The organism is Pseudomonas sp. W15Feb9B (genome assembly GCF_000828175.1).
Taxonomy (GTDB): Bacteria; Pseudomonadota; Gammaproteobacteria; order Pseudomonadales; family Pseudomonadaceae; genus Aquipseudomonas; species Aquipseudomonas parakoreensis.
In genome coordinates, this window is sequence record NZ_JTKF01000041.1 from 57,547 (window position 1) to 115,217 (window position 57,671).

Annotated in this window: 54 protein-coding genes (1 of these 54 running past the window's edge); 2 read left to right on the plus strand and 52 right to left on the minus strand. The window is 60.7% G+C overall.

Features of this window, described 5'->3' with window-relative positions:
* On the plus strand, window positions 1-401 hold the 3' portion of the coding sequence (locus OC71_RS20815; RefSeq protein WP_041072967.1) for a hypothetical protein. Its footprint begins 2,551 nt before the window's first position; 401 of the gene's 2,952 nt are visible here — the last part of the coding sequence; its start codon lies off the left edge, out of view; the stop codon is at window positions 399-401.
* A gap of 393 nt (window positions 402-794) precedes the next feature.
* Complete coding sequence (locus OC71_RS20820) at window positions 795-1,154, plus strand: DUF6124 family protein (protein WP_041072969.1); 360 nt, start codon at window positions 795-797, stop codon at window positions 1,152-1,154.
* A gap of 139 nt (window positions 1,155-1,293) precedes the next feature.
* Here OC71_RS20820 and flhB read toward each other — a convergent pair whose 3' ends face one another.
* The 52 genes from flhB to OC71_RS21080 form a co-directional block, all read right to left on the minus strand.
* The gene (gene flhB, locus OC71_RS20825) at window positions 1,294-2,433 is read right to left on the minus strand and encodes a flagellar biosynthesis protein FlhB (protein ID WP_041072971.1); all 1,140 of its coding nucleotides are present in this window, start codon (window positions 2,431-2,433) and stop codon (window positions 1,294-1,296) included.
* 3 nt (window positions 2,434-2,436) lie between these two features.
* Complete coding sequence (gene fliR, locus OC71_RS20830; RefSeq protein ID WP_041072973.1) at window positions 2,437-3,222, minus strand: flagellar biosynthetic protein FliR; 786 nt, start codon at window positions 3,220-3,222, stop codon at window positions 2,437-2,439.
* 3 nt (window positions 3,223-3,225) lie between these two features.
* Window positions 3,226-3,495, minus strand: coding sequence for a flagellar biosynthesis protein FliQ (gene fliQ / locus OC71_RS20835; RefSeq protein ID WP_041072975.1), 270 nt, complete (start codon window positions 3,493-3,495; stop codon window positions 3,226-3,228).
* Entirely contained in the window at window positions 3,492-4,250 is a 759-nt protein-coding gene (gene fliP / locus OC71_RS20840; protein WP_041072977.1) for a flagellar type III secretion system pore protein FliP, read from the minus strand. Before fliP ends, fliQ begins: the two co-directional genes overlap by 4 nt.
* A complete protein-coding gene (gene fliO, locus OC71_RS20845) occupies window positions 4,250-4,702 on the minus strand; it encodes a flagellar biosynthetic protein FliO (protein WP_041072979.1) in 453 nt (150 codons plus the stop codon). Before fliO ends, fliP begins: the two co-directional genes overlap by 1 nt.
* Complete coding sequence (fliN, locus tag OC71_RS20850; protein ID WP_003222891.1) at window positions 4,703-5,161, minus strand: flagellar motor switch protein FliN; 459 nt, start codon at window positions 5,159-5,161, stop codon at window positions 4,703-4,705. It abuts the gene before it with no gap.
* 56 nt (window positions 5,162-5,217) lie between these two features.
* The gene (fliM, locus tag OC71_RS20855) at window positions 5,218-6,186 is read right to left on the minus strand and encodes a flagellar motor switch protein FliM (RefSeq protein WP_003222890.1); all 969 of its coding nucleotides are present in this window, start codon (window positions 6,184-6,186) and stop codon (window positions 5,218-5,220) included.
* Window positions 6,187-6,195: 9 nt separating this feature from the next.
* Entirely contained in the window at window positions 6,196-6,699 is a 504-nt protein-coding gene (gene fliL / locus OC71_RS20860; RefSeq protein WP_041072981.1) for a flagellar basal body-associated protein FliL, read from the minus strand.
* Between the two features lie 211 nt (window positions 6,700-6,910).
* Window positions 6,911-8,305, minus strand: coding sequence for a flagellar hook-length control protein FliK (locus OC71_RS20865; protein WP_041072983.1), 1,395 nt, complete (start codon window positions 8,303-8,305; stop codon window positions 6,911-6,913).
* 106 nt (window positions 8,306-8,411) lie between these two features.
* Entirely contained in the window at window positions 8,412-8,759 is a 348-nt protein-coding gene (locus OC71_RS20870) for an Hpt domain-containing protein (RefSeq protein WP_041072985.1), read from the minus strand.
* A 30-nt stretch (window positions 8,760-8,789) separates the two neighbouring features.
* Window positions 8,790-10,493, minus strand: coding sequence for a fused response regulator/phosphatase (locus OC71_RS20875; protein WP_041072987.1), 1,704 nt, complete (start codon window positions 10,491-10,493; stop codon window positions 8,790-8,792).
* Between the two features lie 5 nt (window positions 10,494-10,498).
* Window positions 10,499-10,804, minus strand: a complete 306-nt coding sequence (locus OC71_RS20880) for an STAS domain-containing protein (RefSeq protein WP_041072989.1) — start codon at window positions 10,802-10,804, stop codon at window positions 10,499-10,501.
* A gap of 151 nt (window positions 10,805-10,955) precedes the next feature.
* Window positions 10,956-11,408 (minus strand): flagellar export protein FliJ, encoded by a 453-nt coding sequence (gene fliJ, locus OC71_RS20885; RefSeq protein ID WP_041072991.1) that lies wholly within the window; start codon window positions 11,406-11,408, stop codon window positions 10,956-10,958.
* A gap of 6 nt (window positions 11,409-11,414) precedes the next feature.
* Window positions 11,415-12,773 carry a flagellar protein export ATPase FliI gene (gene fliI / locus OC71_RS20890; protein ID WP_041072993.1) on the minus strand — a complete coding sequence of 453 codons (1,359 nt, stop codon included), beginning with the start codon at window positions 12,771-12,773 and terminating at the stop codon, window positions 11,415-11,417.
* Entirely contained in the window at window positions 12,763-13,569 is an 807-nt protein-coding gene (gene fliH / locus OC71_RS20895; RefSeq protein ID WP_041072995.1) for a flagellar assembly protein FliH, read from the minus strand. Before fliH ends, fliI begins: the two co-directional genes overlap by 11 nt.
* A 4-nt stretch (window positions 13,570-13,573) precedes the next feature.
* Window positions 13,574-14,593, minus strand: coding sequence for a flagellar motor switch protein FliG (gene fliG, locus OC71_RS20900; RefSeq protein WP_007920042.1), 1,020 nt, complete (start codon window positions 14,591-14,593; stop codon window positions 13,574-13,576).
* Window positions 14,586-16,373, minus strand: coding sequence for a flagellar basal-body MS-ring/collar protein FliF (gene fliF, locus OC71_RS20905; protein ID WP_027614236.1), 1,788 nt, complete (start codon window positions 16,371-16,373; stop codon window positions 14,586-14,588). The genes fliG and fliF overlap by 8 nt, the downstream gene beginning before the upstream one ends.
* Before the next feature lie 15 nt (window positions 16,374-16,388).
* Window positions 16,389-16,718: a flagellar hook-basal body complex protein FliE gene (gene fliE / locus OC71_RS20910; protein ID WP_003222869.1), complete on the minus strand. Its 330-nt coding sequence runs from the start codon at window positions 16,716-16,718 to the stop codon at window positions 16,389-16,391.
* A 127-nt stretch (window positions 16,719-16,845) separates the two neighbouring features.
* Window positions 16,846-18,237 carry a sigma-54 dependent transcriptional regulator gene (locus tag OC71_RS20915; RefSeq protein WP_041072997.1) on the minus strand — a complete coding sequence of 464 codons (1,392 nt, stop codon included), beginning with the start codon at window positions 18,235-18,237 and terminating at the stop codon, window positions 16,846-16,848.
* A 5-nt stretch (window positions 18,238-18,242) separates the two neighbouring features.
* Window positions 18,243-19,436, minus strand: coding sequence for a PAS domain-containing sensor histidine kinase (locus OC71_RS20920; protein WP_161794915.1), 1,194 nt, complete (start codon window positions 19,434-19,436; stop codon window positions 18,243-18,245).
* Between the two features lie 125 nt (window positions 19,437-19,561).
* Window positions 19,562-21,037, minus strand: coding sequence for a sigma-54 dependent transcriptional regulator (locus OC71_RS20925; RefSeq protein WP_041073001.1), 1,476 nt, complete (start codon window positions 21,035-21,037; stop codon window positions 19,562-19,564).
* A gap of 172 nt (window positions 21,038-21,209) precedes the next feature.
* Entirely contained in the window at window positions 21,210-21,506 is a 297-nt protein-coding gene (locus OC71_RS20930) for a hypothetical protein (protein ID WP_041073003.1), read from the minus strand.
* Between the two features lie 11 nt (window positions 21,507-21,517).
* On the minus strand, window positions 21,518-21,916 hold the full coding sequence (fliS, locus tag OC71_RS20935) for a flagellar export chaperone FliS (RefSeq protein WP_027614233.1): 399 nt from the start codon (window positions 21,914-21,916) through the stop codon (window positions 21,518-21,520).
* Window positions 21,917-22,045: 129 nt separating this feature from the next.
* Window positions 22,046-23,515: a flagellar filament capping protein FliD gene (gene fliD / locus OC71_RS20940; RefSeq protein WP_041073005.1), complete on the minus strand. Its 1,470-nt coding sequence runs from the start codon at window positions 23,513-23,515 to the stop codon at window positions 22,046-22,048.
* An 83-nt stretch (window positions 23,516-23,598) separates the two neighbouring features.
* Window positions 23,599-23,958: a flagellar protein FlaG gene (locus OC71_RS20945; protein WP_041073007.1), complete on the minus strand. Its 360-nt coding sequence runs from the start codon at window positions 23,956-23,958 to the stop codon at window positions 23,599-23,601.
* A 72-nt stretch (window positions 23,959-24,030) separates the two neighbouring features.
* Window positions 24,031-24,882, minus strand: a complete 852-nt coding sequence (locus tag OC71_RS20950; protein ID WP_007920059.1) for a flagellin domain-containing protein — start codon at window positions 24,880-24,882, stop codon at window positions 24,031-24,033.
* Between the two features lie 236 nt (window positions 24,883-25,118).
* On the minus strand, window positions 25,119-25,391 hold the full coding sequence (locus tag OC71_RS20955) for a hypothetical protein (protein WP_041073009.1): 273 nt from the start codon (window positions 25,389-25,391) through the stop codon (window positions 25,119-25,121).
* Complete coding sequence (locus tag OC71_RS20960) at window positions 25,388-26,677, minus strand: motility associated factor glycosyltransferase family protein (RefSeq protein WP_041073011.1); 1,290 nt, start codon at window positions 26,675-26,677, stop codon at window positions 25,388-25,390. Before OC71_RS20960 ends, OC71_RS20955 begins: the two co-directional genes overlap by 4 nt.
* An 85-nt stretch (window positions 26,678-26,762) precedes the next feature.
* On the minus strand, window positions 26,763-27,689 hold the full coding sequence (locus tag OC71_RS20965; protein ID WP_041073013.1) for a ketoacyl-ACP synthase III: 927 nt from the start codon (window positions 27,687-27,689) through the stop codon (window positions 26,763-26,765).
* A gap of 227 nt (window positions 27,690-27,916) precedes the next feature.
* Window positions 27,917-28,969, minus strand: a complete 1,053-nt coding sequence (gene pseI / locus OC71_RS20970) for a pseudaminic acid synthase (protein WP_041073015.1) — start codon at window positions 28,967-28,969, stop codon at window positions 27,917-27,919.
* Window positions 28,962-30,467, minus strand: coding sequence for a UDP-2,4-diacetamido-2,4,6-trideoxy-beta-L-altropyranose hydrolase (gene pseG, locus OC71_RS20975; RefSeq protein ID WP_041073016.1), 1,506 nt, complete (start codon window positions 30,465-30,467; stop codon window positions 28,962-28,964). Before pseG ends, pseI begins: the two co-directional genes overlap by 8 nt.
* Window positions 30,464-31,159, minus strand: a complete 696-nt coding sequence (pseF, locus tag OC71_RS20980) for a pseudaminic acid cytidylyltransferase (protein ID WP_041073018.1) — start codon at window positions 31,157-31,159, stop codon at window positions 30,464-30,466. The genes pseG and pseF overlap by 4 nt, the downstream gene beginning before the upstream one ends.
* Window positions 31,156-31,776 (minus strand): pseudaminic acid biosynthesis-associated methylase, encoded by a 621-nt coding sequence (locus tag OC71_RS20985; RefSeq protein WP_041073020.1) that lies wholly within the window; start codon window positions 31,774-31,776, stop codon window positions 31,156-31,158. Before OC71_RS20985 ends, pseF begins: the two co-directional genes overlap by 4 nt.
* Before the next feature lie 31 nt (window positions 31,777-31,807).
* Window positions 31,808-32,965, minus strand: coding sequence for a UDP-4-amino-4,6-dideoxy-N-acetyl-beta-L-altrosamine transaminase (gene pseC / locus OC71_RS20990; protein WP_041073022.1), 1,158 nt, complete (start codon window positions 32,963-32,965; stop codon window positions 31,808-31,810).
* A complete protein-coding gene (gene pseB / locus OC71_RS20995; protein ID WP_027614222.1) occupies window positions 32,962-33,963 on the minus strand; it encodes a UDP-N-acetylglucosamine 4,6-dehydratase (inverting) in 1,002 nt (333 codons plus the stop codon). The genes pseC and pseB overlap by 4 nt, the downstream gene beginning before the upstream one ends.
* Before the next feature lie 30 nt (window positions 33,964-33,993).
* Window positions 33,994-36,909, minus strand: coding sequence for a TIGR00180 family glycosyltransferase (locus OC71_RS21000; protein ID WP_041073025.1), 2,916 nt, complete (start codon window positions 36,907-36,909; stop codon window positions 33,994-33,996).
* 55 nt (window positions 36,910-36,964) lie between these two features.
* Window positions 36,965-37,702: a cephalosporin hydroxylase family protein gene (locus OC71_RS21005; RefSeq protein WP_027614220.1), complete on the minus strand. Its 738-nt coding sequence runs from the start codon at window positions 37,700-37,702 to the stop codon at window positions 36,965-36,967.
* 17 nt (window positions 37,703-37,719) lie between these two features.
* On the minus strand, window positions 37,720-38,790 hold the full coding sequence (locus OC71_RS21010; protein ID WP_041073027.1) for a class I SAM-dependent methyltransferase: 1,071 nt from the start codon (window positions 38,788-38,790) through the stop codon (window positions 37,720-37,722).
* Window positions 38,787-39,638, minus strand: coding sequence for an NAD(P)-dependent oxidoreductase (locus OC71_RS21015; protein ID WP_041073029.1), 852 nt, complete (start codon window positions 39,636-39,638; stop codon window positions 38,787-38,789). The genes OC71_RS21010 and OC71_RS21015 overlap by 4 nt, the downstream gene beginning before the upstream one ends.
* Window positions 39,635-40,861 (minus strand): class I SAM-dependent methyltransferase, encoded by a 1,227-nt coding sequence (locus OC71_RS21020; RefSeq protein ID WP_041073031.1) that lies wholly within the window; start codon window positions 40,859-40,861, stop codon window positions 39,635-39,637. The genes OC71_RS21015 and OC71_RS21020 overlap by 4 nt, the downstream gene beginning before the upstream one ends.
* Window positions 40,858-41,418, minus strand: coding sequence for a dTDP-4-dehydrorhamnose 3,5-epimerase family protein (locus tag OC71_RS21025; protein WP_041073033.1), 561 nt, complete (start codon window positions 41,416-41,418; stop codon window positions 40,858-40,860). The genes OC71_RS21020 and OC71_RS21025 overlap by 4 nt, the downstream gene beginning before the upstream one ends.
* On the minus strand, window positions 41,415-42,497 hold the full coding sequence (gene rfbG, locus OC71_RS21030; RefSeq protein ID WP_041073035.1) for a CDP-glucose 4,6-dehydratase: 1,083 nt from the start codon (window positions 42,495-42,497) through the stop codon (window positions 41,415-41,417). Before rfbG ends, OC71_RS21025 begins: the two co-directional genes overlap by 4 nt.
* On the minus strand, window positions 42,479-43,252 hold the full coding sequence (rfbF, locus tag OC71_RS21035) for a glucose-1-phosphate cytidylyltransferase (RefSeq protein WP_041073037.1): 774 nt from the start codon (window positions 43,250-43,252) through the stop codon (window positions 42,479-42,481). Before rfbF ends, rfbG begins: the two co-directional genes overlap by 19 nt.
* A gap of 255 nt (window positions 43,253-43,507) precedes the next feature.
* Window positions 43,508-45,268: a calcium-binding protein gene (locus OC71_RS21040; protein ID WP_041073039.1), complete on the minus strand. Its 1,761-nt coding sequence runs from the start codon at window positions 45,266-45,268 to the stop codon at window positions 43,508-43,510.
* Window positions 45,269-45,503: 235 nt separating this feature from the next.
* Window positions 45,504-49,097 carry a glycosyltransferase gene (locus OC71_RS21045; protein WP_041073041.1) on the minus strand — a complete coding sequence of 1,198 codons (3,594 nt, stop codon included), beginning with the start codon at window positions 49,095-49,097 and terminating at the stop codon, window positions 45,504-45,506.
* A gap of 109 nt (window positions 49,098-49,206) precedes the next feature.
* Window positions 49,207-50,778, minus strand: coding sequence for a flagellar hook-associated protein 3 (locus tag OC71_RS21050; protein WP_041073043.1), 1,572 nt, complete (start codon window positions 50,776-50,778; stop codon window positions 49,207-49,209).
* 13 nt (window positions 50,779-50,791) lie between these two features.
* Entirely contained in the window at window positions 50,792-52,837 is a 2,046-nt protein-coding gene (flgK, locus tag OC71_RS21055) for a flagellar hook-associated protein FlgK (protein ID WP_041073045.1), read from the minus strand.
* Window positions 52,838-52,858: 21 nt separating this feature from the next.
* Window positions 52,859-54,145, minus strand: coding sequence for a flagellar assembly peptidoglycan hydrolase FlgJ (flgJ, locus tag OC71_RS21060; protein ID WP_041073047.1), 1,287 nt, complete (start codon window positions 54,143-54,145; stop codon window positions 52,859-52,861).
* Between the two features lie 11 nt (window positions 54,146-54,156).
* Complete coding sequence (locus OC71_RS21065) at window positions 54,157-55,245, minus strand: flagellar basal body P-ring protein FlgI (protein WP_161794916.1); 1,089 nt, start codon at window positions 55,243-55,245, stop codon at window positions 54,157-54,159.
* 27 nt (window positions 55,246-55,272) lie between these two features.
* A complete protein-coding gene (gene flgH, locus OC71_RS21070) occupies window positions 55,273-55,968 on the minus strand; it encodes a flagellar basal body L-ring protein FlgH (protein WP_007965503.1) in 696 nt (231 codons plus the stop codon).
* Window positions 55,969-56,019: 51 nt separating this feature from the next.
* Complete coding sequence (gene flgG / locus OC71_RS21075; protein WP_003222804.1) at window positions 56,020-56,805, minus strand: flagellar basal-body rod protein FlgG; 786 nt, start codon at window positions 56,803-56,805, stop codon at window positions 56,020-56,022.
* A 45-nt stretch (window positions 56,806-56,850) separates the two neighbouring features.
* Window positions 56,851-57,591, minus strand: coding sequence for a flagellar basal body rod protein FlgF (locus OC71_RS21080; RefSeq protein ID WP_007965507.1), 741 nt, complete (start codon window positions 57,589-57,591; stop codon window positions 56,851-56,853).
* Window positions 57,592-57,671: the final 80 nt, after the last annotated feature.

A 57,671-nucleotide genomic window follows, 5' to 3' on the forward strand; every position in this document is an offset into this window, starting at 1 on the left:
TCGAAACCCCAGCCATGACAATCAAATTATTATCCACCGCCGCGACACTAGAAATCGCAAAACTGGACACACTCAAGCCGCCGCAACCGAAACCTCCTGAACAGGAGGGGAAAATGTACCAGAATGTTTTATATCTATGGTCAACTTCAGCTGCCAAAATCCTAATAACATTTAAAAAACCCTATTCATCGATTAGTTTTTGGTACAACCAGACAAAGTCGACTACCAAAGTAACTTTTTTTGGACCCAACAGACTTCTCCTTGGCACACAAAACTTTAAAAGTAATGAGGTACCCTCGCAGCTGGACAATATGATTGCCACTTATTCCGAAATAGTAGAAATGGAAATCTCAGGAGCAAATGACGCTTATTTATTAGACTGCTTCACATTCAAACTGTAGATAAAGATAGCAGACAGAGAAGGGTGATATTGCATCCAGAGAGTCACCCGATCTTCTGCGTATTAAGTGGAGGAGTTTAAAAGACACCTCCAGACACGCCTCCAAGGCTACACATCCTTGCGCCATTGCCTATAGCTACGCCAGAATCCGCCGGCTTGTGCGCCTTAGGGGCGGGTTCTATTGTGGGTAGGTCGCTGACAAATCAGCGATCGGGTCTCGCAGCCCGCTGATTTCTAAACGGACAACTTCCGTCCTCGTTTTATGGCGGCTGTACGTGGGAGACCTTTGGGTCTGCCGGTTCTAGAGTCCCGGTCTGCGACCCGCGTATAGCTGCCACCTCCCTTTCGTATCGCAGCGAAATGTGGCAGCTCCGTCGACTCTAGGAGCTTCACCATGATCAAACCAACACCCAACCCACCCGAAACCGACACCACCGCCCCATACGAATCCTTCAATTCAAAAAAACTCCACGAAGCCGCCGACCGTGCCCTCGACCACTACCTCTGCCCGCCCGGCGCCACGCCGATTCAACGTAAAACCCGCTCGATGTACGCCGTGACCGCCGACTTCAAAAACGAAGAACTGCTGGCCGATGCCTGCGAAACACTCGCCTCAGCCAGAACCATCGCCAATGACTTCGCCCACCTCATACCGGCCTCGCAGCGACGAACGCTATTGGGGATCGCGCAATTGATCATGCTCGGCGAACTGGCGGTGAATCGGGCGCTGGATAATCTGGAGTTGGCAGGCTAAGAAGGCAGGCAAGAACCTGTGGCGAGGGGATTCATCCCCTCACCACAATGACGGCGACAGGCGCCGAAATATCATTGGGTCGGGCATAAAAAAACCGCCGCCTCGTCAAACCGGAGCGGCGTTTTTTATCACAGTGACGTCAGGAATCGCGGCGCAAATCCGGCGGGATCGGCAAATCGTCCTTGAGTGGATCCGGGCGCTTGCCCTTGCCGGCGCGGTACTGACGGATCTGGTAGACGTAGGCCAGCACCTGGGCGACCGCCAGATAGAGGCCGCCGGGGATTTCCTGTTCCAGCTCGGTGGAGTAGTAGATCGAGCGTGCCAGCCCCGGCGATTCGAGGAGCATGACGTTGTTGGCGACGGCGATTTCGCGGATCTTCAGCGCGAGGAAATCGCTGCCCTTGGCCAGCAACACCGGCGCGCCGCCCTTCTCCGAGTCGTACTTGAGCGCCACGGCGTAGTGGGTCGGGTTGGTGATGACCACGTCGGCGTCGGGAATCGCCGCCATCATCCGCCGCTGCGACATCTCGCGCTGGGTCTGGCGGATGCGCTGTTTGACCTCTGGCCGGCCTTCCTGATCCTTGTGCTCGTCGCGCACTTCCTGCTTGGTCATCAGCAGTTTCTTGTGGCTTTCCCAGAGCTGCACCGGCACGTCGACCGCCGCGATGATGATCAGCCCGCAGGCCAGCCACAGCGAACTCCAGCCCACCAGCGTCACGCTGTGAATGATTGCCTGCTCAAGCGGTTCATGGGCGATCCGCAGGAAGTCATCGATGTCGGCCGACAACACCATCAGTGCCACAAACAGCGTGATGATGAACTTGGCCAATGCCTTGACCAGTTCGATCACGGCCTTCATCGAGAACATGCGCTTGAGGCCCGCACCCGGATTCATCCGGCTGAATTTCGGCGCCATGGAGCCGGCGGCGAACAGCCAGCCGCCGAGGGAGATCGGCCCGATCAATGCGGCCAGCAACAGCGTGATCATGACCGGCTGGATCGCTATCAGGGCGATCTTGCCCGAGACCAGCAGGAAGGTGCCCATGGATTTCTCGTCCATGATCACTTCCCGCGAAAGGTTGAAATTGAGGCGCATCAGGTCCATCAATTCCTGCGCCAGCATGCCGCCAAAGATCAGCAGGCCACCAGCGCCGGCGAGCATCACCGCCAGGGTGTTGAGCTCTTTGGAACGGGCAATCTCACCCTTCTCACGGGAGTCCTTTTTGCGTTTCTCCGTGGGGTCTTCTGTTTTGTCCTGACCGCTTTCGCTCTCAGCCATGCCTCAGCGCGCCCGTGCCAGTTCGCGTAGCAACTGCAGGGCCTCGGAGGCCAGCGGTTGATACTGATTGAGGATGTCCGCCAGACCGACCCAGACAATGAACAGACCCAGCACCAGGGTCAGCGGAAAACCGATGGAGAAAATGTTCAGTTGCGGCGCGGCGCGGGTCATCACGCCGAACGCAATGTTGACCACCAGCAGCGCCGTGACCGCCGGCAACACCAGCAACAACGCCGCCCCGAGCACCCAACCGAGTTTGCCGGCCAGTTCCCAATACTGCGCCGTCATCAAGCCGCCGCCGACCGGCAGCGTGGTGAAGCTCTCGGTGAGCACTTCGAAGACCACCAGATGGCCATTCATCGACAGGAACAACAACGTCACCAGCATGGTGAAGAACTGGCCGATGACCGCCACCGAAACGCCGTTGGCCGGGTCGACCATCGAGGCGAAGCCCATACCCATCTGGATCGCGACAATCTGCCCGGCCACGGCAAACGCCTGGAAAAACAGTTGCAGGGAAAACCCCAGCACCGCGCCGACCAGAATCTGCTCGGCAATCAGCAACCAGCCACTGAGCGCCAGCGGACTGACCTCCGGCATCGGCGGCAACCCCGGGGCAATGCACACGGTAATGGCCACGGCGAAATACAACCGCACGCGGCGTGACACCAGGGTGGTGCCAAACACCGGCATGACCATCAGCATCGAGGCGACGCGAAACAGTGGCAACATGAACGACGCCACCCAGGTACTGATCTGGGTGTCAGTCAGCTGAAGCAGCGATTGCATGGCTCAGCCGATGACCATCGGGATGTTTTTGTAGAGCTGGATGATGTATTCCATGAACGTCTGCACGATCCATGGACCACCCACAATCAGCGTCACCAGCATCACCAACAGACGCGGCAGGAAACTCAGGGTCTGTTCGTTGATCTGCGTCGCGGCCTGAAACATCGCCACCAACAAGCCGACCAACAGACTCGGCACCACCAGAATCGCGACCATCAAGGTGGTCAGCCACAGCGCTTCACGAAAGATATCGACCGCCACTTCCGGCGTCATGGCGAAACACCTCCGAAGCTGCTGGCCAGAGTGCCGATGATCAGCGCCCAGCCATCCACCAGCACGAACAGCATGATCTTGAACGGCAGCGAAATGATCAGCGGCGAGAGCATCATCATACCCATCGCCATCAACACGCTCGCGACCACCAGGTCGATGATCAGGAACGGGATGAAGATCATGAAGCCGATCTGGAATGCGGTCTTCAGCTCAGAGGTGACGAACGCCGGTACCAGAATGGTCAGCGGCGCCTGATCCGGGGTAGCGATGTCGGTGCGCTTGGACAGACGCATGAACAGCTCCAGATCGCTGGTGCGGGTCTGCGCGAGCATGAAGTCCTTGATCGGTACCTGAGCCTTTTCCACCGCTTGCTGCGCGGTGAGCTTTTCCGCCAGGTACGGCTGCAGCGCATCGTTGTTCACCCGGTCGAACACCGGGGCCATGATAAACATGGTCAGGAACAGCGCCATGCCGGTGAGGATCTGGTTCGACGGCGTCTGCTGCAGACCGAGGGCCTGACGCAAGATCGAGAAGACGATAATGATCCGGGTAAAACTGGTCATCAGAATCACGGCCGCCGGAATGAAGCTCAGCGCCGTCATGATCAGCAGGATCTGCAGGCTGACCGAGTATTCCTGCGCGCCGTCGGCGTTGGTGCCCAGCGTGATCGCCGGGATCGACAACGGATCGGCGGCGAATGCCAGTGGCGCGGCCAGCATCAGGGCCAGCGTCAAGACGATGCGGAGCGCAGCCATTACTTCTTATCCTTCTGATCCTTGCCGAGAATCTTCAGCAGATGCTGGGCAAATTCCGGGGTCGCTTTTTCGCTACTGCTCGGCACTTGCACCGGTTCTTTGAGCACGTGCAGCGCGGTGATGGTGCCAGGGCTGAGGCCCAACAGAATTTGCTCGTTGCCGACCTGCACCAGCATCAACCGGTCACGCGGACCGAGGGCGCGCGAGCCGATCAGTTCGATCACCTGGCCCTTGCCCGCCGGCCCGGCCTGCTGCACCCGGCGCAGCAGCCAGGCGAGGAAGAAGATCAACCCCAGCACCAGCAACAGACCGAACACCAGTTGCGTCAGTTGCCCGGCCACGCCGCTGCTGACCATCGGCGCGGTGGCAGCAGGCACGGTGGTCGCCGTCGACGGCTCGGCGGCCAGCACGCTCAATGGCAGTGCCAGCAAAGCCCAGAGAAACCGTTTCACTCAGCGCAGCTTCTTGATGCGTTCGCTTGGGCTGATCACGTCGGTCAGGCGGATGCCGAACTTCTCGTTGACCACCACCACTTCGCCGTGCGCGATCAGGGTGCCGTTGACCAGTACGTCCAGCGGCTCGCCGGCCAGACGATCGAGCTCGATCACCGAACCCTGGTTCAGTTGCAGCAGGTTGCGGATGTTGATGTCAGTGCTGCCCACTTCCATCGAGATCGACACCGGGATGTCGAGGATCACGTCCAGGTTCGGACCGTCCAGGGTCACTGGATCGTTGTTCTTCGGCACGCTGCCGAACTCTTCCATCGGCAGACGGTTGGAGCTTGCAGCGCCAGCGTCGGCGGCCAGCAGCGCGTCGATGTCGGCCTGGCTGCCATCACCGGTCTCTTCCAGGGCCGCAGCCCATTCGTCGGCCAGTGCCTGATCGTCCTGGGCGTTCATTTCGTCGTTCATCATTTGTCCTCGGCGGGCAACAATTCAGTTAAATGCGTGGGGGTGAGAGCGGCGCTTCAGCGCCGCTCGATCGGCTCGATCACCTGCAACGCGAGGTTGCCTTTGTGCGAGCCCATCTTGACCTTGAAGGCCGGTACGCCGTTGGCGCGCATGATCATGTCTTCCGGCATTTCGACCGGGATCACATCGCCCGGCTGCATGTGCAGGATGTCGCGCAGCTTCAACTGACGGCGGGCCACGGTGGCGCCAATCGGCACATCGACATCGAGCACGTCCTGACGCAGGGCGTTGACCCAGCGCTCGTCCTGATCGTCGAGGTCCGACTGGAAACCGGCGTCGAGCATTTCGCGCACCGGTTCGATCATCGAGTACGGCATGGTCACGTGCAGGTCACCGCCACCGCCGTCGAGTTCGATGTGGAAGGTGGAGACCACAATCGCTTCGCTCGGGCCGACGATGTTGGCCATGGCCGGGTTCACTTCCGAGTTGATGTACTCGAAATTGACTTCCATGATCGCCTGCCAGGCTTCCTTCAGATCGACGAAGGCCTGCTCCAGCACCATGCGCACCACGCGCAGTTCGGTCGGGGTGAATTCCCGCCCTTCGATCTTGGCGTGACGGCCATCGCCGCCGAAGAAGTTGTCCACCAGCTTGAACACCAGTTTGGCGTCGAGGATGAACAGCGCGGTACCACGCAACGGTTTGATCTTGACCAGGTTGAGGCTGGTCGGCACGTACAGCGAGTGCACGTATTCGCCGAACTTCATCACCTGTACGCCACCGACGGCAACGTCCGCCGAGCGGCGCAGCATGTTGAACATGCTGATGCGGGTGTAACGGGCAAAACGCTCGTTGATCATTTCCAGGGTCGGCATGCGTCCACGGACGATGCGATCCTGGCTGGTCAGGTCGTAGCTTTTGACACTGCCGGGTTCGGCAGCGTTATCGGTCTGTACCAGACCATCGTCGACGCCATGCAACAGCGCGTCGATTTCATCCTGGGACAGCAGATCCTGCACGGCCATGTCGTGTTCCTACTGCAGTACGAAATTAGTGAAAAGCAACTGTTCGATCACCACTTTGCCCAGCTCTTTCTGCGCCACTTCCTGGACGCTGGCTGTGGCCTTCTGGCGCAGCATCTCCTGGCCGACCGGGGTCGCCAGTGTGGCGAAATCCTGACCGGAGAAGAGCATCACCAGGTTGTTGCGGATCACCGGCATGTGCACTTTGAGCGCGTCCAGATCAGCCTGGTTACGCGCCAGCATGGTGATGCTCACCTGCATGTAGCGCTGACGGCCGTTCTGGTTGTAGTTGGCGACAAACGCCGGCGCCATCGGCTCGAAAATCGCCGGCTGCTTGCCGACCGGCGCGGTCTCGGCCGCGGCGGCAGGCTTGCTCTGAGCGCTGTGCATGAAGTACCAGGTCGCGCCCACGGACACACCGATCGCCAGCAGCAGAGCCACCACGATCAGGATGATCATCTTGAGTTTGCCTTTGGTCGCGGGGTCTTTTACAGCTGCTGCTTCGCTCTTCGCCATGCCAATAATCCGTCACTAATCGGGTTTTCACAGTCGCACGGCAAGGCAAGAGCAAGTGTTATGCCAGAAGTGTCGGAGGAGATTGGAAGGCACCGCAAAACAACTGTGGGAGCGAGCTTGCTCGCGAAGGCGGTGTGACAGACAACTTCAGAGTTGAATGTTTAACCGCTTTCGCGAGCAAGCTTGCTCCCACGGGGGATACAGCGTTGTGTCAGGCGTAATAGTCGACGGCGCTGCTGCCGATCACGCTGGTGGTTTGCGCAGCGGCTTCAGCCACCGCCGCCGGCGTCAGTTCTTCGTCCGCCGAATCCAGACGTCCGCCAGCAGCGCTGGTGCGGCCGCTCTGACCGTGCTGCGCCTGTTCCTGACCCTGCTGACCCTGCCAGCCACGACTCTGGTCGGAGACGTTGACGTCAACCTGGCCCATGCCCTGCTGGGTGAACATGTCACGCAGGCGATGCATCTGACCATCGAGCGCTTCACGCACGCTTGGATGCGCGCTCATGAAGGTCACTTGGGTCTGCTGGTCCGGAACCATGTTCACCCGAATATCCAGACGCCCCAGTTCTGCCGGCTGCAATTGAATATCCGCCGCCTTCAGGTTGGCGCTGGACAGGTACATGACGCGGTTGACGATTTCTTCGGTCCAGCCGATCTGGTGCATGGCGATCGGTTGATTCACCGGCACCGCGTTCGCGGTTTTCGGCGTAGCCGCCTGAGTCAGCGCCGCCAGACGGTTGGCGAAATCATCGACTCGAGTGTCGCTGGTGGCAGACTTGAGATCTTTCAGGCCATCGTCGATCAGACCGCTGAAGGCTTTCTCGCCGCTTTGACTGGTGCTGTCCTTGTCGGCCTGTACGTCGAGCATGCTGGCCATGCCGGCAGCGAAGTTCTGCGCCGCAGTCAATTCACCGTCGGCCTGAGTCTGGGCCGGCGTAGCTTTGGGTTGTGCCTGACTGCTGGCAGAAATGTGTCCGCCCTGCTCCATCGCCATGCGCACCGCCGGCAGCGAATCGAGTGGATCGGCCGCCGGGTCGAAAGCGCTATCGGTCGATGCCGCCGGGTCTTTGACCACGGCTGGCGCAACGGTTGCAGCCACGACCGGCGTCTCGGCCTTGACCGGCTCCGGTGTTGCAGCGACTGGCGCGGGCACCGCCGGTGCAGTCACCAGCGGTTGCACGGTTTGCGCCAGCGCCGGATCCAGCGCCGGATCTACCGGGGGGGTGTCTGCCACTGGCGTCTGCGCGCTATCAGCGGCCGCATCGGTGGCGGCATTGTCAGCGGCCGCCTGATCATCGGATGCAGTCGAAGCGGTCTTGTCGGCAGGCAAGGCATTGCCGCTATCGGCAACGGTCTGTTGCGAGGCGGCAGACTTATCCTTGCCGAGATCTTTCTTGTCGCTGTTGTCGGCAACCTTGTCACGTGCCGGTTTCAACGAACTGTCAGTGCCTGGCAGATTTTTTTTCGGGCCTTGATCAGCGAACACCTGAGCGAAGCTTGAGGCCTTGTCCCCGGTGTCTGCAGCCACGACCGGTGCTTTGGCAGCAGCGGCTTGCGCCTTGGCCTGGGCGGCAGATTGAAGAAGAACATTGGGGGTCGCAGGCATGACACGGTCTCCGCTGCACTGGGATCGTAGGTACAGTTGACGGGGATTATTGCAAGTGTCGGGCCAGTTTCGTCCGGCGCTGGCGAAAAGCGCCGGACGGCAGGATTCAATGCGTGAGGGCGTGCTGGCGTTCGTCTTCGTAGACAGGTCGCACATCGGCAAATTCGCTGCTGATGTCCGCCACCAGATCGACGATTTCGGCGGGACTTTTGTTTCTGGCGTCCGCCTCGAGCGCCTGACAGAGCGTCGCCAGTCGCACGGCGCCCATGTTGCTGGCGCTGCCCTTGAAACTATGGGCGACCTCGGCCAACACCTTGGCGTCGGCGGTCTTTTGTAATTGATGCAAGCGACTTTCAGAATCGGTCAGGAAGGTATCCAGCAAATCCGGATAGCTGTCTTCCATCACTTCGCGCAACGCATCGAGTACTTCGCGATCCACATGTTGGTCAGTCACTTGTTCACTCCTTGATCAAGAATCGGCGAATTATGCCCTAACCTCCCAGAAAAACTCTACGCAAGCACTGCGACCTTCGTCCGACCAACTGGCGTTATGCCCCAATTGCCGGATCAAGCTGACGCCGCGCCCCGACAGACGGACGCCGTCCAGCGGTCGCTCTATCACGCGCGCCACGTCAAACCCCTTGCCGCTGTCCTCGACGCGGATGACCAGGCAACCACCGGCACCTTGCGGCCTGACTTGCAGATGCACGCGCACATAACCGTCCTGCAACGCTTCGAGTCGTGCATTGCGCTGCTCGTAGTAGCGAGCGAATCCAGCGGCATCGCGCTTGAGGCTGGAATCGAGCCCCAGCACGCCATGCTCCAGTGCATTGGAATACAGCTCGGCAAGCACGCTGTAGATTGCGCCACCCTGAGTGCGCAATCCATGCACTTCCAGTAACAATTGCAGCAGGTACGGCAAAGGATTGAAGCGCCTGAGCGTCGCACCGCGAAACTCGAAGCTGACCGACCAGTCCAGCGGACAGGATTGGCCGCTGTCGGAATACACCGGCACCGACGGCATCACCTGCGCCGCCTCCAACAGACTGATCTCGACCATGCTCACATCGTCGCGGGGCTCGCCACGAAATGCGTGCAAGGCCTGCTCGATCTCGGCGAACAGGTTGTCCGGTTCACGATTGGCAGCAAACAGTTGCTGCAAACGCTCGACACCAAACAAGCGGTCATCGGCGTCAGTGGTATCGATCACGCCGTCTGACAGCAGGAACACGCGGTCCCCCACCGCCATGGCCTGCACTTCGGTGCGATCGTCGAACGCCTGCGGGCTGAGCACACCGAGCGGTAAATGCCGCGCCGGCAGCGGCAGCCGCTCGCCCGTGGCGATCCGGTGCAGATAGCCATCGGGCATGCCGCCGTTCCACACCTCCACAGTACGACGCTGAAAGCTCAGGCAAAGCATGGTCGCACAGCAGAACATGTCCACCGGCAGGATGCGCTTGAGCTTGGCGTTCATCTCGCGCAGGGTTTCGGCCAGGCCGTAACCTTTGGCCGTCATGCCGTAAAACACTTCGGCCAACGGCATCGCCCCCACCGCCGCCGGCAGACCGTGGCCGGTGAAATCACCGAGCAGCACATGCATGTCGCCGGCCGGCGTGTAGGCCGCCAGCAGCAGGTCGCCGTTGAACAATGCATAGGGCGATTGCAGGTAGCGAATATTCGGCGCGCTCAGGCAACCCGAATGCGCGACCTTGTCGAACACCGCTTTGGCCACGCGCTGTTCGTTGAGCAGGTAATCGTGATGTTTGGCAATCAGGTCGCGCTGCTGCAGCACCGTGGCCTGCAAACGACGCAAGCGATCCATCGCCTTGATTTTGGCGGCAAGGATCACCTGGTTGTACGGCTTCGCCAGAAAGTCGTCGCCGCCCGCCTCCAGACAGCGCGCCAGCGCTTCGCTTTCGGTCAGCGAGGTCAGGAAGATGATCGGCACCAGGGTTTCCCCCGCCAGCGCCTTGATCTGTCGCGCCGCTTCGAAGCCGTCCATCACCGGCATCATCGCGTCCATCAGCACCAGATGCAGCGGCTGGCGCCGAAACACTTCCAGCGCTTCGGCGCCATTGGCAGCGGTCAGTACTTCATGCCCCTGACGCCGGACGATGGTCGACAACAGTAACCGGTCGGCGGCGCTGTCTTCGGCGATCAGGATCGTCAGCGGCTCTTGCGCCTGCATGGCCGTCAACTGATGTCGAACAGTTTGTCGAAATTGGAGATGGCGAGAATCTTGCGCACGTCGGAGTTGCTGTTGACCACCCGCACGTCCGAGTTGTCGCCGCCGGCGTGATCGCGCAGCAGGAGCAGCATGCCCAGCGCGGAGCTGTCGAGGTAGGTGGCGTCCTTCAGATCGACCACGATGGAGTCAGGCTTGCGGTTAAGCCGCTCATAGGCCTCGCGAAACTCCTGATGGCGCCCGAAATCGAACCGCCCCCTGACCGAAATCGTCAGTTTTTGACCATCCGGAGAGACTTCTGTAACGACTGACATTGACTGGCTTCCTTGTCATTGACGAACGTGTACAAGGTTTAGCACTTGGACAGGGTTGGGGCAAGGTGCAGAGCACAGTCAAAAGATCGCAGCGTGCCGCAGCTCCTACAGGATCGGTGTAGGAGCTGCCGAAGGCTGCGATCTTTTGACATTATTCAAGAGGATTGTGCCGTGGCAAACGCTGCGACAACTCGTCCAGCAACCTCTGCTCGCGCTTGTCTTCGAGGCGTTGCGCCTCTTCGCGGTAGCGTTGCACCAGTTTGCGTAGGCCCTCGACCTTGGCGAACGCCTGCTGCCAGGCATCGCGCGCCTTGATCAGGTTGTTCTGGTGCCAGACCAGGCTCTGGCGCTGCTGGTCGATCGCGGTGTCCAGTTGCGCGAGGAAGCCGTGATAACCCAGCAGCCATTGCCCGGAAACCCCGTCGCTGCCGCGTACGATCCACTGTTCTTGATAATCCAGACGAAAGGCTTCGAGGTCGGCGAGTTTGCTTTCAGCCACCTTGACCTGGCCCTGAAAGTAGCCCAGACGCTGGACGGCCGTTTTTTCGGCCTGTTCGGCCATTTCCACCACCGGTGCCAGACGTGCGGCGCGACTCACGGCCATGACCGGTTACCCGCCCGCCGCAGGTGCGAACAGGGTTTCCAGATAGGCCTGGCTCTCGCCCATGTTGATCTTGTCGTTCAGCCCCTGCCGCTGGTAGCGGGTCAGTTGCGGCTGCAAATTGATCGCCAGATCGGTCTCGCGGTCACCACCGGCGACGTAAGCGCCGACGCTGATCAGATCGCGGCTCTGCTGATAGCGCGACCACAGCTGTTTGAAGTACTGCGCACGCTGCATGTGTTCCGTCGAAACCACCGCCGGCATCACCCGGCTGATCGACGCTTCGATGTCGATGGCCGGATAGTGCCCTTCCTCGGCCAGCCGCCGGGACAACACGATGTGGCCGTCGAGCACGCCCCGCGCCGAGTCGGCAATTGGGTCCTGCTGGTCATCCCCTTCGGACAACACGGTGTAGAACGCAGTAATCGACCCCCCGCCCTTCTCCGCATTACCGGCGCGCTCTACCAGTTTCGGCAGTTTGGCGAACACCGAGGGCGGATAACCCTTGGTCGCTGGCGGCTCGCCGATGGCCAGAGCGATTTCCCGCTGAGCCTGAGCGAAACGGGTCAGCGAATCCATCAGCAACAGGACGTTCTTGCCCTTGTCACGGAAATACTCGGCGATCCGCGTGCAGTACATGGCCGCGCGCAAACGCATCAGCGGCGCATCGTCCGCCGGCGAGGCGACGACCACGGAACGCTTGAGGCCTTCTTCACCGAGGATGTGCTCGATGAATTCCTTAACTTCACGACCCCGCTCACCGATCAGACCGACGACGATAATGTCGGCTTCGGTGAAGCGGGTCATCATGCCCAGCAGCACCGATTTACCGACACCGGTACCGGCGAACAGACCCAGACGTTGACCACGCCCGACCGTCAGCAAACCGTTGATGCAACGGATGCCGACGTCCAGAGGTTCGTGGATCGGGTCGCGGTTGAGCGGGTTGATTGTCGGGCCGTCCATCGGCACCCAGTCTTCAGCCTTCATCCCGCCCTTGCCGTCCAGCGCCCGTCCGGCACCGTCGAGTACGCGACCGAGCATGCTCATGCCCATCGGCAGGCGACCGGTTTCGGCCAGCGGCACCACACGGGCGCCCGGGGCGATGCCGGCGACGCTGCCGACCGGCATCAGGAAGACTTTGCTGCCGGAAAACCCCATGACTTCCGCTTCCACCTGGGATGGGTGATAGCTGTCGTCATTGATCACCAGGCAGCGTGTGCCCATGGCGGCGCGCAGGCCTTCGGCTTCGAGGGTGAGGCCGACCATGCGCAGCAGGCGGCCTTCAAGAATCGGCGCGCCAGCGATTTCAGTGGCGTCGGCATAGGTGCTGAGGCGCTTGGCGAAACTGGTGCGTTCAAGGCGCATCGGGGATGTCCGCGAGCGGCGCTTGCGGCGCAGTCGCCGATGGGCTTTCTTCAGGAATGTCCAGACTCAGATCCGGCGCAGCCGGGTGCAGAGACTGTTCGTGCAACTGGTCAAACAGCTTGCCCATGACCTGGGTGATGCGGGTTTCAATGCTCGCGTCGATGCGGCTGTGCGCGGTTTCAACCCGGCAACCACCGGGCATCAGCGACTCGTCCTCGACGATGCGCCAGGTTTCCTCATGGCGTTCGCGCAAGGCCTTGGCCTGTTCGAAGTCCTGCGGATTGACGTACAGGCGCACGTTGTCCACGCCCAACGGCAGCAGCTTGAGCGCGTCGCGCATGACGTGTTCGATCTGGCTGGAATCGATCGCCAGTTCGCGCTTGATCACCTGCCTGGTGATGTGTTGTACAAGGTCGACCAGCGACTTTTCGATCTGCGTGTCTTGCTCGGCAATCGGCTCGAACAGGTGGGTCATCAGTTGTTCGAGGCTGGCCAGTTTTGCCGCCAGCGCCACTTCGGCTTCCTGACGCACCTTGAGCGTGGCGCTGTGAAAACCTTCCTTCTCACCGATGCCAAAGCCCTCGTTGTAGGCCTCCTGACGGATGCTTTCGAGTTCTTCCAGGGTCAGTGGCTGGACTTCCTCCAGCGGCACTTCTTCCATTTCCGGCGGTTCGGGCTCCGGCTCCGGCTCGGGTTCCGGTTTCGGCGGATCGAAGCTGGGCAGCGCCCAGGATTCGAAACCACGGACATCGCGGGCGCGGATCAGGTCCGTCACTGACTCGTCATGCTTGTCCATGGGCTTAGATCATTTCCTCGCCGCCCTTGCCACCGAGCACGATTTCGCCGGCTTCGGCCATGCGACGGGCAATGGTGAGGATTTCTTTCTGCGCGGTTTCCACATCGCTGACGCGCACCGGGCCTTTGGCTTCGAGGTCGTCGCGCAACAGTTCGGCCGCACGTTTGGACATGTTCTTGAAGATCTTCTCCTTGACGCCTTCGTCCGAACCCTTGAGGGCCAGCACCAGCACGTCGGAGGATACTTCGCGCAACAGCGCCTGGATGCCACGGTCGTCGACGTCGGCCAGGTTGTTGAACACGAACATGAGGTCTTCGATCTGACCGGACAGGTCTTCGTCGACTTCGCGGATCGAGTCCATGAGTTGGCCTTCGATCGAGCTGTCGAGGAAGTTCATGATGTCCGCCGCACGCTTGATGCCACCCAGGGTGGTGCGCGAGGCATTCGAGTTGCCGGAGAACTGCTTCTCGAGAATCTGGTTCAGCTCTTTCAACGCAGCCGGTTGCACGGTGTTCAGCGACGAAACGCGCAGGATGATGTCTAGGCGCACCTTGTGGTCGAAGTTGCCGAGCACTTCACCGGCCTGATCCGGGTCGAGGTACGCGACGACGATGGCCTGGATCTGCGGGTGTTCGTAACGGATCACGTCGGCAACCGCGCGCGGCTCCATCCATTTCAGGCTGTCGAGGCCGCTGGTGTTGCCACCGAGCAGGATGCGGTCGATCAGGCCGTTGGCCTTGTCTTCGCCCAAGGCCTGGGTAAGCATTTTGCGCACGTAGTCGTCGGAGCCGACGCCGAGGCTGGTCTGGTCGCCGACGATGTCGACGAACTCGCTCATGACCTGCTCGACCTGCTCGCGATGGACGTTGCCCATCTGAGCCATGGCCACACCCACCCGCTGAACCTCTTTCGGGCCCATGTGGCGCAGCACTTGCGCGGCATCGGTCGAACCCAGGGACAGCAGCAGAATCGCGGCTTTGTCGACCTTGTTCAGTTTGACGGTTGCGGCTCGGTTATCACTCATCTGCGTTAATCCACTCTTTCACGACCTGAGCCACGCGACCCGGATCCTCGGCCACCAAGCTCTTGATTGCATTCAGTTGTGCGTCATAACCCTCACTCGGGCTCGGCAACAGAATGCTCTGCGGACCACCGAGGCTCACGCGGTCGTTGGCCAGGTCGCCGTCCAGGCCGCCCATGCCACCGAGTTCCACGTCGCTGCCCAGACCGGCCAGCTCCTTGCCTTTGCCGCCGCCGGTGATGTTGTTCAACACCGGACGCAGCACACCAAACACCAGCACCAGGATGAACAACACACCCAGCACTTGTTTGACGATGTCCCAGAACCATGGCTGGGAGTAGAACGGAATATCGGCAACCACTTCACCGCGCTCGGCGGAGAACGGCATGTTGATCACGCTGACGCTGTCGCCACGGCTGGCATCGAAGCCGACCGCGTCCTGCACCAGACGGGTGAAGCGCGCCAGTTCATCGGCGCTCCATGGCGCGCGGGTGGTTTCGCCGTTGGCTGCATTGACCTTGACCTGATCGTCGACCACCACCGACACCGACAGACGATTCAGGCGACCCTGCTGCTGCTTGGTGTGGCTGATGGAACGGTCGAGCTCGAAGTTCTTGGTGGATTGTTGACGCTTGTCCGCCGGGTACGGCGCGAGCATTGGCTGACCGGTGGCCGGGTCCATGATCTGCTGACCGTTGGCATCGACCAGTGGCTGACCTGGCTGAATCATGCCGGTAGAGCCTTGCGCGCCACCGGTGGTTTGCGGTGCCGAGGCCGGCGCTGGCGGCTGGTTGCTCAGGGCACCCGGCACACCTTGCGGGCCATTGCTGGCGGTGCGTTGTTCGTTGACCGACTGCTCGCTGCGCAACGCCGGTTGGTCCGGGTTGAACTGCTCGGCAGTCGATTCGACGGCACTGAAATCAATGTCGGCCGAGACTTCAGCCTTGTAGCGATCGTTACCCAGCACCGGCTGCAGAATGTTGTGCACGCGCTGAGTGAGCATGCTTTCCATGCGGCGGCTGTAATCGAACTGCTTGCCGGCCATGGTCATTTCGGAGTTCTCCGCCTGATCGGAGAGCAGATTGCCCTTCTGATCGACGACGGTGATCTGCGATTTGCTCAGTTCAGGCACGGACGTCGCCACCAGGTTGATGATCGCCACCACCTGACCCGGCTCCAGCGAACGTCCGGAGTACAACTCGACCAGAACCGAAGCGCTTGGCTTGCGCTCATCACGCACGAACACCGAGCTCTTCGGAATCGCCAGGTGCACGCGGGCGCCCTTGACGTTGTTCAGGCTGGAAATGGTGCGCGCCAGTTCGCCTTCGAGGCCGCGACGGTAACGGGTCGCTTCCATGAACTGGCTGGTGCCCAGACCCTGTTCCTTGTCGAGGATTTCGAAACCGATGTTGCCGTCGCTGGGAGTGACACCAGCGGCCGCGAGTTTCATCCGCGCACGGGACAGGTCGTCAGCCTTGACCAGCAAGGCGCCGGAGTTCGGCTCGACGGTGTAAGGGATGTCGGCGGAGGCAAGGGTGTCCATGACCTGCTTGGCGTCCATGCCGGCAAGGCTGCCGTACAACGGACGGTAATCCGGCTGCTGCGACCACAGCACCACGGCAAAGCCAATCGCCACGCTCGCAGCCAGGCCGACCAACAGGCCCACCTGACGCAACATGGTCATCTCGGAGAGGTTTTCCAGAAAGGACAGGCCGAACAGCGGCGGTTTGCCGTCTATCGGGGTGGCCTTGGCCGGAACGTTATCGGCGACTGCTTCTGCCATGACTCAATCTCGTCCTTAAACCGGCATCTGCATGATGTCTTGATAAGCCTGAACCAGTTTGTTGCGCACTTGGGTCAGAGCCTGGAACGACACGCTGGCTTTCTGCGAGGCGATCATCACGTCGGTCAGGTCAACGCCGCTTTTGCCGATTTCAAATGCGTTGGCCAACTGAGTCGAAGCCTGCTGGGTATCGCTGACTTTGTTGATGGCCTGACCGAGCATGTCGGAAAAGCTGCTGCCTGCCAGTTCAGGGACGGCGGCAGTCGATTTCGGCGTGGCCATGGCGTCCATTTTCATGGCCTTCATGTCCATCATCAACCGATTAAATTCAATACCTTGGCTCATGGTCTACTCTCTTGGGCGGCCCGCAATTTTTTGACACTCACTCGGCGGGTACACAGGTATTAGCAACAAGGGTGCCAGCTATCGGGCAGCCTTTCAGAAAAGCATTTTCAAACATTCTCGCCAGCGCTCAGGTTGCGAACAGATAGCCTTCGACGTCCATCCCGGCATCGCGCATTTGCGCCAGCTTGTAGCGCAGGGTTCGCGGGCTGATACCGAGCTTTTCCGCGGCTTCCTTGCGCCGGCCGCGTTCGGTGCGCAGGGTATCGATGATCATCTGAAACTCCCGGCGCCGCAGGTCATCGCCCAGCGCACCGGCGGATTCGGCCTCGACTTCGATCTCGCGCACCAGTGGCTGCACCGGCGCAACGGACGGCGCAGCACCAAACGTCACCGCGCCCGTCAGGCAGAAATCCTGCGGCTGGATCAAACCGCCCTGCTGCAGAATCAGCGCCCGTTGAATGGCGTTATCCAGCTCACGCACATTGCCCGGCCACGGGTAACCGGTGAGGCAAGCCTGGGCTTCTGGCGACAGTTTCGCCGGCGCGTGCTTCATTTTATTGACGTGTTTGTTCAGCAACCGCTCGGCCAGCGGCAAGATATCGGCAGTGCGCTCGCGAAGTGGACGCCACGCCAGAGGGAAAACCGACAGACGGTAAAAAAGGTCTTCTCGGAAGCGTCCAGCCGCCACTTCGCCAGCCAGATCGCGGTTGGTGGTCGCGACCACGCGAATATCCAGCGCGATCGGCTTGCGCGCACCGACACGCTCGACTTCACGCTCCTGCAGCACCCGCAGCAACTTGGCTTGCAGACCCAGGGGCATTTCGGAAATCTCGTCGAGCAGAAGGGTGCCGCCATCGGCTTGTTCAAACTTGCCAGGCTGCGCCGCGATGGCGCCGGTGAATGAGCCCTTCTCGTGACCGAACAGCGTGGCCTCGAGCATGTTGTCGGGAATCGCCGCGCAGTTGATCGCGATGAACGGCTGGCTGGCACGTTGGGATTGCTGATGGATGTAGCGCGCCAGCACTTCCTTGCCGGTGCCGGATTCGCCGGAGATCAATACCGTGGAATCGCTGCGTGCCACCCGCGCCGCCAGGTCGAGCAGTTGCGCACTGGCCGCCTCGACCGCCACCGGCCCGTCGCTATCAGCCACGCTGATACAGCCCAGCGCATGCCGCGAAACCAGGTCCAGCAGAGCCTTGGGCTCGAACGGCTTGACCAGATAATCCGCCGCCCCCTGGCGCATCGCATCGACCGCTCGCTCCACCGCGCCGTGTGCGGTCATCAGCAGCACCGGTAGTTGCGGCCGCCGGGCGCGCAACAGTCCAAGCAGTTGATGGCCGTCCATGCCGGGCATGTTGACGTCACTGACCACGAGACTGAACGCTTCGCGCTCGACCGCTTGCAACGCCTCTTCGGCGCTGCCGACGGCATGGTAGTCGTGGCCCGCCAGCAACAGCGTATCGGCCAGCGCTTCGCGCAACGAGCGGTCATCCTCGACCAGCAAAACCTTGATGCCCATGACGTTTACTCAGCTCCCTGTACAGCGGAAAACAGCGGCAGGATCACCTGCGCGCACGTGCCGCGCCCGACCCGCGAACGCAGCCGCAATTCTCCCTGATGTGCCCGGGCCACAGCCTTGACCACGGTCAGGCCGAGCCCGGTGCCGGTGACTTTGGTGGTAAAAAATGGCTCGCCGAGACGCTCGAGCACCACCGGATCTATACCGCTGCCGCTGTCGCTGACGCACAGGCGCAGGCTGTTGTCGCGGGTGTAGCAATGCACTTTCAGGCGCACGTTGCCGTCACTGGCCTGAATCGCGTTTTCGATCAGATTGAGAAGGGACCCGACCAGCGTGTCGCGGTTGCACAGCAATTCGCCGGCATGACTGTCGCACTGCCAGCGAATGGGCAAGTCCTGCACATGGGTCAACGCTGCCGCCTGCAGCGACTGCATCAAGGCATTGGGGGTGATGCGGTCAGTCAACGGCAACTCGCCGCGGGCGAACACCAGCATGTCTCGTACCTGATGCTCCAGCTCATGCAAGCGCTCTTTGAGGCGTCCGGCAAAGCGCTGCTGTGTCGCGACCGGCAATTCCTGCTCAGTCAGATGACTGGCGTAGAGCAAAGCGGCAGACAACGGCGTGCGGATCTGATGGGCCAGCGAGGCGACCATGCGCCCCAGCGATGACAGACGCTCATGACGCGCCAGCTGATCTTGAAGGTGGCGGGTTTCTGTCAGGTCGTTGAGCAGCACCAACTGCCCCGGCTCGGCATCCAGCGAGCGGGTGGCAATCGACAGTCGCCGACCGTTTTTCAGAGAGATTTCATGACCATCATCCTCGCGCGGGGCGAAGCATCGGGCGATCACGTGGCGCCACAACTCGCCTTCCAAAGGCAACCCCAACAACTCGATAGCCGCCGGATTGGCTTCGCGAACCATGCCGTGGCCGTCAATGACGATGACACCACCGGGCAACAGATCAAGGAGGTTTTGCAGACGGTTGGCCAAACGTTCTTTTTCGGCCAGCTCCTGCATGCGTTGGGCACTGACCACGGCCAACTCGCCCTTGAGCTCGGTGACCCGGGCTTCAAGCATGCTGTAGGAGTCGGTCAATTGACTGGACATCTGATTGAACAGCGCGAACGCCTGCTCAAGTCCCTGACGGCTCGCCTGCTCTACGGACGACGATTGCCCCTCGGCATGGGAGGCAGATGACATCTGGGCGTGGGGCATTGTGTTCTCTCGCTTGGCTGACCGTCAGTTAAACGGAACGTTGCGAGGGATGTAGCAATACCCGTGCCTAAAAAAAACTGCTTATAAATGAAGGCGTTGAAAAACAGGCGTCAATCATCCGCCTGTTCATCACCTTCGCGCCGGCTCATGCCGTACTTGCGCATCTTCTCGACCAGCGTGGTTCGACGAATGCGCAGGCGTTCGGCGGCACGCGCCACAATGCCATTGGCATCGTCCAGTGCCTGCTGGATCAGACCCTGCTCCAGACCACCGAGGTAGTCTTTGAGGTCCAGACCTTCCGGCGGCAACAAAGCGTTGGCGGTGAAGTCCGGGGTATGACCGTTGATCGCCACGCGCTCTTCGAGATCGCTGCGCAGGCTGTCGACCATCTGCTCGTCTTCATCATCGACGTAGCGGAATTTCTTCGGCAACTCGACCACACCGATGACCCCGTACGGGTGCATGATCGCCATGCGCTCCACCAGGTTGGCCAGCTCGCGGACGTTGCCCGGCCAGCCGTGACGGCACAGCGACATGATCGCTGCCGAGTTGAAGCGGATCGAACCGCGCTTTTCGTGCTCCATGCGCGAGATCAGTTCGTTCATCAGCAGCGGGATGTCTTCAACGCGCTCACGCAACGGCGCCATCTCGATCGGGAACACATTCAGGCGATAGTAGAGGTCTTCGCGGAAGGTGCCGACCTCGATCATGCTTTCGAGGTTCTTGTGCGTCGCGGCAATGATGCGCACATCGACACTCTGGGTCTTGTTGCTGCCCACACGCTCGAAGGTACGCTCCTGCAGGACGCGCAACAGTTTGACCTGCATCGGCAGCGGCATGTCGCCGATTTCATCGAGAAACAGCGTACCGCCGTTGGCCAGTTCGAAACGTCCGGCGCGGCTGGTGATCGCGCCGGTGAAGGCGCCCTTCTCGTGGCCGAACAGTTCGCTTTCCAGCAGCTCGGCCGGGATCGCCCCGCAGTTGACTGGCACGAATGGCGCATCGCGACGCTTGGAGTGGTAATGCAGGTTGCGCGCAACCACTTCCTTGCCGGTGCCGGACTCGCCGAGGATCAGCACACTGGCGTCGGTATCGGCCACTTGCTGCATCATCTGACGGACATGCTGGATCGCCCGGCTGGTGCCGACGAGGCTGCGGAACAAGTTGGGTTCGCGATGACGGCCGCGCTCGCGGGCCTGGTCGTACATCTCGCGATAGACCTGGGCACGGTGCAGGGAGTCGAGCAGCTTGCTGTAGCTGGGTGGCATTTCCAGCGTCGAAAGCACCCGGCGGCGCTGGTCTTCCGGCAGGTCGACGGAAGAATTATCGCCCATCAGCAAAACCGGAAGGAACTCATCCCATGTCGACAGTGTCTTTAACAAGCCCAACAGTGCACCCGGAGCATTTACCGTCCCGATCAGTACACAGATGACTTCACGACTTGATGACAAAGAGCCGACAGCCTGCTGCCAGTCATGGCTGCCGCAGGGTAAATTTTCTTCGCCGAGAAAATTTAAAATCACCGCCAGGTCGCGGCGGCGGACGCTATCGTCATCGATCAGCAGAATTTTGGTTTCACGCCACATGCAATAGCAACTTCCCTAGTCAACTCAATGCCCGAAAAATGGGGCAAGCGAGACGCTTGCAGGACACCTTGTGCCTGTAGACGCCTGAAATCTGAAAACAGCCACTAGTTAAGTCAAAAAACCGTGCACAGTCAAATTTATGGCGCACATGTCTGGATTAACTGGGGGTTAATTAACCAAACAGATGGTAAACCTTTGCCGCCTTTTGCGCTTGGGTGATCTGCGACATCTCGTTGGCTATCGCCTGCCGCTCACCCATCGCTGCCTCCAGAAGCTCCTTGTAGACGTGGAGCAGCTCCTCAAGGTTATTGCGCAAGGCCTCCTCATCCAGCGAGGCCTCGACCATGACGTCTTCCATGCAGGATCGGCAAGCCAGATCCAGCTCGCCAATGGCTTCCCAGTTGCGTTCGGCCAGCGCACTGACCAGCGCTTCACGGGTGTCGGCGATTCGCTGCAATACAAGACTCATGGTGCTCTCCTTCAAAACTGCGGAGCAGGCTCGGGGGCGATGGCATCCCAGCCTTCTTTGACCGTGCTCAGCAAGCCGGCGACCTCATCGAGAATGCGCGGATCGCTGTTGATGTTGGCCTCGGCGAGGCGCTTCATCATGTAGATGTACAGCCCGTCCAGATCGGCCAGTTCATCGGCACACTTTTCCAGGTCCAGACCTTCGCGCAGACCGCTGACAATGCCAATGGCCTTGCTGATCGAGGTGCACTTGCCAGGAATGTCCTTGCGCTCGATGGCACCCTTGGCCTGAGCGATGCGGGCCAGCCCGCCTTCCATCAACATTTGTACCAGACGGTGCGGGCTCGCCTCGGAGGTCTGGGCGTGCGCGCCGACTTTCTGATATTGCCGAAGGGCTAACATTGGGTTCATGTTCTACCTCATTGCCACAATGACTCGTATAACCAGTGTATCGCCAACGAATCACAGAACTTTAGATCAAAAGACAAAAACCCGGCGCACGCCGATAAAGCGTAGCCGGGTTTTTGTCGTTCTTGCGGGCTACTTCGCGGATTGCTGAGCGTTCAGCGAGCTGAAGAACGACGTGATGTTACTGGCCGTCGCCTTCATTTGCCCAACCAGCAGGTCCATGGCGTTGTATTTCGCAGTCAACGTCTTGGTCAGGTTGGCCACACGCAGATCCAGCGCCAATTGCTGGGAAGTAAGGTTGCGCGTGTTGTTGTTCAAAATGGTCATACGCTGATCAAGCAAACCCGTGGTGGTTTTACCATCCGGAGAAGCTTTCAGATACGGGTCCACCGCTTTGCTCATGCGCGCCAGCAGACCGTTGGTGTCATTGGTCCCGGTGAACATCTGCTGAACCTGACCGGCCTTGCCAGGCTGACTCATGGTTTTGGTGAACGCCGCAGTATCGAACGTCAGGTTACCGGTGAGACGATCGGTCATCACACCGATCTCCGACAGGTAGGACAAAGCACCATCTGCACCAGCACCAGGAGCAGTCAACTGGCCACGGATGTCGGAGATCAGCGAGCGCGGCAACGAGTCACCGGTGAAAGCGGCCTGCACCGTCAGTTTGCCATCGGCGTCCGGTGTTGCCTTGGACAGGGTGTCGATGGTGGTCTTCAGGGTGTTGTAGGCGTCAACAAACGCCTGAACCGAAGCCTGCAGCCCTTTGGTGTTGGTATCGACGCTGACAACGGTCGGCGTGGCAACGCTACCAACGACTGGGCTGACAGCGGTCAGATTCAGGGTCAAGCCGCTGATTGCACCACTGACCGTGTTGCTTTTACTGGAAACCTGCAGGCCGTCGATGGTCACCTTGGCATCTTGTGCAGGACCGTTGACGTTGCCAGAAGCGCCTGCCGCCGGATTGGTACCCATCGGCTGAGTACCGTCGATCTCCAGACCGGCAATCCCGCTGACAGACAGGTCGGAACCTGCGCCCGTCTTGCTTGAGCTGATCACCAGACGCGAAGCGCCGCTGCTATCGGTCACGATGTTGGCAGAAATGCCATTGGCGCCCTGAGCCGTGTTGATCGCGTCACGGGTGCTCTGCAAGGTCGCATTGGCCGGAATCGTGACATTGTAATCAGTGCCATTCTGACTGATTTTCAGGGTACCACTCGGAATGGCACTGGCAGCACCGCCGGCGAAAGAAGCGCTGGCAACTTTCGAGCCAGTGGCCAATTGGTTGACAACAACGTTGTAAGTCCCCGACACCGCGGTGTTATCGGAGGTGGCGCCGAGAATCGCTGTGTTGCTCGAGGTCGCCGTGAAGCCGGCAAATGCCGGGTTGGTCTTGCTGCCCAGGTTGGTCATCGCCGTCTGGTACGCGGTCAGCGCACTCTTCAACGTGCCGACACCGGAAATCTTCAGGGTATTGGTCTTGGTCGCGGAATCGATCTGCGTCTGCTTCGGCGACTTGTCGGCGTTGACCAGCGCGGTCACGATCGCGCCGATGTCCAGGCCGGAACCCAGTCCGGAACCCGGTAGAATTGGACTTGCCATGTGCATCTCCCTTCAGATTGTTGCCAGACTTTTGACCCATCCAGGCGTCATTCAAGAAAGACAAACACTATTCATGCCAGCTATCAGACTTTGGCGTCGAACAACACATGGCTTGCGTTGGCGAGGCTGTCTGCGAGCTTGAGTGCTTCTGCGGAGGGGATCTGGCGTACGACCTCACCCGTCTCGCTTGCGATCACCTTGACGATGACCTTGCCAGAGTGCTCGTCGATCGAGAACTCCAGGTTACGCTTGATCGATTGAACGAACTTCTCGATCTCTTGCACGGCCAGTTTCAACTTGGCGTCATCCGTTTGCTGACTTTTCTTGTCAGCGACCGGAGCGTCGGCCGGTGCAACTTTTGGCGTCTCCGACGGCTTATCAGCAACAGGCGTCGCTGGCTTGGGAGCCGGATAAGACACGTTAAGCTTTACGCTCATGTCCATGCTCATCACCTCCTAACGTAAAAAAGCGAGAGAGCGCGACCAGCGCACCCTCCCGCCCAAACTCATTCCGAATTACTGAAGCAGCTTCAGTACAGCGGAAGGCAGTTGGTTGGCTTGAGCCAGAACAGAGGTCGAAGCCTGTTGCAGGGTTTGCTGCTTGGTCAGGTTAGCAGTCTCTGCGGCGAAGTCGGTATCTTGTACGCGACCCTGTGCAGCAGTGGTGTTCTCGGTGATGTTCTGCAAGTTCTGGATGGTGCTGGTCAGACGGTTTTGCGAAGCACCCAGGCTGGCACGAGTTGCACCGATTGCAGCGATAGCGGCGTCGATTGCGGTGATCGCGTTGTCGATGTTCTGCGAAGCGCCAGTTACGGTAGCACCAGTCAGGGACAGAGTACCGCTACCAACCGACAGGCTGACGGCGTCGAACTTGGAGCTCAGTACCAGGTCGATGTGGTTAGCCGAACCAGTGTTTGCGCCAACTTGCAGGGTCACAGTACCAGCCGAACCGTCCAGCAGGTTTTTGCCGTTCAGGTTGGTCGATGCCGAGATACGGGTGATTTCGTCAGACATCTGAGCGAATTCAGCGTTGGTAGCGGTCTGGTCAGCAGTGCCGTTGGTGCCGTTACGTGCTTTAACAGCCAGTTCACGCATACGCTGCAGAATGTCGGTAGTCGCTTGCAGAGCGCCTTCAGCGGTCTGAGCAACGGAGATACCGTCGTTGGCGTTCTGGATGGCTTGGGTGTTACCACGGATCTGCGAAGACATACGGTTCGAGATCTGCAGGCCAGCAGCGTCGTCTTTAGCGCTGTTGATTTTCAGGCCGGAAGACAGGCGCTGCATCGAAGTCGACAGAGCGTCGGAAGCGCGGTTCAGGTTCTTTTGAACGTTCAGCGACGTGGTGTTGGTGTTTACTGTTAAAGCCATGACGAATTCCTCGTTGGTTGGGTACTGCGGCTTCCGGCCCTGGCAACCGCCTGGAATGGCCTAGAGAACCTTCGTAATAGTTATCGTCGGGTTGGCAGGTTGCTTGAGGGCTTTTTGAAAAAAATTTGCCATCACCCTGCCACCCCCGAGAAAACAAGGGCTTAGCGCCCCCCACCTGCGAAAAAATGACGCCATAAAACCGACCCGCACGCAAAGCCGCGGGCCAGTGCGGTCGGTCAGTTTGCCGATCGTGCTTTTTGCAACACTTCGATCAACTCGTACTCCATCCAGTCAGCCAGGCCCAACCAGTCCTGACGCTCCTGACAGTCGAGCATCTGCGTGAGTACCAAGGCCCAGTCCTGTTGAACCGTCGCCGGCGCGGACATCAGCAATTGCTGCGCGCCCTCGAACACCTCGACCATATCCAGCGCCGCCTCGACATCCCGCCCGAGCCGAAACAACCCGGCGCACTGACGACATTCGTCGACGCACTGCTCAATCGTCGTCATTGCACAAACTCCTGATTGAACTGTGTCCCGGCGATCAGTGCACCTGCCCGACTGCTGTTGAAGAACTGCACCTGCGGATGCGCGGCGATATAGCGCTCCAGCACACACAGATAGCCGCGAAAGTTCAGCTGGGTGCTGACCCGCTGGCCATGGCCGTCCTGCACCCAGTGCCGCGCCTGATCGACTCCCGGCCCCAGATCACCGTCATTCCAGCCGGCATGGGTCTTGTTCATCGGGAAGGCGAAGTCGGCGCCGAACAGGGTAATGCGCGATGCACCCATCTTCACCGCCAGATCCACCGCCGGATGAATCACGCTGCCACCGACATGCAGTTGCCCACGCGGATATTGCTCGCGCAACGCGGCGTACACCGGACTGGCCGAGTAACCGCCGTAGCGTTTGCCCTTCCACGCGGTCAGTACGGCAGGATCGCTCATGGGCAGATACACCAGCGGGATGCCAGCGGAGTCCTCGAACGGCAGATGCCGGAAGCTGATGCGCTGATCAATGGTGACCACCAGATCCGGGACGATCCCGTGCTCACGCAATGGCCGGTAAGCGGTATCCACACACATCAACAACGGACGTTCAGCCTGCGCGCGCACCGCCGCCAGACGCTGGAAATGTCCTTCGAGCGTCGGCCCGGTGCCTATCACATAGATTTCCCGGCCACTGGCCGTCCCGAACAACTGCGCCACATCATCATCGCCCAGCAACACCGGCAAACAGTCCTGCAGACGCTGCTGAATGAACGGCAAATGTGGATCGAATTCACGATTGTTGAAGCTCAGGTGCACTTCGCTGACCAGCCGATCACGGATCTTCGCGTTGAAGTCATCAGCCAGCAGCATCTCGGCCGGCAAGGCGAAAAACGGTGTGCAGATGTCTGACAGATCACCGGCATAGAATAACTGCACGCGCGGATCTTCCAGCCATTGGCGCTGATCGAGCAGTTGCAGCACCAGGGCGAACAACGCGCCATTGAGAATATGCACGTACAACCGCTCAAGCCCGGCGCGCTCTAGCAGCACCGTTGGCAGATCACCGAGACCGGTGCCATAAACATGCAACTGCGGCTTATCCGCCAGGCTGGCCGCCTGGATGCGGGCTTCGTGGACGCGGTCGTGGCGACTGGTCAGTTGAATGCCATTGACGCTGAGCGTCGAGCCCAAGCCCTGCACCAGCTCGGCTTGAACGACTGAGGTGTCTTCAGCCTGCAAGCGCGCAAACAACGCCGGCCAGCGTTGCTGGATGACTTGGGCATTGGGTTGGAAAAACTCGCTCATGCCGCCTAGCGCTCCATTCAGGCAAAAAAATAGCGTTCAAGGGTAACCTTGAACGCTATTTTTGTATCCGCCGTTTTTGACCGACTCAAGGACGATAGATGATCGCCGAGCCCCACGACAGACCGACACCGAAACCGCTCAGGGCAATGCGCTGCCAGTCGGAGTCGAGAACGTGTTTTTCCAGCAGCAGCGGGATGCTCGACGACACGGTATTGCCGGTCTCGACCATATCCTTGATGAACTTCTCCGGTTCACCTTCGAAACGCCGCGCCACCGCATCGACAATCGCCGCACTGCCCTGGTGAATGCAGAAGGCGTCGATGTCGTCAGCCTTGAGGCCGGAGTCGTCGAGCAATTCGTGCAAGTGCGCCGGGACTTTGAGCAGTGCGAAGTTGAACACCTGACGCCCGTTCATGAAGAACACGCCATCGGTGACTTTCAGGTGTGGCGCGCCGGAACCGTCGGTGCCGAACTTGGCCTTGCCCAGCGCCCAGGTCGGGTCTTCGCCCATCCAGGTCGCCGTGGCGGCATCGCCGAAGAGCATGGTGGTGTTACGGTCTTCCGGGTCGACGATTTTCGAATACGGGTCAGCGGTGATCAGCAGGCCGTTCTTCAGGCCGGCGGCTTCCATGAAGCCCTTGATCGCGTAAATGCCGTAGACGTAACCGGAGCAGCCCAGGGAAATGTCGAACGCCGCAACATTTGTCGGCAGACCGAGCTTGTCCTGGACGATCGCAGCGGTGTGCGGCAGACCTTCTTCGTCACCGTTCTGGGTGACGACGATCAGCGCGTCGATCGATTCACGTTTCAATTCAGGGTTGCTGGCAAACAGCGCATTGGCCGCTTCCACGCACAGATCGGAGGTTTCCTGTTCAACGCCTTTGCGCGGCAGGAAGGCCGAACCGATTTTACCGAGGATGAATTCTTCATCCTTCTCGAATTTTGCACCTTGTGCGTAATTGTCCACGCCGGCTACAGGAACGTAGCTCGCAATGCTTTTTATGCCAATCATTACGGCTTCCCAATAAAAAACAGCCCAAAACCACCGCTCGCAAGGATTCGAGGGGCGCCGACAAACAGAAAACGGCCGCCACAACGGGCAGCCACGGGGAGCGCAAAGGGCTATCACTGGAACCGATTACACGGCCAGGCGCCATCTCCCCGGTCAATACAATACAGTGAAGATGCGCGTTATGACTCGCAGGTCACGCTATTTTGCCGAATCGGTGGCAGATCGGGTTATTCGACCAACGACCAGTCCAGCGGCGTGCCGCGTTTGATCGCCTGACGAGCGCGGCGACCGAGGACAGCATCGGTGTGCTTGGGCGGCAGACCGAGACCAGGGCGAATGGCGCGCAGATTGTCCCGGGAAAAGGGCTCACCGGCCGCCATGTCGGCAGTGACGTACAGCGAGCGGCGATAGACCAGCGACTTGCGCTCGGCCTCGGTGACGCCGTAATGCACCTGGCCCATGGCTTGCCAGGCGCGTTCGGTTTCCACCACCAGACTGGCCAGCTCCGCAGGTTCCAGCGAGAAACTGGCGTCGACGCCACCTGCCGAACGGTCGAGGGTAAAGTGTTTTTCCACCACCGTTGCCCCGAGTCCCACGGCGGCCACGGACACACCCACGCCCATGGAGTGATCGGACAGCCCGACTTCACAACCGAACAGTTCACGCAGATGCGGGATCGTGCGCACGTTGCTGTTGAGCGGAGTCGCGGGGTAAGTGCTGGTGCATTTGAGCAGCACCAGATCCTTGCACCCTGCCTCGCGGGCGGCGCGCACGGTTTCGTCGAGCTCGGCGATGCTGGCCATGCCGGTGGAGATGATCAGCGGTTTGCCGGTCGACGCCACACGGCGGATCAACGGCAGATCGGTGTTTTCGAAACTGGCGATCTTGTACGCCGGCACGTCGAGGCTTTCGAGAAAGTCCACCGCCGTGTCGTCGAACGGCGTCGAGAACGCGAGCATGCCCAGTTCTTTGGCCCGAGCGAAAATCGGCGCGTGCCACTCCCACGGGGTGTGGGCCTTCTCATACAGGTCGTACAGCGAAGTACCCGCCCACAGGCTATTCGGGTCTTTGATGAAAAACTCGCCCTCGGCCAGATCCAGGGTCATGGTCTGCGCGGTGTAAGTCTGCAGCTTCAAGGCATGCGCCCCAGCCTTGGCGGCGGCCTCGACAATCTGCAGCGCCAGCTCCAGCGACTGATTATGGTTGCCGCTCATCTCGGCAATGATGAACGGCGGCGCATCGGCACCGATCAGACGCTCGCCAATCTTGAAACTACTCATCGCGGTGATCCTTCAAAACCTGGGTGAACGCGCAGGCACTCTGGGCGAATCCGGCGTCACGAAACACATTTAAAGAGGGGCGATTGCCCGGCAGCACCTGAGCGGTGATGGCGGTGATCTGCGGCCAGTGCTCGCGGACGAACGCCTCACCTCGCGCCAGCAGCGCCCTGCCCCAGCCCAGACCAAAACGCCCGCGCAGCAGATACAGCGACACTTCAGCCTCGAATCCACGCAAGTCATAACGCAAGACGCCGACCGGGCCGTCATCGGCCTCGGCAATCAACAGCAGACGCTGCGGGTTGCGCAGGCTCGCCGTCAGCCAGTTCAGGTGCTGCGGCCATTCGATTGCAGCCGTGTCCAGTGACCAGCGCCGCACAGCCTCGGCATTGCGCCCGTCGAACAACAATTGCGCATCATCGAGGGTCGCCGAGCGCAGCGTGAGCACGGCACCGGCCAGCGCTGCCGCCACGCGCAACGCACCGCGCCCATCGACCAGTTGCCGTGAACGCTCGGCCAGACTCTGGCGCAGATAGACATTGTCGACGACAAAACCGATGGCATCGCGCAGTTGTTCGACGCTGACCTGCTCGCGAGCACCCATGAACACATGCGCCCCCGCCGCCGCCATGACTTCGCCGTTGGCCTGCTGATTGTTCGATACCGCGATGCAGATCGTCGGCAGGCCCAGCGCCGCGCGCTCCCAACTGGTGCCGCCACCGGCGCCGATAAACAGATCGGCCGCGGTCATGCGTTGCTGGAAATCGCTGACGAAACTGTGCAGGCGCCAATGCGGCCGTGTGGCGGCCAGTGCCTGCATTTGTGCCCACGCCGGGTTGTCTGCACCGGCGACGAAATCCACTTCCAGTTCGGTGAAGTCCTTCAGCGCCAACATCGCGTGATGGGTCTGCATCGCCGCATCGAAACCACCGAAATTCACCAGCACCCGGCGCGCCTTGGGCTTGATCGCAATGGCCGGGCAGACGAACTCCTCGCGCAGCATGGCGTAGCGCGGGCCGAGCAAGGTGCGGCAGCCTTCGGGCAGCAGCGGCGCATAGTTTGCGCTGAGACCGGACAGGTTCTGATTGAGCAGCAGATCAACGCTGTAACGGCGGGTGGCGAGATCGTCTACTGCCGCGATCCGAGGTGCCCAACGGCGCGCTGCGGTTTGCCAGTGATGATCGAGGCCGTAGTGGTCGGCGATGATCCAGTCGAATGCGGCGTGACCTGCCAGCAAGGCGTCCAGCGCCTCGATGTCTGCCTGCCACGGCAGCATCGATTCGATGGCCTGTTGCGGGTCTTCGTCGGGGTAGAAGTCCGGCAAGGCGAAGGTCTCGAAACCTTCGGCAGCCAAGGCATCAAGCCGATGCCCGGGCAGCCGCCGACAGGCAAACGCGACATGACTGCCTTGCTGGCGCAGCACCCGCGCCAGCGTCAGGCAGCGGGCGATGTGGCCACTGCCGATGGTCGGCGAAGCGTCAGCGCGGATCAGTACTCTCATTGCAGTTCTCCGCCGGCCTTGAGCGCGGCGTAGAGGTATTCGGCGCGTTTCCAGTCTTGCAGCGTGTCGATGTCCTGCACCAGATGTCGCGGCAGAATGACCGGCAGGCTGGCGGGTGAATACAACACATCACCGCGCAGCCACGCTTCGCTGCGGCCCCAGTAGAACTGGCCGGCGTCCTGAAAGGCTTCGGGCAGATCCTGCGAGCGGGTTTGGCGGAATTCCGGATACAACGCGGTCAATGCGCCCTGCCCGTCCACCGTTAGCGCCCGCTGTACGGGGAAACCAAAGCTGCACACCGAAAAAGCAAACGACTTCTGCGGATGCTGCTGCAACAACTCGAATCCCTCGCGCAGAAAGCGTGACTGCAACAACGGCGCCGTGGCGTACACGCAGCAGGCGTAATCGAACGCGGGCAGTTGCTGCAAGGCATGCACGATCACCGCAGCGGTGCCGGTGAAATCATCCGCCAGTTCAGCCGGGCGCAGGAACGGCACTTGCGCACCGTGGGCCAGCGCCAGCTCGGCAATTTCCGCGTCATCGGTACTGACCACGACCTGTTCGAACAAGCCACTGTCGAGCGCCGTACGGATCGAGCGGACAATCATCGGCACGCCGTCGAACGCCAGCAGATTCTTGCGCGGGATGCGCTTGCTGCCGCCACGGGCCGGGATGATTGCGACGCTGTTCAAGGACGTTTTTCCAGTAGAAACCAGGTGATGTCGTCCACCGGGAATTGCGGGTCTCGGTGATAACCAAAGCCGTAATCGAGCAATTGCAGATCGGCATAACGATCGAGCATTTCCCCGGCGAAATCGCGCTTGAACAGCTTGCCGCTGTTGCCGCGATAGGACACTTCCACCGGTGCCGGGTTGTAGTATTCGGCGATCAGAATGTAGCGCTGGCTCAACGCATACAACTGCGCATAGGCAGTCGGCAGCAGCTCCGGCGCCAGATGGATCAGCACGCCTTTGCTCAGGGTCAGGTCGTAACTGCGCTCGCGCGGAAAGTCGAACAGCGAGCCGTGCCAGATCTGCGCGATGCCCAGTGCCCGCGCCTGAGCACAGGCGCTTTCATTGATCTCGACGCCGAACAATTCACTGTGCGGCAGCAGTTGACGCAGCGCCTGCAGGTTGTTGCCGGCATTGGTGCCCAGCTCAACCACACTGTCGATGCGCCCGGCGCGGCTCAGGGCCTTGGCGAACAACGCCAGGTTGGCCGCGACCAGTGGCTGACCGACATTGCGATCGACGTACTGGTTGCCGAAATCGCCCTGCCAGAATTTTTCCTGCTCACTCAGATCACGCATTGCACAGTCTCATTCGCCGCCGCAGCGGGGTTTATTCGGTCAGCCGGCGCAATTGCTCGACCACATGATCCTGCTGCTCATCACTGAGCAACGGATACAGCGGCAGGCTGATCGCCTCGGCGTAATAACGCTCGGCTTCGGGGAAGTCGCCTTCGGCAAAACCCAGGTCGCGATAGTACGGCTGCAAATGCACAGGAATATAGTGCAGGTTCACGCCGATGCCGGCGGCACGCAAGCCTTCGAACACCTGACGATGGGTCAGGCCGATGCGTTCGGTCTGCAAGCGCACCACGTACAGGTGCCACGCCGATTCCGCCTCCGGCTGCGCGCTGGGCAAGGTCAGTGGCAGGTAGGCCAGCAACCGGTCGTAACGCGCCGCCAGTTCGCGGCGACGGGCAATAAACCCGTCCAGTCTGGCCAGTTGCGACAGACCCAGCGCCGCTTGCAAATCGGTGATCCGGTAATTGAAGCCCAGCTCGATCTGCTGGTAATACCACGGCCCGTGGCTGGGTTCGCTCATCTGCTGCGGATCGCGGGTCATGCCGTGGCTGCGCAGGCGTTGCAGACGCTCGGCCAGTTGCGGGCGATTGGTCAGGACCATGCCACCTTCAGCGCTGGTGATGATTTTCACCGGGTGGAAACTGAACACGGTCATCGCCGCAAATTCCCCGCACCCCACCGGGCGCCCGGCGTAGCTGGCGCCCACCGCGTGCGAGGCGTCTTCGATCACGGTGAAATTGTAGCGCTCGGCCAGTTCGGCAATCTTGCGCAGGTCGCAGCTCTGCCCGGAGAACGCCACCGCCACCAACACTTTCGGCAGCGTGCCGTCCTGCTCGGCCTGATCGAGCTTCGCGGCGAGGGCGAAGGCATCGAGGTTCCAGGTCAGCGGATCGATGTCGACGAAATCCACCTCGGCGCCGCAGTAGCGTCCGCAGTTGGCCGAAGCCAGAAAAGTGTTCGGCGTGGTCCACAAACGGTCGCCCGGGCCCAGGCCGGCAGCGAGACAGGCGATGTGCAGCGCCGCCGTGGCGTTGCACACCGCCACCGCGAAGTCGGCCTGGCAACGTTCGGCCATTGCCTGCTCGAAACGCTCGATAGTCGGGCCTTGAGTCAGCCAGTCCGATTGCAAAACCTCGACCACGGCATTGATGTCCGCCTGATCAACGCTCTGCCGACCGTAGGGAATCATGCCGACAACTTCGCGTGCAGCTCGGCGATCTGCCCGACCGAGAGGTAGTGCGGATTGGTGTCGGAGCGGTATTCGAAATCCTCACTCACCGGCCGGCCATGTTCGCCGAGCTTGTCGATGGAGAAATCGACATCGACGCTGGTAAAGCGGATGGAAGGCTGGATGGTGTAGTGATCCTCGAATTCCAGGGTCATCCGCGCATCGTCCAGCGGCACCATCAGTTCATGCAGTTTTTCCCCGGGACGAATACCGACGTTCTTGTGCGGCAGATGCTCGGCCATGCCCCGCGCCAGATCGACGATGCGGATCGATGGGATCTTCGGCACGAACACTTCGCCGCCGTGCATCCGCGCAAAGCTGTCGAGGACAAACTGCACGCCGTGATCGAGGGTGATCCAGAAGCGCGTCATGCGCTCGTCGGTGATCGGCAGCTCCTGCGCACCGTCGGCAATCAGCTTGCTGAAGAACGGCACCACCGAACCCCGCGAGCCCGCCACGTTGCCGTAGCGCACCACGGCAAAACGCGTTTGTTGCTCACCGGCAATGTTGTTGGCGGCGACGAACAACTTGTCCGACAGCAGCTTGGTCGCGCCGTACAGGTTGATCGGGCTGGCGGCCTTGTCGGTGGACAGCGCCACAACCTTTTTCACGCCGTTATCGATGGCGGCGGCGATGATGTTCTCCGCACCATTGACGTTGGTGCGGATGCACTCGGTGGGGTTGTACTCCGCCGCCGGCACCTGCTTGAGCGCCGCCGCATGCACCACGTAGTCGATGCCGCGCATGGCCTGCCGCAGACGGTCGGCATCACGCACGTCACCGAGAAAGTAGCGCATGCACGGCGCGTTGAACGTCTGCTGCATTTCGTACTGTTTGAGTTCATCGCGGGAGAACACCACCACGCGCTTGGGCTGGTATTGCTCAAGCAGACGGGCGATGAATTTGCGCCCGAACGAGCCGGTGCCGCCAGAGATGAAGATCGATTTACCGTTGAACATGTGCTGATTCCTGTTGCTTGTCCGACGGACTCAAGCGAGTAACTGTGCCCAGTTGACCGGCGTGCTTTCACCCAAGGTAAAACCTTTGCCGATGAGGGATAGATTGGCGTTATAGGCACTGTCCTGCGCAAAGGCGCCGCCCCACTTCTCACGCAAAGCAGCCAGGGCTGATGGCGCTTGCGGCAAGAGGCCCGGATGCACAACCTGCACCAGCGGCGTCCACACAATGAGGTAACCCGCATCACCGGCCTTGAGGCACAGATCGACATCGCTCAAGCCGTCGGCGAACGTCACTTCGTCCAGACCGCCCAGTGCGTTGAACAGTTCTTTGCGGATCATCAGGCACACCTTCGACACCGCCGAATAGTTTTGCTCGACCGCCAGGCGCTGCATGTAACCTTCAGCGGCGTGTTTTTCACCGATAAAAGGCGAACCCACGCCATCGTTCAGACCAACAATCAAACCGGCATGAGCGATCTTGCCGTCACGATCGACGAGTTTGGCACCGACGATAGCCACTTCCGGACGCTGCGCGTGATTGAGCAACGAGTCGATCCAGTTCGGATTGACGACCTCGCTGTCAGCCGCCAACAGCACCAGATATTCACCCTGCGCCTGCTCGCTGGCGGCGTTGTACAACGCCGTCTCGCCGAGCGGCTGATCGGCACGCAGCACATTGACTTTGGGGTTGCGCAGCGTGCCCAGCCAGTCATTGACCTCGGCCGACTGATTCGGATTCGCTGCAATCAGCACTTCATAGCGGCTGTAACGGGTTCTGAGCAACACGCCTTCCAGGCAGCGACGCAGTGCCGGCAGGTCGTCGATGGCTGGGACGATGATCGACACCAGCGGCTGTTCGGCATGACGGTAATCAATCTGATAGGTACCGGGCGTCGCCGAGGTGACCCTTGCCTTGTATCCGCGATTGGTCAAGTGACGCAGCAGCGCCTGACGCTCGTGGGCATTCTCTTCCAGCACCGAGGCCTGGGTGATCAGCAGTGGCTCGTCGAGGTGCGCCAGGCCGCCAATGCCGCCCTGTTCGATGATGCGCAGCAGCAGATCCAGTTCCAGGGCCTTGCTGAAGTCGGCCTGATAACCACCGGCTTCGAGCAACACTTCGCGGCGAATCAACCAATGACGCGCCATCAGCGCTGGAACGCTTTGCAGCAGGTCCAGATTGAAGCCCGGGCGGAAGACGTCGACCAGCGCACCGTTTTCCTTGCGCTGGATTTCATCGGTGGCGACGGCGCGCACGCCTGTGGCGGACATCAGTTCCAGACTGGCCCGCAACAAGCCGCCAGCGGTGAACTCGTCGCCCGCTTGCGCCAGCAGCAGCCAGTCGCACGCTGACTGCTGAGCACTCTGATTCAACTTGTCGACGTAGTTGCTCTGGGTAACGCGCACGAAGTGCAGGGTATTTTGCGCGGTGGTCGCCACCGGCGGCTCGCCCGTGGTGAACACCACAATCCTGAACGCTTTGCAGTGCCCCTCGAGCAGACTGTCGAGCGAGACCTGCACCTTGTCGATCTGGTCATCCAGATCCAGCAGGAAGATGCCGAACTGCGGACCAACGTCATGGGCTGACAGATGTCGAGTGATCGACTCGACCTGTTGCGCCGACGGCTCACGCGCGGCCAGCCACTGCAGCAGGCGACCGGATTTCATGTTGTCGAAGACTGCCTGATGGTCTTCAATCACCAAGGCTTCAAGCCGATCGATCCACTCGTTCACCGACCCGGCGGCTTCGTCTTCACCCATGTTATTCAGATGCGCGGCAAGGCGTTTGACGACTGTCTGGTTGAAAGCATTGAGGTCGTGCGCCTGCCACAAACGGTCGACCACACTTTCCGGCGTATCGTTGTTACGCGCCTGCAGCAGGTGCGCCTGACGCGTCCATATCCCCTCAAGCCCTTCCAGTTGCATACGGCCGGCGGGCATGGCGTGCAGCATGAATTCGAACTGTTCCAGACGATCGAAGAACGGTTGGTTGTAGAACGGCATCTCGACGTACTGCAACGGACCAAAACGACGATCCGGATGCCTGAGGTTCTGGTTCCAGGTGGATTCGAAAATCAGTTCTGCAGTCAGCGCGCGCCCAGTCTTCAAGCTGTCAGCCATGGCCTCGAAACTCTGCAGGGCAAACGCCTTGAGCTGTCCGGCGTCGAGCCCTTGAATGGCGGTTGGCAGAGAGGCGAGAAACTCGGCAAAGGCCTCTCGCTCGGCAACCGATTTGCCGTCGGCGTAGGTCAGCGAGTGATACACATCGGTATTGTGCTCGGATACACCGTAGTTGATCTCACGCACCACATAAGGCATCGGCAGGATCCGCGCCTTGGCACTGGCCAGCAGGTAATAGACGTGACCGATTTCCTGCCACTGGAAATTGGTACCCGGTGGCAACGCCGAATGCCAGTTTTTCATCAGGTCAGTACGGGTCACCGCGTAGAACGGCGGGATGTACTGACTCATGTAATCGATGACCCGATCCTGCGCCCGCTCGGACGAATAGTCTTCCTGGACTTTCTTGTCACGCCGGTAGTAGTTCACGCCGTGGGCCAGAGACAGGTACATCAGGCAATAGCCGTGGCACATGCCGTAATCCTGGTTCGCCTGCAGGAAGTTCACGGACTCGGTCAGCGAATCGTGCAGGATGAAGTCATCGTCGGCCGCCAGCACCATATACGGCGTGGTCAGCTGCTCCACACCATAAGCCAGTTTGGCCTGCATGCCCCAGTAGGCGAACTGCGGCACATGGTGATAATCGACGGCAGAAAAATCCCCTTCAGGCCGCTCGACCGTCGAGTCGAGCACCATGATCCGGCAGGGCAAGCTGCTGTAATACTTCACCGCCCGGCGCAGGAACGCCGGCCGATTGTGAGTAATCAGCACCACGGTCAACAGCTCGTTGAGCGGTAGCGCCAGTTCAGAACTGTACTTGCCTTGCATAACTTCTCTCCACAACCGGCGACTCGCCGAGATAACGCTTTGGTGATGGTGCGAATTAACGAACGCGACGCAGATAGCCGTCCGGCGCCACGGTGATCAGCAGCTTGTTCTGCAACTGCTGGTCGATCTCGAAGTCCTGATTCTCTTCCAGGTACTTCCACACCGCGGTTTTCGGGTTGTCGCCCGGGCCCCATGGGCGATCCGGGAAGAAATCGGCCGGCATGTCTTCAACCACGGTGTCCATCACCACGCAGTAGCTGTCGACCGAGACCAGCGGCGCATACAGGCGCAGCTCTTCGAGCACGTGGTCGTGGGTGTGGTTGGAGTCGAGGACCAGAATGACCTTCTTGCCTTTGGCCGCAGCCTGCACCTGAGCGGCGATGGCCGGATCGATGCTCGAACCTTCGATCATCTTGATGCGCTTGGCCATCGGGTGGCTTTCGATCGCTTCACGGTTGTGCGGGCGGATGTCGAGGTCGATGCCCAGCACTTCGCCGTGACCTTGCAGTTCCAGCAGAGAGGCGTAATAGATGATCGAACCGCCGTGGGCGATGCCGCACTCGATGACCAGATCCGGCTTGACCTGCCAGATGATCTCCTGCATTGCCATCATGTCCTGCGGCAGCTGGATGATCGGGCGGCCCATCCACGAGAAGTGATAGCTGTACTTGTGTTTGGCCGATTCGTTGAAGAAATCACGGGCCAGGCCAGTGAGTTTCTGGTCGTCACCCTGCTGGGCGATCTGCTCGCGGCACTCGGCTTCGAAGGCTTGGTTGATGCTGTTGTCGGTCATGTTCAAAATCTCAAGGGTCACTGGAACGAAGCGCTGTCAACGGCGTGATAGACGTAACGTCCACCGGTCATCCGCTTGATTTCTTCGAGGTAATTGGAGTTCATCACAAACAGGTGGGCGCCTTCGGGCAAGGCGTCCATGGCCTCTTGCGGCGAGGACACCCGCGCGCCGCTCAGTGGCAGATAACGTCCCTGCTTGGCGGGGTTGATATCCACCACGCGATCCACCGCGACACCCGCGCGCTGCAGGAACAGCGAATAGATCACGCCTTTGGACGACGCGCCCCAGATCGCCGAACCCTGTTCAGGTGCGCACTGGATGATCTGCACTGCACGCTCAAGGCTCGCCGTGAAACCGTCCGGTAGCGTCAGGCGTGGCACCGGTTGCTGCGGGGTCAGGCGCAACGTCGACAGGTCGGCGACGATGTACAGGTACTGGCCGCCAAACAGGTGGCCGGCCTCGTGCACGGTGCCGAACATCCGGCGCAGGTCATCGAGGCGGAAATAATTGACGTGCTCGTAGAACAGGTCGAACCACGCTTTGTGCTCGAGGATCCAGTCGAAGCACGGCACTTCGATGTAGATCTGCCCGCCCTGGTTGGCTTCGGCGATCACCGACAGGAAGCTGACCGGGTCTTCGATGTGTTCCAGCACATGACGCAGCACGATGGCGTCCGCGGCCAGGCCGAGACCTGGGGTGAACGGCGCCTTGATTACGTCGGCGTTTTCGCCTTCGTAGGCCGGATCAATCCCGGTGATCGAATAACCGAGGCCCTTGAGCAGCTCAAGAAAGTAGCCCTTGCCGCAGCCGACTTCGATCAGCTCCCGGCCCTTGAAGTGTTTGGCGATGATGCCTTCGACGTCGCTCAGGTGCTTTTGGAACTGGCCCGAATGGGCCTGTTCGTTCTGATAGTCGGCGTCATAGCTGAGCTTGTCGGCATCGAACGCGGCGTTGAAGATCAGACCGCTGCGCTCATCCTGCACCAGCAACATGTCGGCGCTGGCCGACGCCTTTGCCGATTCAGGGTCGGCAAAGGTGCGGTTCTGCAACACCGGCAGGTCGGTGACCCGATACAACTCGTGCCTCATTGCGGCTCTCCCAGTAGCTGTTGCAAACGCTCGGTCACGGCCCAGAACGCCATCGGTTCATGGGTCGGATAGGGGTAATGGCCGAGGTTCAGATTCAGTGCCGCACCGCGCTCGCGCAGACGTTGTTCAACCAGTGTGCGCACCGATACCGGCTGGCCGCTGGCGCAATTGATCACGCCGTTGAAATCGCGCTGATGGACGATCGCGGCGAGGTAATCAGCAGCGCTGGCGATCGGCAAAAAGTCGCGCAGTTGCTCGCCGCCGGACATGTTGAACGACGCCTCCCCGGCATCGATCGCCCGGTCCAGCGCCGCCAGCAGACTGTTGGGGTTCTGCCCTTCGCCATGCAGGTAGAACAGACGCGCCCACTGCAAAGTGAACGGTTTTTCCTGCTGCAGATTGTGCAAAAACAGCTGCAGCGTGTGTTTGGCCAGACCGTAAGGATTGCTCGGCTGCGGCTCGACGCTTTCGCTGAGCGGGCCGCTTTGCATGCCGTACTCGAAGCAGGTGCCGGTTACCAGGACTTGCGGTACGCCCGCCTCGACCGCGCCTTTGATAAAGCGGTAGTCGGCCATCAGGTTGTGCTCGAAATGGAACAGCGCCCGATAGTTCGGCAACCCCGGCCAAGCCAGGTGCGCCAGCACGTCGATACCGTCGGTGAGCGCCGCAATGTCGAGATCCGACGCGTGAATATCCGCCGCGACGAATTCGACGTCATTGATCCATGGCATGCTCGCAGCCGTATCTGTATTGCGCGCCACCGCGCGCACGGCGCAGCCACGCGCCAGCAACGCCGCGACCAGATGCCGACCGACGAAGCCCGTGGCCCCGCTGACCAGGACTTTCACAGGACTTTCATCTCAGGCACGGCGATCACGAAGCGCCCGTCCCACTGACGCACTTGCGCCAGTTGCTGACTGACTTCGTGCAGCAGGTTCCACGGCAACACCAGCACGTAGTCCGGTTTTTCGATGTCGATCTGCGTCGGCGCGACAATTGGAATACGACTGCCCGGCAAAAACTTGCCCTGCTTGTGCGGGTTGGCATCGGCCACCCACGCCAACAGATCCGGTTTGACCCCGGCGTAGTTGAGCAAGGTGTTGCCCTTGGCCGCCGCGCCGTAACCGACCACACGCTTGCCCTCGGCCTTGGCCTGCAACAGGAAGCGCAGCAGTTCATGCTTGATGCGTTCGGCAGCCGGCGCGAGGGTCGCGTAGTACTCAGGGGTTTTCACCCCGGCAGCGAGCTCGGCCTGCAACTGTTGCTGCACCGCCGACTGCACCGCACGACGCTCACCGTCCTGGCGTTGCACGAACACCCGCAGCGAGCCGCCGTGAGTGCTCAACTGACTGACGTCGAACACTTCCAGACCATTGCGCTCGCACAGAGTCTGCACGGCGGTCAGCGACAGATACGAATAGTGCTCGTGGTACAGCGTGTCGAACTGCGCGCCAGCCATCAGCGTCAGCAGTTGCGGAAATTCGAAGGTAGCGACGCCGGTCGGCTTGAGCAGCGTGGCGAAACCACCAAGGAAATCATTGATGTCCGGCACATGCGCGAGCACGTTGTTGGCGGCCATCAGGTCGGCGCCCCAGCCTTCGCTGTGCAGCTGCGCAGCGCTGTCGCGACCGAAGAACACTTCACGAATCTGCAGACCCTTTTCCCGCGCCGCTTGCGCGGTGCTGCGGGTCGGCTCGACACCCAGACACGGAATGCCGCGAGCAGCGACGTATTGCAGCAGATAGCCGTCATTGGCGGCGATTTCGACCACACGGCTGTCAGCGTTCAGAGCAAAGCGCTCGACCATCTCGGCGACATAGCGCTCGGCATGGGCCAGCCAGGTGCTGGAGAACGAGCTGAAGTAGGCGTACTCGGCATCGAACAGGCTGTCGGCGCGGGTGTAATCCTCGGTCTGCACCAGCCAGCACTGCTGGCACACGGCGACCTTGAGCGGCACCCATTGCTCGGCCTGTTCCAGGCGCTCGGCGTGCACGTAGGCGTTGGACGGTGGCGAGGTGCCGAGGTCGATCAGCGGCAGGCTCAGCGGTGCGGCGCACCCACGGCAGTTCATAGACGCACTCCGGCAAAGTGTTGATCGAGCGCGGGATGGCTGGCATCACGCGCTGACAAATTATTGACAGGCAACGGCCAGGCAATCGCCAGCCGTGGATCGTTCACCGACAAGCCGCCTTCGTGCTCCGGCGCGTAATCGGCGCTGTGCAGGTAAAGCAGTTCGGCGTCGTCGGTCAGGGTCTGGAAACCGTGGGCGAAGCCGGCCGGGATCAACAGGCTGCGACCATCGCCAGCCTTGAGGTGCTCGGCGTGCCAGTGCAGAAAGGTCTCGGAATCCGGACGCAGATCCACCGCCACGTCCCACACTTCACCGCGCAGGCAGGTGATCAGCTTGGCTTCCGGCGCATTGGCATTCTGGTAATGCAGACCGCGCACGCTGCCCTTTTCACGGGTGCAGGAATGGTTGATCTGGCGGATGTGAAATTCGCGGCCGAACGCACTCAGGCTGCCTTCGCAGAACAGCCGGGCGAAATGCCCGCGCTGATCTTCGAAGCGTTTGTGCTGGACGCTGAACAGCCCGGCCAGCGGCAACGCCTTCAGGGAGAATTCGCTCACAGCGCGCCTCGGTACAGGTTCAATTGGCCGAGGGTCACGGCACGCATGTCATCGCCGTTCTGCCACGCCAGATGCCAGTCGAGGGTCTGGGTCAGGCATTGCTGCAAGGTCCAGCGTGGCTGCCAGCCCAGCACCTGACGGGCACGGCTGCTGTCCAGACGCAACAGACCGGCCTCGTGCAGTTCGCTTTTCTCGATGCGCAAACCACGTGCCTGAGGCCAGCGGTTGGCAAGCAGTTCGACCACTTCGCCGACGCTGCACATGTCCGCCTCGCCCGGGCCGAAATTCCACGCCCCGGCGTATTCCGGGCCTTGCTCGTAGAGGCCGGCGGCCAGTTGCAGGTAACCGGCCAGCGGTTCCAGCGCGTGCTGCCATGGGCGCACGGCTTGCGGGTAACGCAGGGTGACCGGCTCGTCTGCAGTCCAGGCCTTGAGCACATCGGGAATCAGCCGCTCAGGGGCGAAGTCACCGCCACCCAAGACGTTGCCGGCGCGCGCGGTGGCCAGGGCCAGACCGTGTTCAGCGTACTTGTCAGCCGGGAAAAACGACGCGGCGTAAGACTGCGCCAACAGTTCGCAGCAAGCCTTGCTGCTGCTGTAGGGATCGTGGCCGCCGAGGGCTTCGTCTTCGCGGTACGGCCACAGCCATTCCTTGTTGGCGTAGACCTTGTCGGTGGTCACCAGCACGCAGGCGCGCACGCAACCAACCTGACGAATCGCTTCGAGCAGGTTCAGCGTGCCCATGACATTGCTGGAGTAAGTGCCCAGCGGGTCGCGATAACCTTCACGCACCAGCGGCTGCGCGGCCAGGTGCAGGACGATCTCCGGCTCGGTGTCGGCGATGATCTCCAGCAACGCGCCGAGATCACGCAGATCGCCACGTTGATCGTTGATCCCTTCGTGAACCCGCGCCAGTTCATACAGGCTCGGTTCGGTCGACGGATCCAGCGAAAAACCGCTGACTTGCGCGCCGAGGCTTTGCAGCCACAGGCTCAGCCAGCTGCCTTTGAAACCGGTGTGACCGGTGACCAGTACGCGTTTGCCGCGCCAGAAATCCGCACTCAGGCCCATTGCTTCCATGGGGCCTCCCCGCTCTGCCACAGCGCTTCGAGGTGGTTCTTGTCGCGCAGGGTGTCCATCGGATGCCAGAAGCCTTCGTGTTCGAAGGCGTTGAGCTGTTCGTCCTGAGCCAGACGCGCCAGCGGCTCGGCTTCCCAGGTGGTTTCATCGCCAGCGATATAGGACAGGACTTTGGGTGACAGCACGAAGAAGCCGCCGTTGATCCAGCCACCGTCGCCGCGCGGTTTCTCGGTGAAACCCAGAACCTGATCGCCTTGCCGCTCGAGGGCGCCGTAACGTCCCGGCGGCTGCACCGCGGTGACGGTGGCCAGGCGACCGTGGGCTTTGTGGTATTCGACGAGTTGAGCAATGTTGATGTCGGAAACACCGTCGCCGTAGGTGAAGCAGAACGCCTCTTCATCCTTGAGGTAACGCCCGGCACGCAGCAGACGGCCACCGGTCATGGTTTCCTCGCCGGTGTCGATCAGGGTGACGCTCCACGGCTCGCTGTAGTTCTGGTGCACGTCCATGCGGTTATTGCGCATGTCGAACGTGACGTCGGAGGTGTGCAGGAAGTAATTGGCGAAGAAGTCCTTGATCGCATAGCCCTTGTAGCCCAGGCAGATCACGAAGTCGTGAATTCCGTGAGCGGAATACTGCTTCATGATGTGCCAGAGAATTGGCTTGCCGCCGATCTCGATCATCGGCTTGGGCTTGAGGTGCGACTCTTCACTGATGCGCGTGCCGAGGCCACCCGCCAAAATAACTGCCTTCATCGTCTCCCCTCTCGTTCGTCACCGGGCTGCGCATGGCTTGGTTGAGCGATGCGGGCCGTCTGGCTAACCCTTTTGCCGCCTGCGGCGCCGCTGCGATGACCGCGAGCGCTCGTTTTATGGCGATTTGAGGGGGACTTGCAGGAAACGCGCCAGCTCCGCGAGCGCTGCGTCGGCGGGAGTTCAAGGCATGAAAAAGGGATGAGTCCGTTGCCGGAATCATCCCCTTCATCAAGCGACTTCAATGAATCGGACGGATCAGCCAAACATCGCGAATCCATCGATCGTGGCCGGCAGGTCGTAGGACTGGCCGTCAGCGGTCTGCAGATGTTCGATGTTGTTGTACCCACCCACATACCAGTCCACCAGTTTCACGCCATTGGCCGGCACACCGCTGCTGCCGTCATTGGCGCCGTGCAGGTAGGCATCGTCGCCGACGCGCGTGACGCTCAACTGACTGAGGTTGGCAATGGTGTTCATGATCAGGGTGTCGTTGTAGCTGCTCGCCATATCCTGAATGGATACCAGGCCTGGGGCATTCACCACATAGGTGTCATCGCCATCGCCACCTATCAGCGTATCGTTCTGCGGCGCCTCGCCATCCAGACCGGATGCCAGGCCTCCATAAAGAATGTCCGCACCTGCGCCACCCTGAATGAAATCGTCGCCCGCACCGCCTTCCAGAATGTTGTCGCCCCAATCACCTTGCAGCACATCATTGAAATGGCTGCCACGCAGGTTTTCGATGTCGATGTACGTGTCGTAGAGAGCGATCCCGCTCTGCGGGCCCCAGCCGAGAGAAACGCTCAAACCCTCAGTGCTGTCTTCATAGCTGACGGTATCGACACCGGCTCCGCCTTCGAAGCGATCGCCACCCGCGCCGCCGAACAGGACGTCGTTGCCGGCGCCCGAAACGATGACGTTGTCCCCGTCATTGCCGTAGCCCGTGAAGTCTGCGGTGCCGGTATACGTCATTTTTTCAATGAAGGGGTCCATGTGCAGCGACGACAGGCTGGTGTACACATGGTCGATGCCACCAAAGAGGTCTGTCTCGACGATGCTGACACCGGTGCTGTTGATGGTGTACGCATCGTCGCCCATTCCACCTTCCAGCGTCACGCCCGCGATGTTGGCCGTGAATTGGTCAGCGGACGATGTGCCGATGACCTTCTCCACGTTCAGCAACGTGACACCCGCGGCACCGGCGCGCTGGCCGATGTCGACGCTGACGCCATCCCAGGATTGGCGATAGCTCACGGTGTCGTAGCCATCGGCGCCATCCACGGTCATGGCGTTATCGAGCAGGTACACCTCGTCATCGAAATTCGATCCCTGAATTGCCTCGATGCCGGTGAACGTATCGCCGTAGGCAATGGTCAAGCCATCGTAGTTGGCAAAGTCCAGAACCCGAACACCTTCAAGGCTGTCGGTGTAGCTGACAGTATCGTAACCATCGCCACCGACAAAGTGGTCGGCACCGGCACCGCCCCACAGCCAGTCATTGCCCGCACCGCCGATGATTTCGTTGTCACTGGCGTTGCCGTAACCCTTGAAATCGCCGGTACCGGTAAAGGTCAGCTTCTCGATGAACGGATCCATCTTGATCGTGTTGAGGCTGGTGCGCAGTTCGTCGTAGCCACCGTAGTTTTCTTCAACGAGGGTCACGCCTTCGGCGTCGACGATGTACAGATCATCACCGCCGCTGCCCTCCAGCGTCACCCCGCCCACGGAAACGGTGAACGTGTCGTTGTGGTAACTGCCGGCCACCTTCTCCACCGACACCAGCGTATCGACCTTGCCGTCAGGCCCTGCGACCGTTGCCGCACCGATGCCAAACTCGACGTTGACTCCCGACCCCATTGCGTAATAGTTCGCCGTGTCAAAACCTTCACCACCGTCGAGCAGGTCGGATCCCGCACTGGCCAGCAGTTGATCGTCGGACTCCAGTCCATGGAGTTCGTCATTGCCATCGGTGCCCGACAGGACATCCGCTTCACTCGTTCCATTTACTACTGCCATTTGCTTCTTCCTTGCGTTGTTGTCGAATCCGGAAATCGGTCACCTCAGACGCTGGCCGGACAGGTCTTCGCTGACCGTGCCAATTGAGCGCATGGAAAGGTATCGACAGAAAAATCCCGATGCTTGAGCCCGCCGCCAAAAAAAGTATCCGGCTTGATACAAAAACTTTTTGCCATGCAAAAAAAACAGGCGACTCGAAAGTCGCCTGTTTTTCAGTGGGCCGTGCGTGAATTGATCAATCCGCCAACCAGCCATACTCCCAATACCGCAGGTTATCGCCACGCAACACGTAGTCACGCAGCACTACCTCACGCAACTCATCACCCATGCGGTAACTGGCATCCGGATCGGCCAGGTGCATGCGGATCGCTTGCAGCCACTCGTCCGTGCTGTTGGTCTTGATCCGGGTACACGGCAGATAACCACGATAGGCCTCGGTGTCGGTGCAGATCACCGGATAGCCGCAGGCACCGTACTCCAGCAGCCGCAAGTTGCTTTTGCAGTCATTGAAGACGTGGAATTCCAGCGGCGCGAGGGCCAGGTCCAGGTTCAGGCTGGCCAACTTCGCCGGGTAGACCTCCAGATCGATCACGCCGTGGAACTCATGCATGTACGGCAGCAGATCGTCCGGGCACATGCCGAAGAAAACCCAGTCGACTTCGTTGGCCAGTTCGCGCACCACATCGGCGATCACCGCCAGATCACCGTGGTGACTGGTCCCGCCGCCCCAACCGACCCGTGGTTTCTTCGAGGTGCGGCGTTGACTGCGCAAGTGGCTCCACAAGTCCTTGGACAGCATGTTCGGTACGACACGAATGTCGTGGTGCATGTCGGACAGCACGTTAGCCAGGGGCTGGGTCGATACGACCACACGATCACACAGACCGATGGCACGTCGCACCATACGCTCCATGTCCTGCTTGCTCGGCATGTTGCGGATGTGCGCATTGCGATGGGGAACGTCGATGACGTAGTCATCGAGCTCGAAGATGCGCCGCGCATTGAAGTATTTTTTCAGAGGCGGGATTTCATCGATGGCGTGTTCCGAATAGCGCCCTTGCAGCACGATCACATCAGGCGACTGGCGCTCGATATCAATGATCGACGGCAAACCGTAGCAAATGCGCCCCTCGACTCTGTTAGCCGCCTGCAACTCGATCATCGGCTGACTCATGCGGTAATGGCCGATGGCCGAGGCGTTGATCGGCACCACCAGCACATTCGGCAACTGCGCTTTGGAAAAGGCACTCCAACCGGTTCGCAGGCCAGGCTCAAGACTGAAGTTGGTGGCACCGACCCCCTGCAGAGTCAGGTTAATGTTGTAGGCCGGATCGCGGGCGATGGTTGGCAACCAGCGCTGGTAGAAGGTTTCCCTTTCCTCGGCGAACAGCGCTTCGTCTTCAGTCGTCGCCGCGGCGCTCGGGCGTGCGCCCACTGCGAGCATGGCGTGGGGATTCAATACCACCAGGTAGCCTTCGCGGCCGACCCGCAAACACAGATCCACGACGTTCAACGTCTGCTTCAGATCCTGTTCGTCGAGCCCACCGGCAACCTCGAAGACCGACTTGCGAATCATCAGGCAATCGCCGCCAACCGCGCTCAGGTCATGCACCGCTTGCAGGCGGAACATGTACCCGTCCGACTGCACGGGCTGGCCATAGAACGGCAGACCGACCGGGCCGTTCAAACCGAGAATCAGCCCGGCGTGCAACACACCACCGTCCGGATTGAACAGCTTTGCACCGACCACGCCGACTTCCGGGCGCTGTGCATGATTGAGCAGTTCGTCGAGCCAGTCGGCCTGCGTGATCACCGCAAAAGCATTGAGCAGCAACACATACTCGCCACGCGCATGGCTGACCGCAAAGTTGTGCGCGGCCGCCGCATTGCCCTTTTGCGGATAGCTCAGCACACGAATCCGCTCACTGCCCAGTTGCGCCATACCGTCCAGCCACACCCGCGCCTCGGCGCTTTCGCTGCCGTTGTCGACCAACAGTAATTCGTACTCGGTGTAAGCGGTCTTTTCCAGCAGCGTTTCAACACAGCGCTGCAATGCAGCCGTCTGGTCTTGAGTGACAATCACCACCGACACCAGCGGGCGTCGCGCATGAAGATAATCCACGCGGTTGAGCAGTTCGCTGCCGCCACGGCGGATGTCATGGGCAATCCCCAGGCGTTGCAGATGCGCTTCGAGAATCCGCGGGCTTTGCGCCACGACACCGGGCTCGGTCAGCCACTGGGAGAGGTCGAATTTGGACTCCAGCAACACTTCGGCGATGTGTCCCACGACGTGCAAGCCGTCGTTCTCGACCATCCGCCACAGCGCATCATGCGGCGCCAGTTCGGCAAACGTCGGCGTAAAGCCGCCGAGCGCCAGAAATCGCTCACGCTTGAACGCCAGGGCGCGCCCGACGTAGGGATAACTGCGCATCAGGTCGAGGTTGAAATCCGGTTTGAACGCAGGTTCTGCCGACTCGCCGTTGCGCAGGCTACCTTCGTCGCCGTACAGACATGTCAGGGTTGGGGTGTGCGCGATTCGGTCGGCCATGACCAGCAACGCCGGCGCCACCAGGCGATCGCCTGGCTGCAACAGATAGAACCAGTCAGCCCCTTCGAGCTGCGGCAGCAGTGTGTTGATCTGCTCCAGCCCATCATCCTGCAACGGCATGTGGAACACTCGCCCGTCAAGCCGCGCCTCGGTACACGAAGCGGACAGGACCAGGATCAGCTCTGGCGGATAATCCTGCGCAGCGAGCGCCTCCAACGTGCGCTCCAGACCATCGCGACTGCCCTGCCCGTCAATGATGATCGGTACGATGCGCGGCTGGCAGGGCCAACTGGCGAGCGTTTCCGGCAACCAGTGACGTTGCTGCTCGGTGAGCACCCGACATGCCAGCCACTGCGCGTACAGTTCGCCGAAGCTGAAGCTGTTGACGCCGACTCCCCACTCCTGACGGCTCTGCTTGGAACCCAGCGTTCGACTCAGGGGCAACTCTTGCCAGACCCGGGGCAACTCATCGGCCCGGGACAGCGGAACATAACGCACCCATCCCGGAGCAGGCGCCGATTCACCGCTGCGCGCCTTGAGCATTTGCGAAATCCACTCACGCTCGACTTGCGCAGCATCCTTCATCGGTTGCTGTGCACTCAGACGCTCCGGGTAGAGGCGTTCGGCACTGAGTACGCTGTTGGACACCGCCAGATTGCCGCGCCGCAGCAGGCAGACATACAGGGCAAAATCCAGCGTCGCGACGAAGCAGGCGCCGTCCTCGGTCAATGCCGGCAACAGCTCAACGACGTCGGCACGACGCATCAGCGCATTGCTGAATCCACCGAGCACGTTGACCGGGAATTTTTCAAAGATGCCCAGTACGTCGTCGCCCTTGAGCAAGCCACTGACTGGCGACAACGGCGTGTTTTCGATGCGCGCCGGCAGAATGATGTCGTTTGCGTCCCAGAGCAGCCGTTGCGCCACCACCAGGCTGACTTCTTCACGCTGCATTTCATGGGCCTGCTGCTCGATGCACGCGGAATAGAGCAGATCGTCATCGCACAGAAACTTGATGTACTCGCCCTGCGCCTGCTCGAGACAAGCCTTGAGGTTATCGACCAGCCCCAGCGTCCGCGGATTGCGCACGTAGCGTACGGCCACACCTGTCTGTTCGGTCACAGACGCGGTGATGGCTTCGATCTCGTCGCCGCGACTGTCGTCGCACACAATGATTTCGAGTTGGCCATAAGTCTGGCTCACCGCACTGTTCAAGGTCCGCTCGAAGAAGCGCGGATTGAAGGCGGGAATGACCAGACTGACGAGAGGAAGTGGATTCACGGCGGGCTCACAGGCGGTACGAGCCCGCTCGGTAAAGCGAGCCCATGAAACCGCAAAAAAACATTAACTGAGGGACGAGACAAACGGGCGCCGAGGCGCCCGTCCGACGTCAGATCTTGTTGAACAGACCCAACTGACTGATCTTGCTGAACGCCAGTTGCGAGGCTTGCAGCATGGTCTGCTGCAACGTCAGGCGGGTCATCACCTCGGCCGGATCCGAATCACGGATCGAACCCTGAGTCGTGGTGTTGGCCTGGATCAGGCTCTGGTTGGTCGTGTTCTGATCCTCCAGCGACTGGCCGCGAGCACCGATCGAGGTCACCGCTGCGCCGATTTGGTTGGAGGCGCTGTCGAGGTTACCCAGCGCCGATTCCATGGCCCCCTGGAACTGCTGCTTGACCACCGGATCACCGTCGACCGGCAGGTTCAGCGCCGTGACCATCTGGCCCAGGGTGTCGAGCACGTTCTGGGTCTGGTGGTTGTTGGACTGGATCGAGAACTGATCGCCCGCGCCCGGCGTACCGCCAATGGCGAAGGTCACACCGGCGGCCGTGGCGTTGCCGCCGACCATGGTGCCCGACGACACCGGCTTGCTGTCGGCGGTCACAGGGGCCGCGTACAGGTCGAAATCGGTGGCGCTGGTGAACTTCAGCACCGCGCCGCCGCCCGACGGGAAGGCCGCGCTGTACGCCGCCTGGTTGGTCACGCTGGAGCCGGTGATGACCGCCGTCGACGGGTTGCCCGGGCTGCGCGCGGTGGTAAACGAGTCAGGCGTGGCCGACAGCTGGAAGCTGTGACCGGCGATGACCGCGTCCGGGTTGGTGTCACCAGCCTTGAGGTTGATGTTCAACTTCATGTCGACGCCACGGAAGCTGACCGTCTGGTTGGCACCATTGCTGTTGCTGATCAGACCGTTCTGACTGGCCTCGGACGTCACGTCGTTGCCCAGGGCATCGGTGATTTTCAACTGCGTGCTGCTAATGAAATCCACGGTGTATGGCTGGCCCGCCGTGAACTTGGCGTTGTAGGTCGCTGCGGTGCCAACCGTACCGTTGGACAGCACCACACGACCGTCATCCACCGCCGGAGCGGTCATGTTGGTCTGCGTACGGCTGGTGTTGATGGTCTGCTGGAACGCATCCCAACCGGTGGTGTTGGTCGCGACCGACATGCCGTCGCCAATGCCCAGGTTGATCTGGGTCTGGTCACCGTTGTAGGTGTAGGTGCCGTCGACGTTTTGCGAGTACGGCGCGGTATCGGTCTTGGAACCGGAGAACAGATAGTTGCCGTTGGCATCCTTGGAGTTCATCAGGCCCAGCACTTGTTGCTGGATCTGGCTCAGTTCTGCCGCATAGGCCTTGCGGTTGTCGTCGGTGGCGATGCCGTTGTTGGCCGCCAGGCCGATTTCCTTGGCGCGCTGCAAAGCCGTGGTAATGGAATTCAGAGTGGACTCCTGCACGGTCAGCGCACTCTTGGTGGTGTCGATGTTGCCCTGATACTGGTCGAGCATCGCACTTTGCTGACCCAGCTTGAGCAGACGACCGGCGCCGATCGGATCGTCGGCAGCGGTGTTGATGCGCTGCAGGCTGCTCGCTTCGTTGGCGGTCGCGACCGTCTTACTGTAGTTGCGCTGATATTGAGCAGCTTGCGTCGCGTAATACTGGGCGGTGGAAATGCGCATGAATTACGACTCCTTAAAGACTGTTGATCAGCGTGGCGAAAGTTTCCTGCGCAGCTTTGATGATCTGCGAAGACGCTGTGTAGTACTGCTGATACTTGACCAGGTTGCCGGTCTCTTCATCGAGGTTGACCTGGGACAGCGAATCACGCGCGCCCTTGGCCTGATCGAGGATCACCGAGGTGGCGTCGTTGTCGGACTTGCTCTGCGCAGCCTTGGTACCGACGTTGGTCACCAGTTTGTTGTAGGCGTCGGTCAGGCTGATGCCTTTGCTGCCGCTGCCGGTGTCCACGGTCTGTTTGGTCTGCAGGCCAACCAGTGCCTGGGCGTTGCGGTTGTCCGAAGAGGCCGCGCCGGTCAGGTTGATGGTGAAGGTTTCGCCGGACTTCGGCGTCGCGCCCACGGTGGTCTGTACGGTGAAGGTCTTCTGCACGTTCGGCGTGACCGTGGTGTCCATCACCGGCGCGCCGGTGGAGTCGACCATGCCGACCTTGAGGTTCAAGGTGTTGGCCTGCCCCGGCACGATGGTGCCCGAACCGATGGTGTTGCCCTTGGCGTCGACCATGTTGTACGACTGGCTACCACTGGCGACCGCCCCGAACACCAGCTTGACCGGCGTCGAATATTTGAGCGCATTTTGCAACTCGGTCTGCGACGCCGGGTTGTAGATGTCAATCGAATCGGTCAGCGTCGGCTGGGTGTAGGTACCGGAATTGTTGGCACTGGCCACGCCGGTCAACGGCGCTGCCGCCGCGACTTTCTTCGGATCGGTCAATACGGTCTGAATCGAGCTCGCCGCGTTACGGGTCGGGGTCACCTTGAAGGTGTCGCCCGCGCTCAGGGCGCCGCCGTTGAGGGCCAGAGTGAAACCGTCAATCACAGGTGGCGGCGTGGTCGTGGTGCTGAACGAGCCCATGTCAGTGCCATCGGAGCGCTTGACCGAATAATTGGTGGCGCTGGTGAAGGTCACCTGGTAATCGCTGGTGGTCAGCTTGCCGGTGTCCTTGATGGTGACATCGAGGTTGCCCGAGCCGGCGCTGTTGCCCGCCTGCGCGATGCTGCGCTGGCTGATCAGCGCGGCACTGTTGATGTTGTTGAAAATCGCTGCACCGAAGTCACCGTTCTTGTCGATGCCCTGGGCTTGCTGGCTGTTGACCTGATCGGCCACCACCAGCGCGACACGGCCCAACTCGTTTAGCGACGGATCGAGCACTTCTTTGCGGTAGGTCAGCAGACCACCGATTTCGCCACCGCTCATGGCCGACGTGATGTCGATGACGCTTGAGCCACGGTCCATCTGAATGGCCATGCGCGTCGGATCATCCTTGCTCGGCACGGTGCTCAGGGTGTTGGTGGTATTGCCGATCACCAGCGGCTGGCCGGTGCCGATGTACACATCAAAACTGGTGCCACGCTCGACGACCTGCGCACCGGTCAGCTCGGAGAGCTGGCGCACCGCTTCGTTACGGCTGTCGAGCAGATCGTTCGGCTGACCGCCGCTGGTGGAAATCTCGCCGATCTTCTGGTTGAGATTGGCAATCGAGGTGGCCAGTTTGTTCACTTGCGACGTCATGTCCGCAAGGTTGCCGTTGATCGTGGTGTTCTGATCGTTCAGCTGTTTGGCCAGGGCATTGAAACGGCTGGTCAGCGCCTGCGCACCGGTCAGCACCGACTGACGGGAAGTGTCGTCCGTGGCAGAGGTCGCCACGCCCTGCATCGAGGTGAAGAATTTCTGCAGCACACCGGTCAGGCCGGTGTTGGTGTCGGACATCGAGGCATCCAGTGCAGTGGCCTGGGCACCGTACGCAGCCGCTTCGCTATTGAGCGAGGTGGCGGTATGCAGCTGGTTTTCGAGGTAAGAATTGTAGACCCGGCGCACGTCGGCCAGGGTCGTCCCCGTCCCGATGAAGACGTTGCCGAACTGCTGCGAGGACTTGGTGCTCTGCACGGTTTGCTGGCGTGAATAACCGGCGGTGTCGACGTTGGCAATGTTGTTACCTGTGGTCGCGAGAGAGGAAGAACTCGCGGACAACCCCGACATCCCGATATTGAGCAAACTCATGATTCAAACCTTACCGTGTGTTTATAGAGGCGTCGTTGAAACGCCGGCCGCAGCGTAGTTTTCGAAACTGTTCATCTGCTTGGCAATCTGCGAAATCTTCGTCGCGTAGTTCGGGTCGGTCGCGTAACCGGCCTTTTGCAACTCGCGTACAAACTGTTCTGGGTTATCGGCCGACTTCACGACATCTTGATAGCGATTGTTGGTCTGCAGCAAAGTCACCAGATCGTGGAAACTGTCCTTGTACGAGGCATAGGAACGGAACTGCGCCGTCTCCTTGACCATCTGCCCGTTGCGGAACTCGCTGGTGATTGCCCGGGCCGAATCGCCGGTCCAGTTGCTGCTGGCCTTGATGCCGAACAGGTTGTGGCTGCTGCTGCCATCCTGGGCACGCATGACCGATTTGCCCCAGCCGGTTTCCAGTGCGGCCTGCGCCACCAGATAACGCGGATCGACGCCAATACGCGCGGCGGCTTCTTTGGCCATCGGCAGCATGGTGTTGACGAATTCATCGGCGGAGCTGAACGCGCGCTTGGCCGGCGCCAGCGGAATCTGCGCCATTGCCCGACCGTAAATCTGCATCTGCCCGCCGGACGCCTTGGCGTCTTCGGCACGGGTCAACCAGTCGCCGTTGTACAGAGGACCGGCGCCGGTGGTGGCCGTCGTTGCGGCACGTTGCGGCAAGGCATTGGCGGTGGTCGGCGTGGCGGAAGGCACCAGACCGGCGAGCAAACGATCGGCCAGTTTCGGCGGCAAGGCCAGACGACGCTTGTTGATCATGGCCATGTCATTGCTGTGCGAGGCTTCGGTCGTGGCGACACGCCCGGAACGCGACGCCCACAACGGACGCTCGCCATTGAGCCGCGATAACGGCCCATTGGTGGCGGTCGTGCCGGCGGCAATCGGCGTCTGCACCGCAGCCGCTTTCGCCGCCTCTTGCTTGGCGGCGGACGCGGCCGCCGCCTCGCCTGGCGCCAGCGGTTTGTTCCTCGACATCTGCTTCATCAGCACGTCGGCCAGACCGATACCCCCGCCCTCACGGGACAGCGAGACCGCCAGTTGCTGGTCGTACATTTCCTGATATTGCTTGGCCGCCGGGGTGTTCATCGGGTTGTCTTTACCCAACGCCTCGGTGGCCGAACGCATCGACTTGAGCATTTCGCCAAGGAACAGCGATTCGAATTCCTGCGCCACCTTGCGCATGTTCGCATCACTGTTCTTGTCGCCGACCTTGAGCTGGTTCAGACGATTGAGATCGGAGTACGAACCCGAATCGCCCGTGCCCACCAGACTGCCTTTGCGCATATCCATGGTCGCCGTCCTCAGATCACGATCAGGTCGGCTTGTAACGCGCCGGCCTGCTTGAGTGCTTCGAGAATGGCCATCAGGTCACCCGGTGCCGCGCCCACTTGGTTCACCGCCCGCACGATCTCGTCGAGGGTGGTGCCCGGGCCGAACTTGAACATCGGCTTGGCTTCCTGCTGGGCATTGACCCGCGAGCGTGGCACCACGGCCGTCTGCCCATTGGACAACGGGCCCGGCTGGCTGACGATCGGGTCTTCGGTGATGGTCACGGTCAGACTGCCGTGGGTCACGGCGGCCGGCGAGACTTTCACGTTCTGGCCGATGACGATGGTGCCGGTGCGCGAGTTGATGATGACTTTCGCCACCGCCTGACCCGGGTCCACTTCAAGGTTTTCCAGAATCGACAGATAGTCGACGCGCTGGCTCGGATCGAGCGGCGCCGTCACACGGATCGAACCGCCGTCGATGGCTTGCGCCACGCCAGGGCCGAGCATGTCGTTGATCTTGTCGACGATGCGCTTGGCGGTGGTGAAGTCGGAGCGGTTGAGGTTCAGCGTCAGGCTGTTGCCCTGGTTGAAACCGCTCGGTACCGAACGCTCCACCGACGCACCGCCCGGAATACGACCGGCCGACGGAACGTTGACGGTGATCTTCGAACCGTCACGCCCTTCGGCATCGAAACCGCCGACCACCAGGTTGCCCTGAGCGATGGCGTAGACGTTGCCGTCGATACCTTTGAGCGGGGTCAGCAACAGGGTGCCGCCGCGCAGGCTCTTGGAGTTACCGATCGAAGACACGGTGATGTCGACCTGCTGACCCGGTTTGGCGAACGCCGGCAGATCGGCACTCACCGACACCGCCGCAACGTTTTTCAACTGCACGTTGCCCGATCCCGGCGGCACCTTGATGCCGAACTGCGAGAGCATGTTGTTGAAGGTCTGCAGGGTGAACGGGGTTTGCGTCGTCTGGTCGCCGGTGCCGTTAAGCCCGACCACCAGGCCGTAACCGATCAACTGGTTGGAACGCACGCCGGAAATGCTGGCGATATCTTTCAGCCGCTCGGCGTGGGCACCAAAGGCAGCGGACAACAGGGCCGCCGCCAGCATGAGGCTCTTGAAATTCAAAGTCGCCACCTAGAAAGGGAACAGCGGGCTGAGGAAGAAACGGTCGAACCAGCCTGGCTGACTCGCATCGGCAAACGAACCGGTGCCCGAGTAGGTGATGCGCGCATCGGCGACGCGGGTCGACGACACGGTGTTGTCGGTGGCGATGTCATCGGCACGCACCAGACCGGCGATCCGCACCAGCTCGTCGCCGGTGTTGAGGGTCATCCACTTCTCGCCGCGCACGGCGATGATGCCGTTGGGCAGCACGTCGGCCACGGTCACGGTGATCGAACCGGTCAGGGTGTTGCCCTGCGCCGCTTTGCTGTCGCCCTTGGTCGCGCGGTCGCCGCTGTAGCCGACGTCGAGGCTCAGATCATTGCCACCCAACGGGTTGTTGGTGGTGCCACTGCCGCCAAACAGCGAAGTCAGGCCGATGCCGGTCTTGCTGTTCTTGGCCACCTGGGAGTTGGCGTTCTTGCTGGCCTGAGTCTTCTCGTTCAGGGTGATGGTGATGATGTCACCGACCCGGAACGCCTTGCGGTCGCTGTACAGGTTCTGCTCGAAGCCGGCCTGATAGATCGAGCCGTTGTTGGCCGCCGCCGGCAATGGCGTGCGTGGCAACACCGGAGCGTAGTAAGGGTCATTGGGCTTGGGCGTCGGTGCGACGCAGCCCGCGAGCGAGACGACCCCACCCAATGCCAGAACAGATACGAAGCGTTTCATGACCCTACCTCACGGTGTTGCTGGCGGCCTCAGGCCGCCCCATAGACTTGATTACAGATTCTGCGTTACGAACGAGAGCATCTGGTCGGCGGTGGAGATCACCTTGGAGTTCATCTCGTAGGCGCGCTGAGTGGTGATCATGTTGACCATCTCTTCAACGGTGCTGACGTTGGAACCTTCCAGGGTGTTCTGCAGCGTGGTACCGAAACCGTTCAGGCCCGGAGTGCCGATTTGCGGCGCGCCAGAAGCAGCGGTTTCCAGGAACAGGTTGTTACCCACCGCCTGCAGACCGGCCGGGTTGATGAAGTCGGCGGTTTGCAGGTTGCCGATCACCTGAGCGGCCGGGTTGCCTGGCACGGTGATCGAGACGGTGCCGTCGGTGCCGACAGTGAAGCTCTGCGCGTTGTTCGGGATGACGATGGCCGGTTCCAGGGCGAAACCGCTGGCGTTGACGATCTGGCCGTTGGAGTCGAGGTGGAAGGTACCGTCACGGGTGTAGGACGTGGTGCCGTCCGGCTGCAGGATCTGGAAGAAACCGCGACCGTCGATGGCCATGTCCAGCGGCTGCTCGGTGGTTTGCAGGCTGCCGGCGGTGAAGTTTTTCTGGGTACCGACGATGCGCACACCGGTACCCAGTTGCAGACCCGACGGCAGTTCGCTGTCCTGGGTCGACTGGGCGCCTGGCTGACGCTTGATCTGATACAGCAGGTCCTGGAACTCGGCACGGTCACGTTTGAAACCCGTGGTCGAGACGTTCGCCAGGTTGTTGGAAATGGTGGTCAGGTTGGTGTCCTGGGCGGACAGACCGGTTTTGGCAACCCATAGAGCCGGAAGCATTCGATTCTCCTCGTGCGCCTGTTTTACGGCGCGACGTTCTGATAATTAGCTGATCTGCAAGACCCGAGCCATGGCCTGGTCGTCGTCTTTGGCGGTGTTCATCATCTTGACGTGCAACTCGAACTGCTTGGCCAGGGCCAGCACCGAGGTCATTTCTTCCACGGCATTGACGTTGCTCGACTCGAGGAAACCCGACACCAGTTTGACGTTGGCGTCGGCCGGCGCCGGCTGGCCGTCCTTGGTGTAGATCGAGCCATCGAGGCCTTTGTTGAGGTTCTTGATGTCCGGGTTGACCAGTTTGATCCGGTCGACTTCCGCCATGACGCGCGGGCCTTCGCCCATCGCACGAATACTGATGGTGCCGTCTTCACCGACTTCGACCTGCTGCTCCGGCGGCACGGCGATCGGACCGCCGTTGCCCAATACCGGCATGCCGTTGCCGGCGCGCAGTACGCCGAGGGCGTCGATGTTGAGGCTGCCGGTGCGCACGTAGCTTTCGCCGCCGTTGGGGTTCTGCACGGCAATAAAACCGTTGCCGGTCACGGCGACGTCGAGATCACGCCCGGTCTGCACCAGCGAACCGGCGGTGAAGTCGGTGGCGGGCCGCTCACTCATGGCAAACGCACGCGCCGGAAAGCTGTCACCGAACACCGGCATCGAACGCGCCTGCTCCAGGTCGCGCTGAAAACCGTTGGTGGAGATGTTCGCCAGGTTGTTGGCATGGGCCTTTTGCGCCAGTGCGTTCTGACTGGCGCCGGTCATTGCCACATAAAGGTACTTGTCCACACTCTTTCCTCTGCATGCCGGACGTTTGCCGCCCACCGCTGTACTGCTGAGCCATAAGCAATTTGCAGACCAACTTTTTT

Excerpts from the sequence above, each read along its gene's own strand:
- OC71_RS20985 (WP_041073020.1), bottom strand. The coding sequence starts at position 31,776 with ATGCGTGATCTGAGTGAGCAGGAAAAATTCTGGCAGGGCGATTTCGGC.
- OC71_RS20875 (WP_041072987.1), bottom strand. The coding sequence starts at position 10,493 with ATGCAGGCGCAAGAGCCGCTGACGATCCTGATCGCCGAAGACAGCGCC.
- OC71_RS21050 (WP_041073043.1), bottom strand. The coding sequence starts at position 50,778 with ATGCGCATTTCCACCGCCCAGTATTACGCGACGCAAGCTGCTCAATAT.
- flgG (WP_003222804.1), bottom strand. The coding sequence starts at position 56,805 with ATGCTTCCGGCTCTATGGGTTGCCAAAACCGGTCTGTCCGCCCAGGAC.
- rfbF (WP_041073037.1), bottom strand. The coding sequence starts at position 43,252 with ATGAAGGCAGTTATTTTGGCGGGTGGCCTCGGCACGCGCATCAGTGAA.
- pseG (WP_041073016.1), bottom strand. The coding sequence starts at position 30,467 with ATGAGAGTACTGATCCGCGCTGACGCTTCGCCGACCATCGGCAGTGGC.
- fliL (WP_041072981.1), bottom strand. The coding sequence starts at position 6,699 with ATGGCGAAGAGCGAAGCAGCAGCTGTAAAAGACCCCGCGACCAAAGGC.
- OC71_RS20880 (WP_041072989.1), bottom strand. The coding sequence starts at position 10,804 with ATGTCAGTCGTTACAGAAGTCTCTCCGGATGGTCAAAAACTGACGATT.
- fliG (WP_007920042.1), bottom strand. The coding sequence starts at position 14,593 with ATGAGTGATAACCGAGCCGCAACCGTCAAACTGAACAAGGTCGACAAA.
- flgJ (WP_041073047.1), bottom strand. The coding sequence starts at position 54,145 with ATGGATATGCGCAAAGGCAGTCTGGTGGGCACGGGCGATTCGGGTTCG.
- flgK (WP_041073045.1), bottom strand. The coding sequence starts at position 52,837 with ATGAGTTTGCTCAATATCGGGATGTCGGGGTTGTCCGCGAGTTCTTCC.
- OC71_RS20925 (WP_041073001.1), bottom strand. The coding sequence starts at position 21,037 with ATGTGGCGTGAAACCAAAATTCTGCTGATCGATGACGATAGCGTCCGC.
- OC71_RS20930 (WP_041073003.1), bottom strand. The coding sequence starts at position 21,506 with ATGAGTCTTGTATTGCAGCGAATCGCCGACACCCGTGAAGCGCTGGTC.
- OC71_RS20960 (WP_041073011.1), bottom strand. The coding sequence starts at position 26,677 with ATGAGCGAGTTTTTCCAACCCAATGCCCAAGTCATCCAGCAACGCTGG.
- flhB (WP_041072971.1), bottom strand. The coding sequence starts at position 2,433 with ATGGCTGAGAGCGAAAGCGGTCAGGACAAAACAGAAGACCCCACGGAG.
- OC71_RS20915 (WP_041072997.1), bottom strand. The coding sequence starts at position 18,237 with ATGGGCATCAAGGTTTTGCTGGTCGAGGATGACCGCTCGTTGCGCGAA.
- OC71_RS21005 (WP_027614220.1), bottom strand. The coding sequence starts at position 37,702 with ATGACCGACAACAGCATCAACCAAGCCTTCGAAGCCGAGTGCCGCGAG.
- fliF (WP_027614236.1), bottom strand. The coding sequence starts at position 16,373 with ATGGCAGAAGCAGTCGCCGATAACGTTCCGGCCAAGGCCACCCCGATA.
- fliE (WP_003222869.1), bottom strand. The coding sequence starts at position 16,718 with ATGAGCCAAGGTATTGAATTTAATCGGTTGATGATGGACATGAAGGCC.
- OC71_RS20920 (WP_161794915.1), bottom strand. The coding sequence starts at position 19,436 with ATGTCATCTGCCTCCCATGCCGAGGGGCAATCGTCGTCCGTAGAGCAG.
- OC71_RS21010 (WP_041073027.1), bottom strand. The coding sequence starts at position 38,790 with ATGAGGCACGAGTTGTATCGGGTCACCGACCTGCCGGTGTTGCAGAAC.
- OC71_RS20945 (WP_041073007.1), bottom strand. The coding sequence starts at position 23,958 with ATGGACATGAGCGTAAAGCTTAACGTGTCTTATCCGGCTCCCAAGCCA.
- fliM (WP_003222890.1), bottom strand. The coding sequence starts at position 6,186 with ATGGCCGTGCAGGATCTGCTGTCCCAGGATGAAATCGACGCGCTGTTG.
- fliD (WP_041073005.1), bottom strand. The coding sequence starts at position 23,515 with ATGGCAAGTCCAATTCTACCGGGTTCCGGACTGGGTTCCGGCCTGGAC.
- fliS (WP_027614233.1), bottom strand. The coding sequence starts at position 21,916 with ATGAACCCAATGTTAGCCCTTCGGCAATATCAGAAAGTCGGCGCGCAC.
- OC71_RS21065 (WP_161794916.1), bottom strand. The coding sequence starts at position 55,245 with ATGCTGGCGGCGGCCCTGTTGTCCGCTGCCTTTGGTGCCCACGCCGAG.
- fliQ (WP_041072975.1), bottom strand. The coding sequence starts at position 3,495 with ATGACGCCGGAAGTGGCGGTCGATATCTTTCGTGAAGCGCTGTGGCTG.
- fliJ (WP_041072991.1), bottom strand. The coding sequence starts at position 11,408 with ATGGCCGTGAGTCGCGCCGCACGTCTGGCACCGGTGGTGGAAATGGCC.
- OC71_RS20955 (WP_041073009.1), bottom strand. The coding sequence starts at position 25,391 with ATGACGACGATTGAGCAGTGCGTCGACGAATGTCGTCAGTGCGCCGGG.
- rfbG (WP_041073035.1), bottom strand. The coding sequence starts at position 42,497 with ATGGAAGCAATGGGCCTGAGTGCGGATTTCTGGCGCGGCAAACGCGTA.
- fliH (WP_041072995.1), bottom strand. The coding sequence starts at position 13,569 with ATGGACAAGCATGACGAGTCAGTGACGGACCTGATCCGCGCCCGCGAT.
- OC71_RS20865 (WP_041072983.1), bottom strand. The coding sequence starts at position 8,305 with ATGCCTGCGACCCCCAATGTTCTTCTTCAATCTGCCGCCCAGGCCAAG.
- fliP (WP_041072977.1), bottom strand. The coding sequence starts at position 4,250 with ATGGCTGCGCTCCGCATCGTCTTGACGCTGGCCCTGATGCTGGCCGCG.
- OC71_RS20950 (WP_007920059.1), bottom strand. The coding sequence starts at position 24,882 with ATGGCTTTAACAGTAAACACCAACACCACGTCGCTGAACGTTCAAAAG.
- pseB (WP_027614222.1), bottom strand. The coding sequence starts at position 33,963 with ATGTTCAACGGTAAATCGATCTTCATCTCTGGCGGCACCGGCTCGTTC.
- fliR (WP_041072973.1), bottom strand. The coding sequence starts at position 3,222 with ATGCAATCGCTGCTTCAGCTGACTGACACCCAGATCAGTACCTGGGTG.
- fliI (WP_041072993.1), bottom strand. The coding sequence starts at position 12,773 with ATGCGCCTTGAACGCACCAGTTTCGCCAAGCGCCTCAGCACCTATGCC.
- pseC (WP_041073022.1), bottom strand. The coding sequence starts at position 32,965 with ATGATTCCCTACGGTCGGCAGAGCGTTGATCAGGCGGACATCAATGCC.
- OC71_RS20820 (WP_041072969.1), top strand. The coding sequence starts at position 795 with ATGATCAAACCAACACCCAACCCACCCGAAACCGACACCACCGCCCCA.
- fliN (WP_003222891.1), bottom strand. The coding sequence starts at position 5,161 with ATGAACGACGAAATGAACGCCCAGGACGATCAGGCACTGGCCGACGAA.
- pseI (WP_041073015.1), bottom strand. The coding sequence starts at position 28,969 with ATGAGTAGTTTCAAGATTGGCGAGCGTCTGATCGGTGCCGATGCGCCG.
- OC71_RS21020 (WP_041073031.1), bottom strand. The coding sequence starts at position 40,861 with ATGAACTGCCGTGGGTGCGCCGCACCGCTGAGCCTGCCGCTGATCGAC.
- flgH (WP_007965503.1), bottom strand. The coding sequence starts at position 55,968 with ATGAAACGCTTCGTATCTGTTCTGGCATTGGGTGGGGTCGTCTCGCTC.
- OC71_RS21000 (WP_041073025.1), bottom strand. The coding sequence starts at position 36,909 with ATGCAAGGCAAGTACAGTTCTGAACTGGCGCTACCGCTCAACGAGCTG.
- OC71_RS21040 (WP_041073039.1), bottom strand. The coding sequence starts at position 45,268 with ATGGCAGTAGTAAATGGAACGAGTGAAGCGGATGTCCTGTCGGGCACC.
- OC71_RS20965 (WP_041073013.1), bottom strand. The coding sequence starts at position 27,689 with ATGATTGGCATAAAAAGCATTGCGAGCTACGTTCCTGTAGCCGGCGTG.